Origin of the sequence: Bacillus sp. SJS (assembly GCF_000732485.2) — a bacterium.
GTDB classification, from domain to species: Bacteria; Bacillota; Bacilli; order Bacillales; family Bacillaceae; genus Metabacillus_B; species Metabacillus_B sediminis.
Window position 1 is genome coordinate 122,512 of sequence record NZ_JAQV02000023.1, and the last position, 57,671, is coordinate 180,182.

At 42.7% G+C, this 57,671-nt stretch carries 53 protein-coding genes and 1 pseudogene (1 of these 54 running past the window's edge); 45 read left to right on the plus strand and 9 right to left on the minus strand.

What is annotated here, in order from left to right; translation table 11 throughout:
• The first annotated feature begins 879 nt into the window (after positions 1-879).
• From AS29_RS14115 to AS29_RS14135, 5 genes are all read left to right on the plus strand, one after another.
• Positions 880-1,716, plus strand: a complete 837-nt coding sequence (locus AS29_RS14115; protein WP_035408113.1) for a flagellar hook-basal body protein — start codon at positions 880-882, stop codon at positions 1,714-1,716.
• Positions 1,717-1,731: 15 nt separating this feature from the next.
• Positions 1,732-2,544 (plus strand): flagellar hook-basal body protein, encoded by an 813-nt coding sequence (locus AS29_RS14120; protein WP_035408115.1) that lies wholly within the window; start codon positions 1,732-1,734, stop codon positions 2,542-2,544.
• A gap of 22 nt (positions 2,545-2,566) precedes the next feature.
• Positions 2,567-2,845, plus strand: coding sequence for a DNA-directed RNA polymerase subunit beta (locus AS29_RS14125; protein WP_035408117.1), 279 nt, complete (start codon positions 2,567-2,569; stop codon positions 2,843-2,845).
• Positions 2,846-2,930: 85 nt separating this feature from the next.
• Positions 2,931-3,365 (plus strand): 3-hydroxyacyl-ACP dehydratase FabZ, encoded by a 435-nt coding sequence (gene fabZ / locus AS29_RS14130; protein WP_035408120.1) that lies wholly within the window; start codon positions 2,931-2,933, stop codon positions 3,363-3,365.
• Positions 3,366-3,570: 205 nt separating this feature from the next.
• A complete protein-coding gene (locus tag AS29_RS14135; RefSeq protein WP_035408122.1) occupies positions 3,571-3,834 on the plus strand; it encodes a hypothetical protein in 264 nt (87 codons plus the stop codon).
• Positions 3,835-3,867: 33 nt separating this feature from the next.
• Here AS29_RS14135 and AS29_RS14140 read toward each other — a convergent pair whose 3' ends face one another.
• Positions 3,868-4,326 (minus strand): YwpF family protein, encoded by a 459-nt coding sequence (locus tag AS29_RS14140; protein ID WP_051860685.1) that lies wholly within the window; start codon positions 4,324-4,326, stop codon positions 3,868-3,870.
• Positions 4,327-4,551: 225 nt separating this feature from the next.
• On the opposite strand from AS29_RS14140, the gene ssb reads away from it, so the two are divergent.
• The 13 genes and pseudogenes from ssb to AS29_RS21095 all read left to right on the plus strand — a co-directional run bounded on the left by ssb (position 4,552) and on the right by AS29_RS21095 (position 20,871).
• Complete coding sequence (gene ssb / locus AS29_RS14145; RefSeq protein WP_035408124.1) at positions 4,552-4,899, plus strand: single-stranded DNA-binding protein; 348 nt, start codon at positions 4,552-4,554, stop codon at positions 4,897-4,899.
• Positions 4,900-5,129: 230 nt separating this feature from the next.
• The gene (locus AS29_RS14150) at positions 5,130-5,750 is read left to right on the plus strand and encodes a DedA family protein (RefSeq protein WP_035408127.1); all 621 of its coding nucleotides are present in this window, start codon (positions 5,130-5,132) and stop codon (positions 5,748-5,750) included.
• Between the two features lie 118 nt (positions 5,751-5,868).
• Positions 5,869-6,873, plus strand: a pseudogene (locus AS29_RS22075) (HAMP domain-containing protein); the annotation flags it as partial.
• Between the two features lie 156 nt (positions 6,874-7,029).
• Positions 7,030-7,818 carry a methyl-accepting chemotaxis protein gene (locus AS29_RS22080; protein ID WP_442854536.1) on the plus strand — a complete coding sequence of 263 codons (789 nt, stop codon included), beginning with the start codon at positions 7,030-7,032 and terminating at the stop codon, positions 7,816-7,818.
• A 62-nt stretch (positions 7,819-7,880) separates the two neighbouring features.
• On the plus strand, positions 7,881-8,282 hold the full coding sequence (locus tag AS29_RS14160; RefSeq protein ID WP_231889947.1) for a hypothetical protein: 402 nt from the start codon (positions 7,881-7,883) through the stop codon (positions 8,280-8,282).
• A 190-nt stretch (positions 8,283-8,472) separates the two neighbouring features.
• Positions 8,473-8,817, plus strand: a complete 345-nt coding sequence (locus AS29_RS14165; protein WP_035408130.1) for a hypothetical protein — start codon at positions 8,473-8,475, stop codon at positions 8,815-8,817.
• Positions 8,818-9,854: 1,037 nt separating this feature from the next.
• Positions 9,855-10,148 carry a WXG100 family type VII secretion target gene (locus tag AS29_RS14175; RefSeq protein ID WP_035408135.1) on the plus strand — a complete coding sequence of 98 codons (294 nt, stop codon included), beginning with the start codon at positions 9,855-9,857 and terminating at the stop codon, positions 10,146-10,148.
• A gap of 89 nt (positions 10,149-10,237) precedes the next feature.
• Complete coding sequence (locus AS29_RS14180; RefSeq protein ID WP_035408137.1) at positions 10,238-10,477, plus strand: EsaB/YukD family protein; 240 nt, start codon at positions 10,238-10,240, stop codon at positions 10,475-10,477.
• A gap of 14 nt (positions 10,478-10,491) precedes the next feature.
• Positions 10,492-11,859, plus strand: a complete 1,368-nt coding sequence (gene essB, locus AS29_RS14185; protein WP_035408139.1) for a type VII secretion protein EssB — start codon at positions 10,492-10,494, stop codon at positions 11,857-11,859.
• A 69-nt stretch (positions 11,860-11,928) separates the two neighbouring features.
• Positions 11,929-16,398: a type VII secretion protein EssC gene (essC, locus tag AS29_RS14190; protein WP_035408141.1), complete on the plus strand. Its 4,470-nt coding sequence runs from the start codon at positions 11,929-11,931 to the stop codon at positions 16,396-16,398.
• On the plus strand, positions 16,395-19,313 hold the full coding sequence (gene esaA / locus AS29_RS14195) for a type VII secretion protein EsaA (protein ID WP_035408143.1): 2,919 nt from the start codon (positions 16,395-16,397) through the stop codon (positions 19,311-19,313). The genes essC and esaA overlap by 4 nt, the downstream gene beginning before the upstream one ends.
• Before the next feature lie 19 nt (positions 19,314-19,332).
• Positions 19,333-19,872, plus strand: coding sequence for a type VII secretion protein EssA (gene essA / locus AS29_RS14200; RefSeq protein ID WP_035408145.1), 540 nt, complete (start codon positions 19,333-19,335; stop codon positions 19,870-19,872).
• Between the two features lie 447 nt (positions 19,873-20,319).
• Positions 20,320-20,871: an REP-associated tyrosine transposase gene (locus AS29_RS21095; RefSeq protein WP_082883861.1), complete on the plus strand. Its 552-nt coding sequence runs from the start codon at positions 20,320-20,322 to the stop codon at positions 20,869-20,871.
• A 559-nt stretch (positions 20,872-21,430) separates the two neighbouring features.
• Here AS29_RS21095 and AS29_RS14210 read toward each other — a convergent pair.
• Positions 21,431-24,175: a DEAD/DEAH box helicase gene (locus tag AS29_RS14210; RefSeq protein ID WP_035408150.1), complete on the minus strand. Its 2,745-nt coding sequence runs from the start codon at positions 24,173-24,175 to the stop codon at positions 21,431-21,433.
• Entirely contained in the window at positions 24,168-25,757 is a 1,590-nt protein-coding gene (locus AS29_RS14215) for an SWIM zinc finger family protein (protein ID WP_231889951.1), read from the minus strand. Before AS29_RS14215 ends, AS29_RS14210 begins: the two co-directional genes overlap by 8 nt.
• 288 nt (positions 25,758-26,045) lie before the next feature.
• Here AS29_RS14215 and AS29_RS21620 point away from each other — a divergent pair, with 288 nt between their 5' ends.
• The 19 genes from AS29_RS21620 (at position 26,046) to AS29_RS14305 (ending at position 45,634) form a co-directional block, all read left to right on the plus strand.
• Positions 26,046-26,186 (plus strand): hypothetical protein, encoded by a 141-nt coding sequence (locus tag AS29_RS21620; protein ID WP_164462274.1) that lies wholly within the window; start codon positions 26,046-26,048, stop codon positions 26,184-26,186.
• A gap of 533 nt (positions 26,187-26,719) precedes the next feature.
• Positions 26,720-27,484 (plus strand): tyrosine-protein phosphatase, encoded by a 765-nt coding sequence (locus AS29_RS14220; RefSeq protein WP_035408154.1) that lies wholly within the window; start codon positions 26,720-26,722, stop codon positions 27,482-27,484.
• A gap of 17 nt (positions 27,485-27,501) precedes the next feature.
• On the plus strand, positions 27,502-28,242 hold the full coding sequence (locus tag AS29_RS14225; RefSeq protein ID WP_035408272.1) for a YveK family protein: 741 nt from the start codon (positions 27,502-27,504) through the stop codon (positions 28,240-28,242).
• A complete protein-coding gene (locus AS29_RS14230; RefSeq protein ID WP_035408155.1) occupies positions 28,232-28,927 on the plus strand; it encodes a CpsD/CapB family tyrosine-protein kinase in 696 nt (231 codons plus the stop codon). Before AS29_RS14225 ends, AS29_RS14230 begins: the two co-directional genes overlap by 11 nt.
• Positions 28,928-29,178: 251 nt before the next feature.
• Positions 29,179-30,063: a UTP--glucose-1-phosphate uridylyltransferase GalU gene (galU, locus tag AS29_RS14235; RefSeq protein ID WP_035408157.1), complete on the plus strand. Its 885-nt coding sequence runs from the start codon at positions 29,179-29,181 to the stop codon at positions 30,061-30,063.
• A gap of 3 nt (positions 30,064-30,066) precedes the next feature.
• A complete protein-coding gene (locus AS29_RS14240) occupies positions 30,067-30,747 on the plus strand; it encodes a sugar transferase (protein ID WP_035408159.1) in 681 nt (226 codons plus the stop codon).
• Between the two features lie 22 nt (positions 30,748-30,769).
• Positions 30,770-31,711, plus strand: coding sequence for a GDP-L-fucose synthase (gene fcl, locus AS29_RS14245; protein WP_035408162.1), 942 nt, complete (start codon positions 30,770-30,772; stop codon positions 31,709-31,711).
• A gap of 42 nt (positions 31,712-31,753) precedes the next feature.
• Entirely contained in the window at positions 31,754-32,833 is a 1,080-nt protein-coding gene (gmd, locus tag AS29_RS14250) for a GDP-mannose 4,6-dehydratase (RefSeq protein ID WP_035408164.1), read from the plus strand.
• A gap of 210 nt (positions 32,834-33,043) precedes the next feature.
• Positions 33,044-33,847, plus strand: a complete 804-nt coding sequence (locus tag AS29_RS14255; protein ID WP_197491612.1) for a WecB/TagA/CpsF family glycosyltransferase — start codon at positions 33,044-33,046, stop codon at positions 33,845-33,847.
• A 1-nt stretch (position 33,848) separates the two neighbouring features.
• Complete coding sequence (locus tag AS29_RS14260; RefSeq protein WP_035408166.1) at positions 33,849-34,832, plus strand: glycosyltransferase family 2 protein; 984 nt, start codon at positions 33,849-33,851, stop codon at positions 34,830-34,832.
• A 28-nt stretch (positions 34,833-34,860) separates the two neighbouring features.
• Entirely contained in the window at positions 34,861-35,739 is an 879-nt protein-coding gene (locus tag AS29_RS14265) for an alpha-1,2-fucosyltransferase (RefSeq protein ID WP_051860687.1), read from the plus strand.
• 60 nt (positions 35,740-35,799) lie between these two features.
• Entirely contained in the window at positions 35,800-37,020 is a 1,221-nt protein-coding gene (locus tag AS29_RS14270; protein WP_035408167.1) for an O-antigen ligase family protein, read from the plus strand.
• Complete coding sequence (locus AS29_RS14275; protein ID WP_051860688.1) at positions 36,980-37,885, plus strand: glycosyltransferase family 2 protein; 906 nt, start codon at positions 36,980-36,982, stop codon at positions 37,883-37,885. Before AS29_RS14270 ends, AS29_RS14275 begins: the two co-directional genes overlap by 41 nt.
• Positions 37,886-37,987: 102 nt before the next feature.
• Entirely contained in the window at positions 37,988-39,118 is a 1,131-nt protein-coding gene (locus tag AS29_RS14280) for a glycosyltransferase (RefSeq protein WP_051860689.1), read from the plus strand.
• 72 nt (positions 39,119-39,190) lie between these two features.
• A complete protein-coding gene (locus AS29_RS14285; RefSeq protein ID WP_035408169.1) occupies positions 39,191-40,609 on the plus strand; it encodes a lipopolysaccharide biosynthesis protein in 1,419 nt (472 codons plus the stop codon).
• A 49-nt stretch (positions 40,610-40,658) separates the two neighbouring features.
• Positions 40,659-42,047, plus strand: coding sequence for a sugar phosphate nucleotidyltransferase (locus AS29_RS14290; RefSeq protein ID WP_035408171.1), 1,389 nt, complete (start codon positions 40,659-40,661; stop codon positions 42,045-42,047).
• 55 nt (positions 42,048-42,102) lie between these two features.
• The gene (locus AS29_RS14295; RefSeq protein ID WP_051860690.1) at positions 42,103-43,179 is read left to right on the plus strand and encodes a glycosyltransferase; all 1,077 of its coding nucleotides are present in this window, start codon (positions 42,103-42,105) and stop codon (positions 43,177-43,179) included.
• Positions 43,176-44,126 (plus strand): mannose-6-phosphate isomerase, class I, encoded by a 951-nt coding sequence (gene manA, locus AS29_RS14300; protein WP_035408173.1) that lies wholly within the window; start codon positions 43,176-43,178, stop codon positions 44,124-44,126. The genes AS29_RS14295 and manA overlap by 4 nt, the downstream gene beginning before the upstream one ends.
• 851 nt (positions 44,127-44,977) lie before the next feature.
• Complete coding sequence (locus AS29_RS14305; RefSeq protein ID WP_035408176.1) at positions 44,978-45,634, plus strand: hypothetical protein; 657 nt, start codon at positions 44,978-44,980, stop codon at positions 45,632-45,634.
• Positions 45,635-45,898: 264 nt separating this feature from the next.
• Here the strand turns inward: AS29_RS14305 and AS29_RS14310 are convergent, their stop codons facing one another.
• The 5 genes from AS29_RS14310 to AS29_RS14330 form a co-directional block, all read right to left on the minus strand.
• Positions 45,899-46,618 (minus strand): MurR/RpiR family transcriptional regulator, encoded by a 720-nt coding sequence (locus AS29_RS14310; RefSeq protein ID WP_035408178.1) that lies wholly within the window; start codon positions 46,616-46,618, stop codon positions 45,899-45,901.
• A 171-nt stretch (positions 46,619-46,789) separates the two neighbouring features.
• The gene (locus AS29_RS14315; RefSeq protein WP_035408180.1) at positions 46,790-48,079 is read right to left on the minus strand and encodes an MFS transporter; all 1,290 of its coding nucleotides are present in this window, start codon (positions 48,077-48,079) and stop codon (positions 46,790-46,792) included.
• Between the two features lie 16 nt (positions 48,080-48,095).
• On the minus strand, positions 48,096-49,529 hold the full coding sequence (locus AS29_RS14320) for an FGGY-family carbohydrate kinase (protein WP_035408182.1): 1,434 nt from the start codon (positions 49,527-49,529) through the stop codon (positions 48,096-48,098).
• A gap of 13 nt (positions 49,530-49,542) precedes the next feature.
• Positions 49,543-51,018, minus strand: a complete 1,476-nt coding sequence (locus tag AS29_RS14325) for an FAD-binding oxidoreductase (protein WP_231889948.1) — start codon at positions 51,016-51,018, stop codon at positions 49,543-49,545.
• A 35-nt stretch (positions 51,019-51,053) separates the two neighbouring features.
• Positions 51,054-51,848, minus strand: a complete 795-nt coding sequence (locus AS29_RS14330) for an SDR family NAD(P)-dependent oxidoreductase (protein ID WP_156505954.1) — start codon at positions 51,846-51,848, stop codon at positions 51,054-51,056.
• Between the two features lie 283 nt (positions 51,849-52,131).
• Between AS29_RS14330 and AS29_RS14335 the strand changes: the two genes are divergently transcribed.
• The 8 genes from AS29_RS14335 to AS29_RS14365 all read left to right on the plus strand — a co-directional run bounded on the left by AS29_RS14335 (position 52,132) and on the right by AS29_RS14365 (position 57,551).
• On the plus strand, positions 52,132-52,662 hold the full coding sequence (locus tag AS29_RS14335) for a DUF6933 domain-containing protein (RefSeq protein WP_051860691.1): 531 nt from the start codon (positions 52,132-52,134) through the stop codon (positions 52,660-52,662).
• A gap of 234 nt (positions 52,663-52,896) precedes the next feature.
• A complete protein-coding gene (locus tag AS29_RS14340; protein WP_035408186.1) occupies positions 52,897-53,328 on the plus strand; it encodes a hypothetical protein in 432 nt (143 codons plus the stop codon).
• 322 nt (positions 53,329-53,650) lie between these two features.
• A complete protein-coding gene (locus AS29_RS14345; RefSeq protein WP_035408188.1) occupies positions 53,651-53,938 on the plus strand; it encodes a YwqI/YxiC family protein in 288 nt (95 codons plus the stop codon).
• 23 nt (positions 53,939-53,961) lie between these two features.
• Entirely contained in the window at positions 53,962-55,713 is a 1,752-nt protein-coding gene (locus tag AS29_RS14350; protein WP_051860692.1) for a T7SS effector LXG polymorphic toxin, read from the plus strand.
• A gap of 2 nt (positions 55,714-55,715) precedes the next feature.
• Positions 55,716-56,153 (plus strand): SMI1/KNR4 family protein, encoded by a 438-nt coding sequence (locus AS29_RS14355; protein ID WP_035408190.1) that lies wholly within the window; start codon positions 55,716-55,718, stop codon positions 56,151-56,153.
• A 179-nt stretch (positions 56,154-56,332) separates the two neighbouring features.
• The gene (locus AS29_RS21910; protein ID WP_269449397.1) at positions 56,333-56,458 is read left to right on the plus strand and encodes a hypothetical protein; all 126 of its coding nucleotides are present in this window, start codon (positions 56,333-56,335) and stop codon (positions 56,456-56,458) included.
• A 55-nt stretch (positions 56,459-56,513) separates the two neighbouring features.
• Positions 56,514-56,900: a suppressor of fused domain protein gene (locus AS29_RS14360; protein ID WP_231889952.1), complete on the plus strand. Its 387-nt coding sequence runs from the start codon at positions 56,514-56,516 to the stop codon at positions 56,898-56,900.
• Positions 56,901-56,918: 18 nt separating this feature from the next.
• Complete coding sequence (locus AS29_RS14365; protein ID WP_035408192.1) at positions 56,919-57,551, plus strand: SMI1/KNR4 family protein; 633 nt, start codon at positions 56,919-56,921, stop codon at positions 57,549-57,551.
• A 31-nt stretch (positions 57,552-57,582) separates the two neighbouring features.
• Here the strand turns inward: AS29_RS14365 and AS29_RS14370 are convergent, their stop codons facing one another.
• Positions 57,583-57,671, minus strand: the 3' end of a protein-coding gene (locus AS29_RS14370; protein ID WP_231889949.1) for an Nramp family divalent metal transporter. 1,153 nt of this gene lie beyond the right edge of the window; 89 of the gene's 1,242 nt are visible here — the last part of the coding sequence; its start codon lies off the right edge, out of view; the stop codon is at positions 57,583-57,585.

Consider the following 57,671-nt stretch of genomic DNA (forward strand, 5'->3'; position numbering starts at 1 on the left):
AGCACTAAACCTCCGTCCCCCCTCACTCAAAAAGCGTTAGTTGACAGGGGGTCAGAGGGACGATGCTTGTTCCCTCGGTCCTTTAAAGTGTTGAGGGTCAGTGCATTGCACTGACCCTCGCTCTGCTAAAGCACTAAACCTCCGTCCCCGCCACCAAAAAACGTTTAGTTGTCAGGGGTTCGGAGCACCGATGCTTGTTCCCCCGCTCCTTTAAAGTGTTGAGGGTCAGTGCAAACTTCAACCGCGGATATGAAGGTGGAAATGAAAACAGTTTACATGGCCGTGCCTGACCCGCCCTTCGCTAATGGACTAAAGCTCCGGCACCAACTCCAAAAACCGTTGGTACACAAGGCATCAGCGCCCACCGCCTCCGTCCCCGTATGCGGTGAAGAATGTGGGGACTGGCACCGTGCCTGACCCGCCCTCCGCTAATGAACTAAAGCTCCGGCACCAACTCCACAAAACGTTGGTACACAAGGCATCAGCGCCCACCGCCTCCGTCCCCACATACGGTGAAAAATGTGGGGACTGACCCCACTCAACCCCAATCCAACCGCCGCCACCCCCCCAAAAAAAATCCCCACAAAAAAAGGGCACCCCGAGCCCTCACTGATCCAGTCCATCAGCAAGGCCTCTTTGGGTGCCTGAAATGCGGTTCAGATTAAGTGGGAACAAAATCGAACCAAAACACAATTTGAAAGGGGAACATAAAAGATATGTCCCAAATACATTATACGACATTTTGTCGGTTTTTGAAGGGTTATAGTAAAAATTTGTTGCAATTTGTCGAAAAAAATAAAGTAGGAGTTTTCATGAATTGTCATTTATAATAGAAATAGGAAAAAAGGCGCTTCACAATGCGCCGATATGAGGTGGATTATGCTTCGAGGGCTTTATACGGCTGCGGCCGGCATGCTTTCGCAACAGAAACGGACAGAAATGCTGTCAAACAACATCGCCAACGTGAATACGCCCGGCTATAAATCAGACCAGGCGGCCATCCGTGCTTTTCCTGAAATGCTGCTCAGCAGAATGGAAGGCAAGGATGCTCCAACCCAGAACCCCATGAATTTTGGAACCCAGACGCCAATCGGCTCTTTGAATACAGGTGCTTACGTCCAGGAACTTGTCCCCCAGTTTACGCAAGGTGATTTAAGAGAAACTGGCTTGCCGTCAGATATCGCTCTTTTAGAGGAAACGGTGCCTGCGAACGCGGATACCGGAATGAAAGGCTTCCTTCTTTTCGCAGTCGGAATGCCGGATGGACAAGTCCGCTATACACGGAACGGCCATTTTACATTAAATGATCAAAACCAGCTTACGTCCCAGGGCGTCCCTGTTCTTTCCACAGCAGGCGCACCGATTACGATTACGGGTGATGATTATGAAATCACCCAGGACGGCCGTGTAAGAATCGGCGGACAGGAAACCTCTCAAATCGATGTCCGTTTTGCAGGCGACGTCCGCAATCTCGTTAAAGAAGGAAACGGTTTGTTCAGAACAGCGGATAACGCTGCACTGTCGACCGCAGCCGGGAATGCAAACGTTCGATATTCCCTGAAGCAGGGCTTCACAGAAGGCTCGAATGTGGATACAGCCCGTGCCTACACCGAGATGATGACCGCCTACCGTTCATTTGAAGCGAATCAAAAAGTATTGCAGGCGTATGACCGCAGCCTTGATAAAGCTGTAAATGAAATTGGCCGGTTAAGCTAATGAGGAGGAAATAACATGCTGAACTCCATGATTACGGCTTCCAACACGATGAACCAGGTGCAGAAGCAGCTCGACATAATTGGGCATAATATAGCCAACGTCGATACACAGGGATTCAAGCGCACGAATACAACGTTCGGTGAACTTGTCCGCCAGCAATACGACAACCAATCTGACCTGAACAAAGAGGTTGGCCGATCAACCGATTTCGGAATTCGCCAGGGAGTCGGAGCCCAGCTGATGCAAAATGTCGTCTTTAGCCAGGGAACCATTAAAAAAACGGAGCGTAACCTTGATTTTGCTTTCACGAAGCCGGGCCAGTTCTTAAAAGTGGAGGCAGATGGGCAAACTCGCTATACACGAAGCGGGGCGCTTTATCTTTCTGCAGAGGCAAACGGCAAGCTTGGGCTGGTGAATGCCAGCGGCCAGCGAATTTTAGACGAAAACAATCAGCCGATTTTGCTGAACGAAAATGCTTCTTCCATCACTATTTCAGCCAACGGAACGCTGACAGCGCTTGACGGAAATGGACAGCCTGCCGGAACAGTCAACCTCGGCATCGTTCAATCCAACAAACCGCAATCACTCGTGCAGACAAACGGCAATCTTTATACACTTTTGAATCCGAATGACCAGACGGCCGTGACGAATCTGACTGGTGCAGGACGGGGACAGATTTCTGTAGAGCAGGGTGCTCTGGAAATGTCGAACGTCGATGTATCAAAAGAAATGACCGACATGCTCGTTTCACAGCGGGCGTATCAATTTAATGCAAAGTCCATTACAATCGGCGATCAGATGCTGGGATTAATCAACTCTGTCCGCTAATTATGCCGAAGGGGTTTTCACCATGGCTTCCAAAGACGCGTCCATGACCCGTGAAAAATATAAACAGGAAAAGGAAGCACAGGATCCAGCTCAAGAGGAAACGAAGCCTGCCGGGAAAATCCGGATTCGGCTCTTTCCGATTTGGATGCGTTTATTAATTGTGGCCTTCCTGTTTATTCTGGCTGCCATTACTGGGGCAATGGTCGGGTATGGAGTCATTGGAGATGGGAATCCGCTTGATGTACTAAAACCATCCACATGGCAACATATCGTGGACCTGGTTGAAAAAGAGTCCGAATAAGTCTATACTCATGTTTGCGAAAGGAAGGATTCTCCTTCATTTTTGCCGTATACATAGATAGGAAGATGAAAGGAGTCCGACCCATATGCTAGATATTCAGCAGATTAAAGAAATCATTCCTCACCGTTATCCGTTTTTACTGGTGGACCGCATCCTTGAAGTAGAAGAAGGGGCGCGTGCCGTCGGAATTAAAAATGTATCCGCGAATGAAGAATTTTTCAACGGACATTTCCCTGACTACCCGGTTATGCCTGGAGTATTAATTGTAGAAGCGCTCGCGCAGGTTGGAGCGGTAGCGATGCTTAAAAAAGAAGAAAATCGCGGCAGACTCGCATTTTTCACAGGAATCGACAATTGCCGATTTAAAAAACAAGTAAAACCAGGCGATCAGCTTCGCCTTGAAGTCGAAATCATCCGTTCCCGCGGCGCCCTTGGCAAAGGAAAAGCATCGGCAACCGTAGACGGACAAATTGTGTGCGAAGCAGAAATCATGTTTGCACTGGGCGAAAAAACAGAATAAAAAAAAGACGCGTGAAACCCTGACGGAGATCGCGCGTCTTTTATTTTTTTACCGGTGCCTTCGCCTTCTTCGTTCCGGCAAAAAGCACAGCCATTCCTGCAAGTACCGCAGCAGCGTATTTCATCGTACCCCTCCTTCGAATGAGCGGTTTTTTCGTGGGGCATGCTAATTCTTGAGAATAAACATCAAGAAGGGAGCATGCAGCATGAAAAAAGTATTTGGTCTTTTAACCGGTCTGATCCTGGCAGCGGGCTTAGCCGGATGCTCAGATGATCCGGATCCCGAAGAAAAAAAGGATGAAAATCCGCCGGTGGAACAGGAAAATTACAACATGGAGCTTAAAAACGGCAACATGGCCCCGGGCAATATGAGACATGGACATGACCCGCAGAAGCTGGACGGCCGTATGGATAACAAGACCGAGAGACAAAAAGAAGAAATGATGAAAAAAGATATGAAAAAGGACTAACAAAGAAGCCGGTCATCCTATAGACTGGCTTCTTTATTTAGTCGTTACAGATTCCTGCTGATCCTGTGTTTTATGCCACTGGGCGGAAAAAGCCTGCAGCAGGTCTTCACCATCTAATCCTTCATCCAAAAGCTCCGTTAAAATTCTCTCCGCATTTCCGAATGGGCGGTTTGAAACCATTCTTCCGGAAAATAAAACGGAAATCAGGTTATTTTCGAGCGCCACCACATTGCTTATTGCCGCTCTTAATTTAGCAGGGGTATTCGTTCTTTTGGAAATGGTAATCACAAGGGTGTGTTCATTCTTTTCATCCATAAGCTTTTGGAAGCGGTCCAAATGCTCGCTGCTGATCAGCGACTCAAGAAGCCAATCATTTTCGCCGTCCTTTTTGTTTATGACGAGGCCATCGTTTAAAGGAATCTCATCATAATGGCGGCCGTTCTCATCATTCCGTGCAATCTTCATGGAAACAAGCTTAAACGTCTTCATCATCATCCACCTCCGCATTGTTTTCCAGTCGTTTTTACCATTATAACATAGCGCATTATTTTTCTTATCTTTTACGAAAATCGCAAAATAGATCCTTTAAATGGCCAGAACCTATCGTCTGTATCTTCATCAAGTGAAAATAGACGCCTAAAAATAAATTTTCCTGATTTTCCCTATTTCCAAACATCCATTACAATACGATTGACTAGGAAGGAAAGGAGAAACAGGATGATCAATCATGTAACGCTAGTAGGGCGTCTTACGAAGGATCCGGATATCCGCTACACGAAAGAAGGAGCCCCGGTTGCCCACATCACCCTCGCTGTCAGCCGTAATTTCAAAAACCACGCCGGTGAAATCGAAACTGATTTCGTCAATTGTACCCTGTGGAGAAGAACAGCCGAAAACACGGCGAATTACTGCCAAAAGGGCTCCATCGTCGGTGTCACCGGAAGAATCCAATCCCGAAAATACGAAAACGCAGAACGCAAAATGGTCTACGTCACAGAAGTCGTCGCAGACTCCGTCCGATTCATGAGCGGCCGTCCGCGCGAGCTCGCCGAACAGGAAACCTGATTTTCTGCTAACCTCCCTCTTATAGAAAAAATCACAAAACCCCTCTGATCCTCGTCTGCCCAGCTGAAACCTATTCAGCTGGTGTTTTTTATATATCGCCAACCCCCCTCCTGGTTTGCCCCGCCGCCTTTTCGGGAAGTCTTTTAGGGAGAATGTGAAACCTTTTAGGCTCTTAATCCGTACTAATGGTTTCGGGGACGGGTAGATCGAAACAGGAGGCACGATTTCTAATGGAAAATTGGATTACACAATTTATGGAGCAGTTTGGGTACTTGGGGATCTTTTTAATGATTGCATTGGAGAATGTGTTCCCTCCGATTCCGTCAGAGGTCATTCTCCCGTTCGGAGGCTTTATGACGACCACTGCGGGGCTGACGATTCCGGGGGTCATTTTAGCGGCGACTGCCGGTTCGGTGCTTGGAGCCTTGATCCTTTATTATGTAGGCAGGCTGCTGGATGTAGAGCAGCTGGAGAAGTTTGTGGACAAATGGGGCCACATTTTGCTTGTTTCAAAGAAAGAAATTCACCGGGGCGATGCCTGGTTTGATCGATATGGAAAATGGACGGTCTTCTTTTGCCGTATGGTGCCGTTTGTAAGAAGTGTCATTTCCATCCCGGCCGGTATGTCCAACATGAACGTATGGCTTTTCCTGATTTATACGACACTTGGAACGCTGATCTGGAATACGCTCCTCGTTATTTTAGGCGCGATGCTCGGGGAAGCGTGGCCGAAAATCGGAGAATATATGAGCATCTATTCAAATATCATCTATGCCGTGCTCGCGGTTCTGCTTGTGATGGTCATTGTATGGTATGTGAAAAGAAGAAAGAAATTTAAAAAACAGAAATAACGTGTGCCGGGCTTCCAATAGGAGGTCCGTTTTTTTTATTCAACTTCTGTCGGAGTCTGTCGATAAATAGCATGTAATCATCATCTGAGAATCGGAGTGCATGCTAATGTTTAAAAATATGAAAATCCGCAATCGTCTGATCCTTTTTACGGCGGTTCTGCTGATCGTTCCAGCCTTGTCGATCGGCATTTTCGGATATATAGCAGCGAAAAAAGAAGTGAAAGACCAGATTGAAAACTCAGCTTCCGAGCAGGTTACGCTCTTAACCGGCCTGACAGACGAATTCTTTAAAAATAAACGGGATGTCGTCGAACTGTTTTCACAAACGTTAAATAGCACAGCCTTTGAAAATGAATCATACCTGAATGAGCGGTTAGGCTATATAAGCAATTCCTTTCAAGAAGTGACACTAACCTATGTGGGGACAAAAGACGGCAGTATGTACAGTTTTCCAAGAACCGAATTTCCGGAAGGTTACAATCCCACCGAACGCGAATGGTATAAAGAAGCGATCGCAAACAAAGGGGAATCCATTATCACGAGCCCCTATAAGGATGAAGCAACTGGGAAAATGGTCGTGACCATCGCAAGTGCATTAACCGACGGCAGCGGAGTTATGGCCATGGATATTGATCTGGCCGTCCTTGCTAAATCCACTTTGGATACGAAAATCGGCAACAAAGGGTATCCAAGCATTTTAGACCAAAATGGAAAAATCGTTGTCCACCCGACGCTTAAAGCGGGTGAAAAACTGGATAAAAGCATCAGCGAACCCATTTTCAAATCAGAAAAAGGATCCTTCAGCTATACATTTAAAGGCTCAAACAAATCCATGATGTTCGAAACGAGCGAACAGACCGGCTGGAAGGTGCTTGGAACGATTGATACGGCAGAATTCACCGAGCAATCTGCGCCTATTTTACTCAACATGATCATCGTAATTGTAATTTTTATAGTAGTCGGAACGGTCTTCAATTACTTCACCATCCGCTCCATTGTTCGTCCAATCCGTATTTTATCCGACGTTGCCAGACAGGTAAGCGAAGGAGATTTGACCGAAAAGGTAAACGTGAAATCAAAGGATGAACTAGGCCAGCTTGGAATTGCATTCAATAAAATGATCGATTCCCTAAAAAACCTGCTATCCCAAATCGAACACTCATCTGACACACTTTTAGCATCCTCAGAGCAGGTCCAGGAGCACTCCCGCCAGGTAAGCGGCATTACGAAGGAAATTGCCCAATCTGTAGATGAACTGTCAGACGGAGCAGAAACGCAAATGGTGAGTACCGAAGAAACTGCAAAGGCTGTCCAGGAAATCGCAACAGGAGTCCAATACGTAGCAGAACGGGCTGCATCAGTGAGCCTCACTGTTTCAGAAGCAGCCGAACAGACGCAAAAAGGCAGCATCTATATTGATAAAGCCGTCAAGCAAATGGACGACATCTATCATTCTGTCGAGGAAACAACCCGCCTCGTAATCGAGCTCGGAGACAAATCCGCAGAAATCAATAAAATTGTCGACGTCATTACGGCTATTTCCGAACAAACGAACCTGCTCGCCCTGAACGCCGCCATCGAAGCCGCACGGGCAGGCGAGCACGGCAAAGGCTTTGCCGTAGTAGCAGATGAGGTAAGAAAGCTTGCTGAGGGCTCCAAGCAGTCAGCCGAGCAAATCACCACCCTCATCCGTTCCATCCAAAAGAGAACGAACCTCGTCATCGATCACATGGCGAAAGAAAAAGAACAGGCAGCAGGCGGGCTTGATTTAATTAAAGAAACCGGTGACAACTTCACCATGATTCAAAAAGCGGTCCAAGACGTCAACTCGCAGATCCAGGAAGTGTCCGCTACCGCAGAGCAAATGTCCGCAAGCTCCGAGGAAGTCACAGCATCCGTCGAAGAAATGGCCAGCATCGCAACCGAATCCGCAAGCTCCACCCAGCAAGTCGCAGCCGGAGCCCAGCAGCAATACTCATCCATGGAAGAAATCGGCCAGTCCATCAACAAACTCGCTGAACTAGCAGCCGGACTGAAAACAGAAGTAGCAAAATTTAAGACGAAGTAAGGGAAGAGGGGAGGAAACTCCTCTTTTTCTATTTAACCTATTTCGAATATACAGTGTCCTAAATGGATATTTATGTTAAATTTAGAATAGGCGCAGAAAAGGAATTAAACACTTTAATAGAAGAACAATGGGGGAGCGAAGAGATGAGGAAAAGAAAGGTAACGATCATCATTTGTATTGTCTTATTTGTATTAATGATTGCCCCGCCAATTTTAGCTCCAATCACGCACAATGATCACTCTCCAAGAAGTGCGATAAGAAACTATCTGCAAAGTAATGGCCACCCTTATCAAAGCTTCCTCGCAGTCATTACAAATAAAAATATTAAAGACACACAATACGGGGCGCTATATTCTGTCTTATGGAAAGATTGGGATAGTGAAACAGGTGACACTGGTACATTATGCTATGCGAAAAAGAGTATTGAATCCACGGATAAAATATCTTGTGGCACTGGTCCTTAATATGGAATACTGCGAGTTTTATAGAAGAGTAATGTGAAGGGTATCGGTTGATTTTAAAAAGATATCCAGTATTAATATTGGATATTCATGACCGTATAAATATGAAATCTTGAAACTTCTACGTAAACTAAACAGTCAGTTTCGTTTGAAGAAAAAATCAAATAACAACTTATTAAAGAGGGTTAGTAGAATGAAGAAAATTACTGGTTGGATCCTTGCTTTAGCTGCGCTTTTGGCAGGTGGGGCACTTTATTATTTCATAACAATATCTCTATACGAACCATCAGAAGATTTATATAGCTTTCCAGTTCCTAAAAATGCTGAGCTAGTCCAGAAAAACGAACATGGAAATAGTTATGATTGGTCAAAAGCATCAGAAGAAAACGGGATACCATTTGGATATGAATTAGTACTTAAAGCCAATGGATGGAAAAAAGGAGAAAGAGAAGGGGCTTCTGTTTATTACACAAAAGGAAATTACAAAATAGACCTGATCTCGTCAACTGAACATTTGGGCATCATTAGAGCTAACTAATACACCTTATTCAGCTAACTGGTTCTTTAACAAAAGGCTATGGTAAGGATGGTGTTAACTATTCACACCTTTTAATTGAAGTGGAAGACACAGGATACCAGTGAGAGCAGCGAGACACATACTTTTGCCCACCGCCCTCCCGTGGATAAGCGAGTGACTGAAGCGGAAATCAGTAGCCGCTATAATAAGCCATTTCTAAATGTTATTCGTCATGAGCCAGTTTCAAAGAGTCTTTTAAATAAGTTAAAGTGTAAAACCAACCTCTCACACCCTGTTGATTGTAGCGGAAGACACGAGACTCCAGCGGGAGCAGCGGGACAGGTGAGACCCCGCAAGCGCCTGGCGCTGGGGAGGCTCACCGCCCGCCCCGCGGAAAGCGAGTGGCTGCAGCGGAGATCAACAGCCAAATATAAAAAAGCTCTATATTAAGCTATTTCTTTATGTTTTTCCGTCATAAACCAGTTTTGAAGAGTCTTTTAATTGAATCTAAGTTAAAGTGTAAAACCAACCTCTCACACCCTGTTGATTGCAGCGGAAGACACGAGACTCCAGCGGGAGCAGCGGGACAGGTGAGACCCCACAGGCGCTTGCGCCGCGGAGGCTCACCGCCCGCCCCGCGGAAAGCGAGTGTCTGCAGCGGAAATCAACAGCCAAATTTAGAAGAGTTATATTTTAACTAAAAACACCACAAAAACCTATAATACTTCTATCCAAAGTAATTCCCTCTAATAAATCCCCCAACATGACAAATCCTACAATTTCCTAACAACCACAAAACATTTCCATCTATCTCGTAAATTTTCTTCCACATACTAGAAATTAATTATTTTTAGACTTTTCTGTCGAAATAAGCAGTAAGTTTCAAATAAAAAAAAGAAATAAGAAATATTTCCTCATTATTTATGGTTTATAACTTCCAAATTCGGGTAGAAGTAGATAGAATTAACCAATTTTCTACTAATTTCTAAGTATCAATTGAAATTAGGGTCGGTTTAATTTTACAATTAAAGTAAATTCGGGTAAGGGAGATGTTTAAAATGGCAGGACTTATTAAAGTAACACCAGAAGAACTTGTAGTAAAATCAAACGATTTCAAAGCAGAGAGCGAAAATGTACACCAGCAAATTACACGTTTAAATGGTAAAATGGACGAGCTTAGAGATCTATGGAAAGGTTCTGCAAGTGAAGCATTCTCCGAGCAGTGGGAAACACTAAGACCTTCTGTTGAGAAAATGGAAACAATGCTAGCAGAAGTTAGCCAACAGCTTAACAAAACAGCTGATGCTCTTCGCAACGCTGACCAAGACATCGCTAACCAAATCCGCGGCTAATTTTTTAGTCACTTAATCCAGCAAAGACGCTTGGAAGCGCCATACTCTTCGCGGATTATGGCGCTTCTTCATTTTTGAGGTGAAAAGGCATGTATATTGAAGTAACAGTTGACTTAAAAAATTATACTGGAGAAGTGTTTGACCTTCGCCTATCAGACTATCATTCTGTCAAGAAAATGATTGATATCGTCTGGCAGGCTAAATGCATTTCTGACCCACCTCGAGAAGGGCATTGGGTCCGCGTTCCGAACAAGCAGAAGGTCATCCCTGGTGACCGCCAGCTTGCGGAAAGCGGCATTATGACTGGAGACCGACTTGAAATACTGTAAAGGAGCCAGAGAACATGGCAGAAAAGAATCCTGACTATTTGGAGCAGCAGCTCGAATGCAGCATCACAAAAGACAATCCGGAACGTTCGTTTATTTTTCAGCAGGAAAAAATCAAGCTGGATGATCCGCTTGAAATTGCCATGCTCGAAAAGATCGACTCCGATATTCAAAGAAAGATAGAAATGACAGAGGATGAACTCCTTATTCATATAAAACCGGCCGATTCCTACCAAAACTTCAATGAAATTCATAAAAAAAACCGCCACAGCCGCTGGGTGTTTGCCCACCAGCTAGTTGAAAAGGTAAAATCCCACACGTATCCGAGACTTCATCTTATTGTCGCTCCGGATAACCTGGTGCTCACAAAAGGACTGGCACCTGCATTCCTGCATTATGGTGTGAAAGAGAGCATTCCGCCATATGAAAAGGATGAAGAGCGGATCTGGCACGAAGTGAGAGCCGTTATTGCGGCTGCCGTAGACGAAAAATTTACATTTGAGCAGTATATCAAATTCCACGATACGCTTCAGGTTTCTCCGCTTGTGAAAGAAATATTTGATGCGAAAACTACCGAGGATCTTTCCGCATTGATCAGCAGAAAAATTATGCTGCTGGAAGAAAAAGATCGAAGTCTTGTACATATACCGGAGAAGAAGTGGAAAACGTTTCGCTACGCTGCACTAGGGCTCCTCATACTTTTGATTCCCGCTATTATTTATACGGCCTATTCTGTATTTTTCCTTCAGCCAAGAGACGCGGCATTTGTCAGCAGCGGAGAGAATTATCAAACAAGCAATTACAGTGAAGTAATCAATGACCTTGAAAAATACAAGGTTGAGTCTATGCCTAAGGTTGTAAGATATCAACTCGCTCATTCCTATATTGTGACAGGGGATTTTGTTAAAGGAACCCAAAAGGAAAACATCCGTAAAAGGCTGAACCTAAGGACCGACGAGCGGTATTATGAGTACTTTATTCGAATGGGCCGCGGGGAAAGTGAAAAAGCAATAGAAGTCGCAAGAAACCTTGCTGACCGATTTATCTTGACGGTTGCGCTTATTCAATATAAAGGGGACCTCCAAGCAAATAAAGAGATGAAAAGTGAAGAAAGACAGGCGAAAATAAAAGAACTTGATTCCGAAATTGCTGAAAATACAAAGAAAATAGATGAAGATAAAGCTCAAGCAGCAGAAGAAGAAAGAAAAAAACAGGAAGCTCTTGATAAAGTAGAAGAAGAACAGGCAAAAGAAGCAGCAGAAAAGCAGCCAGCAGTACCGGCAGCAGGAAAGCCAGCAGCTCCAGCTCCGGGAAAACAGCCTGCTGCACCAGCAACAGGGAAACAACCGGCACCTGAACAGCCTGCTGCGCCAAAGACCAACTGATGAAAAGGTCCACCTCAAGTCCCTTGAGGCGGGCCTTATATTAGCACTAAACAGAGGAGGTATCCTTTCATGAGCACGTTATGGGTCTTTTATCAGCGGACTTATCAGCCATATTCAATTACCGATTCGACAACACGCACGCTGACCATCGGGCCGGAATACAGTGATACGCTAACGGTGCGCTCGTTCCCTTTTTCCTCAGGAGCCCTGGAGCTGACGAGAGAAGAAGGGAAGAGTGAATTTCTGATTGGAATCAATGGAGAAAAGAAGGGGAGCCTTGCAGAAAAGGGCTCGTTCGTATGGGAAGAAGACGGACATACCCTCGTTCTTTGTCTCACTCCTGATCTCCAAAAAACCAGATCCCTGTTCACCGGATACGAGCACGAAATTCTTTTCTCTGCAGATGAAGAAGCGCAGGTTACAAGCGCGAGCCCGACCTCAGATGGGTCGTTCCGGCTGATTAAACAGAGTCAGGGCTGGACGCTCGAATCCGCAAGCAGCCGTTTATACAAAAACGGACATCGTATCGATGGAAAAACCGATATACAAATTGGAGACATCCTCCTCTGGGGATTTATGACGATCACGGTTGTCGATGAAGACATCATGGCGGTCTCTGATTTGGAGGACTTCAAAACGACCCTGACTGAAGCAAGAAAGCCGGAAAGCGAAATGAAGAAGAAATACCCGGCCTACCGCAGAACACCACGGATGATTTACGATCTTCCGGATGAAAAAGTAAGCCTGAACATGCCGCTTCAGGAAACAGAGGATACAAACAGAGGACTCTGGCTCATCATCATGCCTCCCCTTGTCATGCTCATCCTTATGGGGATCGTGGCCCTTGTTCAGCCAAGAGGAATTTACATCATTATCACGGTTGCCATGTTTTCCATGACGCTGATTACCTCCACGGTTCAATATTTCAAAGAGCGCGGTCTGCGCAAAAAAAGGGAAGAGCGCCGTGTCCGGGTATACAAAGCCTATTTGGAGCGTTCCCGTGCTGAGCTTCAGGAGCTTTCACAGCGTCAAATGACTGTCCTCCGCTATCATTTTCCTTCCTTTGAAAAAATGAAGTACATGACCGAGGATATTTCAGAACGAATCTGGGAGCGCACCATTGACAGCAAAGACTTTTTGCAGCTTCGGATCGGAAACGGACAAAGTCCGTCCAGCTATTCCGTAACCTTAAGCAGCTCGGACCTTGCAAACAGAGAGATTGACGATTTGCTCGAGCAGTCTCAGGAGCTGGAGAAGGCGTACAAGGAAGTTGGCCCCGTACCCATTCCTGTCCACCTGAAAGATGGAGCAATGGGTCTGATCGGAAAAGAAAAAACGGTTAAAAAAGAGCTTCACCAGCTCATCGGCCAGCTTGCTTTTTCCCACAGCTATCATGATCTCCGCTTTGTCTTCATCTTTGATGAAGCAGAATACGATGATTGGCAATGGATGAAATGGCTCCCGCATTTCCAGCTTCCGCACGCTTATGCTAAAGGGCTGATCTACAATGAGCAGACGAGAGACCAGCTATTATCCTCTTTATACGAAATTATTCGCGAACGCGACATTCAAAAGGATGAAAAAGGCATCTTTTTCTCCCCGCACATCGTGTTCATCGTAACGAATCAGCAGCTGATCGCCGATCATATCATTCTGGAGTATTTAGAAGGCGAGCATCAAAAGCTTGGAATCTCCGCCATTTTCGCAGCGGAAAACAAAGAAAGTCTGACGGAGCATATCCATACGCTCGTCCGCTACGTAAATGAAAAAGAAGGGGACATTGTTATTCAGGAGAAAAAGGCTGTTCAAATTCCGTTTAATCTTGATCAGCACTCGCTCGAAACGAATGAAACCTTCGCAAGAACGCTTCGAACACTTGATCACTTGACCGGTATGACGAACTCCATACCGAACAGCGTGTCTTTCCTGGGCATGTTCCAGGCGAAGGAAGTGGACGAGCTTCCCATTGAACAAAATTGGCTGACAAGGGAATCGGCCAAATCACTTGCCGTTCCAATCGGTTTAAAAGGAAAAGAAGACCTCGTCGAGCTGAATCTGCATGAAAAGGCCCATGGACCACATGGATTGCTCGCCGGAACGACCGGATCCGGAAAAAGTGAATTCCTGCAGACATACATTTTGTCTCTGGCTGCTCACTTCCATCCGCATGAAGTCGCGTTCCTGTTAATTGACTACAAGGGCGGAGGAATGGCGCAGCCATTTAAAAATATGCCGCATCTGCTCGGAACGATTACAAACATTGAAGGCAGCAAAAACTTCAGCGCCCGGGCTCTTGCCTCCATCAAAAGCGAGCTGAAGCGCCGCCAGCGCCTGTTTGACCAGCATACCGTCAACCACATTAACGACTATACAAAGCTATACAAAAAGGGAGAAGCGACTGATCCGCTGCCGCATCTTTTCCTGATCTCCGATGAGTTTGCCGAACTGAAAAGCGAAGAGCCGGACTTCATCCGTGAGCTCGTTTCTGCAGCCCGTATTGGACGGAGCTTAGGTGTCCACTTGATCCTGGCGACCCAAAAGCCAGGCGGTGTAATCGACAACCAAATCTGGAGTAACGCCCGTTTCCGCGTCGCACTTAAAGTACAGGATGCGACCGACAGTAAAGAGATTTTGAAAAACGCGGATGCCGCGGCCATCACCGTAACCGGACGCGGATACCTGCAGGTCGGAAACAACGAAGTGTACGAGCTGTTCCAATCTGCATGGAGCGGGGCGCCCTATAACGAAGAAACGCGTGAGGGCGAGGACGAGGTCGCGCTCGTCACCGATCTCGGCTTTGTTCCGCTCTCAGACGTCTCTGCATCCATCGAGAAAAAGAGGGACGTTCAAACTGAAATCGACGTCGTAGTCGAAAAAATCGCCGAGACCCAAAAGAAGCTCAACATCAAAAAGCTCCCAAGTCCATGGCTGCCGCCGCTTGAAGAACGCATTTCAAGAATAGGGCACATGTCGGAGCAAGAGGGCGAGATTGTCATGGGAATCATCGATGAACCGGAAAAACAAAGCCAAACGGCCTTTGCTTACAACATGATTGACGACGGAAGCATTGGGATTTTCGGTACATCCGGATATGGAAAATCAGTCTCTGCGATGACCCTGCTTATGGGGATGGCAACCAAAATGAGTCCGGAAGAACTTCATGTCTATATCATGGACTTCGGAAACGGAGCGCTGCTGCCATTGCGCCAGCTTCCGCATACAGCTGACTACTTCCTTGTGGATCAGTCCAGAAAAATCGAAAAATTCATGAGTATCCTAAAAGAAGAGCTGGCAAAACGAAAACGCTTATTCCAGCAGCATGAAGTCAGCAGCATCAAAATGTACAACAATTTAAGCGCTGAAAAGCTTCCGGTTATTTTCATCACCATTGATAACTTTGACATCATTAAAGACGAAATGTATGACCTGGAAACTGAATTGAACCAAATTTTAAGGGACGGTCAGTCTCTCGGAATTTATATGATGATTACAGCCTCCCGTGCGAACGCTGTCCGTCATTCAATCATGAGCAACCTGAAAACAAAAATCGCACATTACATGCTTGATTCATCTGAGCTTCATGCCATTGTCGGCCGTCCGCAGTACGCGATGGAAGCCATTCCGGGCCGCGCCTTCATTAAGAAGGAGCATACGTACTTTGCCCAGATGCTCCTGCCGGCAGATGGAGCGAATGATTATGAGTTGCTCGATCAGCTGAAAGAAGACATTCAAATGTTCGTAGAAAAATACAGCAGCTATACCCGTCCAAAACCGGTGCCAATGCTGCCAAACGATCTTTCTACGATTACGTTCTCGCAATACATCGAAGGCCACCAGCGTCCGGGTATTATCCCAATCGGCCTTCACGAGGAACAGGTGCAGCCCGTGCATCTCAACCTGCTGAAAAACAAGCACTGCCTCATCATCGGCCAGTCGCAAAAAGGAAAGACGAATGTGCTTAAAGTCGTCATTAACACCGTGATGGGCCAGCAGGAAGAAAAAATCGCCCTGTTTGATTCGATCGACCGCGGGCTGTCAAGCTATGCGGCGGAAGAAAAAATCGATTACCTGGAGTCAAAGGAGAGCATGACAGCATGGCTCGACTATGTGGAAGCTCTCATGACAGAACGTGAAGAACAGTACATGAAAGCCATCAATGAAGGAAAAGCAGGCGAAGTCACCTTTACACCGCTGCTGCTGGTCATCGACGGCTACGCAAGATTCCTGCAGGCAGCCGACTCGTTAATTCAGGACCGGATTGTGAAGTTTATGAAAAACTTCAGCCATCTTGGATTCAACATCATTGTCGCTGGAAGCAACGCTGAAATTTCAAAAGGCTACGATACACTATCGTCTGAACTGAAACAAATCCGTCAAGCCATTATCCTGATGAAAAAATCCGAGCAAACGATTCTCACCCTTCCATATGACCGGAAGGAAGTCGAAATTAACGCAGGCTTCGGCTATTACGCGGAAAATGGCAGAGTGACAAAAATCCAAATTCCTCTAAGCGCAATTGAAAGGAAGATCTATTCATGACGGAACAAACTAAACACATGATGAAAATGATTCTAGCGGTCGTTCTCATTCTTGCCGTCCCTGCCCTGTTTTTCCAGACCATCGGCCAAAATCCGATGGAGGTACAGGATAAAGCCACCCGCACAATCGCTGTCGTCAACGAAGATACCTATACGGGGGACGATAAAGATAAACTCAGTGACGATATTGCTCAGGTAATGAGTCAAAACCAGGAGTACAATTGGAAAGAGCTTAGCCGCGGTGCAGCCGAAAATGAAATGAGAAACAAGGGGATAGATGCCATCATCTACATTCCCTCCGATTTTACCAACAATATTTTGACATATGAAGAAACCCAGCCTTCTAAAGCAGAATTCAAATTCAAGGTCCAGGACCAGCTTACCGCTGTAGACAAAGAGAAAGTTCTTCGGACCATTGAAGATGCGACAGACGTCGCCAACAAGAAAACCGCGGTCTACTACTGGGACACAATTGCCCAGGAAATGGACGACGTGAAAAAGAAGTTCGATCAAATTCTTGAAAAAGAAGACCAGTTCCAAAAAACAATGGTCGCTTTCTATAAACCAAGCTCAAAAGATCTGTCAGGGGAAATTGAATCCCAGAAACAAATGCTGCAGCAGCTTCAGGCAACGATGCTCGATGCAGCCAAATCAGCACCTGAGCGTGAACAAAATGCAGAGGAATTCCAGAAAAACCTGGCTTCCTTCGTCACATATGTAGACAGCTACCAGCTATATCAGCAAAACCAGATGGAGCTGATGAGAGAGGTTCAGAATCAAACCATCACCGGACTTCAGGCAAGCATGTCCAACCAGACACAGCGTAACAGCGAGTCCTTCCAGAAGATCGACAGCCAGGTCGGCCAACTCAACAATGATATGTCCGCCATCCAAGCAACGCTTCAGGAAGGCTCAGACAACGCAAGCGAAATTGAACGAATTCTCCAAGGCCAAATGGACCGCCAAATCAGCGACCTAAAAGCGGTACAGGCCCAGTATCTGGATCTGTATGAAAAAACAATGGAAGAAACAACGCTAACAGAACTTGAAAAGACGATGGCTTCACTAAGAAAAGAACTGCAAAACACGCCGGATCCGGGTACCCCTGGAACACCTGGAACACCTGGAACACCTGGAACACCAGCCGAGCCTGGCACACCGACTGTTCCTGAAACACCGGAAACACCAGAAGCACCAAATCCAAACCCGATTTCAAGCCTTCAGGAACAGCAAACTGCCCTCAAAGCAGTAGCGGAGCAAGCAAAGCAGCTTCAGGAATCACTTAACAAGATTCCAGATCCAAAGCCAAATGAAGCCGTCAATGCAGCGAACAGCCTGGGCCAGCTTTCCGTAAAAGCAAACGAAATCGAAAAACAGCTCGCTGAAAAAGATGCAAACAATCAAGAATGGCAGAAGAAATATGATCAGCTTGCAAAGGACTATGAAAAGCTATTATCAGATAATAGTGGAATTCTGACCGAAAACCAGCGCCTGAGAGAAGAGAACAAGCGTCTCTCCGACCAAATTCTATTCCTTCAAGGCAATGTCCAGCCGGTTATTGATGCCATTAAGAAAAAAGAACAGGCAATCCTGAGCGATGCCAACCTTACGGAAGAACGGAAAAAAACACTTGAGCCGATTTTCCAGGAGTCCATTCAAAAGGTCACAATTGAACCGCTCTTTGCCTACTATGCAAAACTGGATCAGTATGAATCGACTCTTAAAAACCTGAATTCGTCAGACAGCACAACGAAAAACACCGTGCTGGCAAATGAAGAACTAAACGAAAAAATGAAAACAGCGCTCGCCCCGACAGATGAAGAACGCGAGGCAACAGACGCCATGCAAGGCAACTTCCCGTCCGCTCAGCTTGAAATGACAAAGCTTGAAGAATCTTTCCAGACCTTCATCGCGGACTACAGCGGAAGTGTCGCTGATCAGCAAACGGCCATGATGGATGATATTACAGCCATCCAGACAAACGCTGACACTCTCATGCAGCAGCTGCAATCCGGATCAGCACCTGGCCAGCCGGAACAAGCAGAGCCTGCACAGGCACCAACAAGCGGAACCGGACTCGTATCCGGCACCCAAAGCATCACCGGAACAATCGACCAAATGAATAGTCTCATGGATTCACTAGGTGAACGGCAAACGAACGTCCTCACCTATACAGACGAACTGTATACGAAAGTTGACGAAGTTCAAACGAAATCCGACGAACTTAACGACAAATGGGCAACAAACGTAGCGGCAACCGAGCTATCCAGAGACCAAGTTTATAACGTACTCAGCAACGCACGAATTGACGGCCAGGACAACGGCTTCGTCTACGACCACCTGGCAAACCCGATTCAAATTTCAGGTGAAGAACCAATCGAAAAAGCCAAAACCGTACCGCCAGTCGTCATACTGGTCATCGTCCTGCTAAGCAGCCTGCTTATCGGCTACTTCAGCGGCGTCTATTTCAAAACCGCACCATTCTGGCTTAGAGCAACCCTATTCATCCTGCTCAACGTCATCGTCGGCCTGCTGATCAGCGTATTCGGCACCAACATCTACTCACTCGCTGACGACCGCGCCATCCAATGGTCCATCTTTACGATTGTATTGCTGCTCACAGCATCAAGTCTGATCCGTGTTGCCTACCAGTTCAACAACACAACAGGCATGCTCGCAAGCGTAGCCCTCACAGCCTACTTCGTGAGCCCGCTGCTCGCGCTAACCGTGCCAAACTTTAATTACAGCGATCCAATCTCAATCGTCTATATCTCCATCCAGGAAGAAGCAAGCAACCTCTTCACAGAAGGCGTCCTCGTCCTGGGCGGAATTCTATTAATCCTAACGGTGATCCCATTCATCATCCAAGCCATCATGGACAACCGCGCTTCCCAAAAAGAAGCGCACGAAGCCTAATCCGGATGAGGTGGAAAACATGAACAGAACAAACAAATTGAGAAAAAGAGCCGCCATCCTGACGGCTCTCCTCCTTCTCATCCCGGCAACAGCCGTCCGCGCAGAAGAACAGCTGCCCGAACAGCCCGCCGACATCGAAGACCTTGCACCAAACATATACGAAGAAGAAAAAATCAAACAGCAAACCGACTACTTCCATGAAGACTCCCTATACAAAAAGAAATACAACATACCAGAAGAACTCCAAAATCTTGAGTACGAAGCACCTGATCCCAACAGGGACGAACGACAAATTGAAAAACTCTTCGCCGACTACTCAGCCAACAAACTGGAAGCCAACAGCACTGCCGCCCAAACAGCCGAAGCAGGCCTGTTCATGGACAGCGAAGAAGAACTATTCCAAAGCATCGGTGCCCAGGAGCTCGACCCCAGTTCAGAAGAGGACAAACAAGGATCCACGTTAACCATCTTGTACATCACAATCATTGGGATTGGTCTGCTTCTGATATTGGTCCTATTAATACCAAAGTTGACCGCAGGGAAGAAGGAAGAATTATAAAAGGAAGAGAGCAGAGCGCAGCGCGCTTTGCTCTTTTTTAATGGTGGTATATAAAGGTCAATGCGAATGCACTGACCCTCACTCCGCTAAAGCACTAAACCTCCGTCCCCACTTCAAAAGAACGGTTGGGGGAGTAGGAGGGAGCGAAAGACTGCTCCAGCCCTTGCCGCTGTAAAGCAACGGGGGTCAGTGCACTGCACTGACCCCCACTCTGCTAAAGCATTAAATCTCCGTCCCCATAACCCAAAAACCCTTTAATAACAAGACCCTGCTCACCATTTACTCCTTCCCCCGTCACGTTAAATCACTGCGGGTCAGTGCAACCATAACAACCTCAAAATTCACTTTCTTCAACCCAAAACACATAATTATCCAAATCCCCCTAAAAACCCTCCCAATCCTTTATACTAATCCTGTAAACTAAACCAGAAAGGATTGACCCCAAACATGTCACGCAAGCCAAGAGAATGGAAGCCAAACACCACCTACCACGTCTACTCCCGAGGAAACCGAAGAGAAAACATTTTCTTCTACAAACACGACCGCGAAAAATACCTTCAGCTCCTACAAACAGTACGTGAAACACACCCATTCAAACTCCACGCCTACTGCCTCATGTCCAATCACATCCACCTTCTTATCGAAACCGAAATCCAGCCGCTAGGCTCCATCATGCGAAACCTTCACTCCCGTTACGCCCTTTACATCAATAAACGCCACAAACTCGAAGGACACCTATTCCAAAACCGCTTCGGAGCAACGGAAATTATGAGTGATCAGCAATTTCGGGAGGTTAGCCGCTATATCCATATGAACCCTGTCAAATCCGGCATCGTCCATAACCCAAGCGAATACGTATGGAGCTCCTACGAATGCTATATCCGCAGCACCCCCGACACCCTCATCACCAAAACCAAACTCCAATCCATGTTCATCCAGCCATTCGAAAAAAACTACCAAAAATTCGTCGAAACCAGCAAACAGCCAACGGCTAATTAACCCTCCGGGCGGGAGCACGACGGACTGATCAGAAAGGAAACCCGCCTTTCTGTCACTCCGTAACGTGTCGCTTCAGGACTAAATGGGCCGATAACCGCGGGCTGTACGGCTTACGCCTACACCCCGCAGGTTCCTGTCCCATTTGCGGCAAGCCGCCGTCCTGAACGAGCCGAAAATCCCCTCGAAAATTGTTTACTAACATAATCAAGTTATAAGGAAATAGACAGCCGGCCGGCTGTCTATTTCCTTTCACTTATTCATTTGTTTGCACTGACCCCCGCTCCGCTAAAGCACTAAATCTCCGTCCCCGTCTCTTACAAAGCCAGAAGAGAGAAGGGAGTGTGGTCATACTGCTCATTCCCCCGGTACTGTACAGCAATGGGGGTCAGTGCATTGCACTGACCCCCACTTCGCTAAAGAACTAAACCTCCGTCCCCGCCTCACACGAACCCAGACAGGACAAGGGATAGCGCCTTCGTTCCTCTGACCCCCGATACGTTACCATACTGGGGGTCAGTGCAAACCTCCGGTGAAAGTGAACCTCCCGTCCACCCAACCACTAAACCGTCAACGAAAACAATTCCTCCAACTCATCCGTACTAAGCTCCGTAATCCAGTTCTCACTCTGCAGAATCTCCTCATTCAGCGACTGCTTCTTCTCCAGCATCCCATCAATCTTCTCTTCAATCGTCCCGGTCGTAATCAGCTTATGCACATGCACAAACCGCTCCTGACCGATCCGGTAGGCCCGGTCCGTTGCCTGGTTCTCCACCGCCGGGTTCCACCACCGGTCAAAGTGAATCACATGGTTCGCAGCCGTCAAATTCAATCCCGTTCCGCCAGCCTTCAGTGACAGAATCAAAAACGGCACATCACGGCTCTGGAACTTCTCAACCATCCGATCCCGATCCACCTTCGACACGCTTCCGTTCAAAAACAGCACGCCTTCACCAAACGACCGCTCCAGGAGCTTCTTCATCATTTCACCCATCCCGATATACTGGGTGAAAATCAGACAGCTTTCATCCTGCTCCCGAATCGCGGTCACAAGTTCAATCAGCTTCTCCATCTTATTCGAACGCTCCACCACCTTACTCGGCGAATCCTCCTTCAAATAAAGTGCCGGATGATCACAAATCTGCTTCAGCTTTCCAAGCATCTTCAATATCAACGCCTTCCGCTGCATGCCCGCAAGCTGGCTCACCTGCTCAAACGTATCCTTAACAAGCTGCTCATACATCGAAGCCTGCTCAACCGTCAACGGAATATACTCCTTCTGCTCCAGCTTCTCAGGCAGATTCAGCGCCACCTGCTCATCACGCTTCGTCCGCCTCAGCAGGAACGGCCGGATAAACCGCCGCAGCTGCTCCACACGCTCCGTCTCCCGGTCCTTCTCAATCGGCAGCACAAACTGCTTATGGAACTTATGCAAACTGCCTAAATACCCTCTATTAATAAAGTCAAAAATCGACCAAAGCTCCGTCAATCGGTTCTCCATCGGAGTACCGGTCAGCGCAATATGATGCAACCCCTGCAGACTCCTGATCGCCCGCGACTGCTTCGTATGGGCGTTTTTAATATTCTGAGCCTCATCTATACAAACCGTACTCCACGTAATGGCTTCTAAATCCTCTAAATCAGAATGCGCCAATCCGTAAGACGTCAGCACAATATCCTGATCCAGCACACTGGCTGCAAACAGCTCGCCTCGAGACCTCATCGGCCCGTAGTGCAGCCTCACCTTCAAGTGAGGCGCGAACTTTTCGATTTCCTTCTGCCAGTTTCCAAGCACAGATGTAGGAGCGATAATCAGCGCTGGCGTATCCGGCTTCTCATTCGCCTTCACATACGTAAAATAGGCGAGCATTTGGATGGTCTTCCCAAGCCCCATATCATCCGCGAGGCACGCCCCAAACCGGTTCTCGCGCAGTCCAAGTAGCCAGTCGACGCCTTGCTGCTGGTAAGGCCGCAGATTTCCCTGGAAATAGTCAGGCACCGCATACTCCTGATCGCTTTTCATCGTCGTCAGCCTCTTCATCATGCCGCGCATCTGCTTGCTGAGCTCAATCTCAATCTCCGCAAAGGCACCACTCGCCTCACCGGAATCCTCATCCCGGTCACCGGCAAGCTCCTGATGCAGCACATCCGACACATGAAGACCTTCCTTCTCCGCCTTCTTAAGCAGCGTCTTTACCTGCTGGATAAAAGCAGGATCAAGCTTAATCCACTGTCCTCGAATATTCACCAACCGGCGCTGATCATTCACCAGCCGATTAAAATCCTCCTCCGACATCTCAATCCCATTCGTCGCAAACCGCCAGTTAAAATCAACCAGCGTATTCATACCGACGAAAGACTGCCCCCGCGGTGTAGAAGAAAGCTTCGCCTTCACCATCATCTGCGATTCCTTCACAACCTGCCACCATGATGGAAGCAAAATCTCAATGCCCATGTTCACCAAAGTCTCACTCGACTCGGTCAGAAACTGCCACGCCTCGTCCTCGGTGACAAGGGTCACTCCGCCTGTAAAACTCAGAAACGGAACGACCTGCTGAAACCGGTCGAGCTCCCGTTCCACTTCATCGGCAAAGCCCTTCCAGCCGCGAGGAAGACTCTTTACACCTTCATAAACATGAAGCTCATCCTCGCGTTTCTTATTGCGCAATAATACTTCGAGCCGCCATTCGCCTCCGTCATACTCCGGCTCATTCAACCGAAGACCAATCGTAAACGGCTTATCATCAATCACCCAGCCGATCCGCTCCAGCCAGTCCTGTTCATCCAGAAAATAACCGGTGAAGTTCGACAGCACCGGGTGGGCATCGGTAATCGCACCCCACGCCATACGAAGGCTCCGGTTCAACGAAATCAAATCGCTGACAGCCGCAGAAAACCACTCCGCCTCAAAGCCCTCAAGCGCCTCACCCTCAGGCTTCCACCCCGTCTGCCCAATTTGCCACGCCCGGTAATCCGGCATAAACTCACCAGCCGCCACAAGCTCATAAATCCGCTTCGCAGCCTCCTGGAGCCCCTCATGCTGAACCGTCACCTCAGCCATCGAATTAAACGAGTCATGTCCAATCAGCTCCGCCATCATCCATGGAGAAAGCAAGTAAGCAGGGGTCCCGATAAAGGTGATGTCCTCAAGATTCGTCCCATAATGAGAGGACTCATGCCACGTGAAAAAGATCCGCCGCATTTCGTTCAAAGACACAGGCTCTTCTTCACCCTTCGTAGCCCAGACAGTGAAATGATAGTCTTCTGTTTGTTCCATATGAAGTTCGTAGCGCAAAGAACTATCCATCAATCAACTTTCCCTTCACCAATTCTTCCCGGAATGCCCGTAATCGTTTATACCGTTCCTGGAGCATATCCAAATAGTCTTCCCATTCTTCTTCACTTTTCATCTTCTTATAAAGACGTTTCACTTTTTTCAGCAACCGTACTGCCCGTTTATAGCTGTCCCGGTTCCGGATCTCCATCTCCAAATAGATCGTCTGCTTATAAAGGGAAAGCACCGCTTCCGGCTCTGCCTTCTCCGCTTCCTTCAAAAACCGGTCCTCGACCTCATAAACCGGGTACCCAAGCAGCATATTCAGCTCCGCCCACTCATAATACCGTTCATCGAGTGCGAGCATATTTTCGTACTCATTATAACTATACGGAAGCAGCGTCCGGCATGCCTCTTCATATAAATCATCGTTCTTTGATGCGCGTGAATAAGCCCCGACCACATCCAGCAAAAACGCCGCACCGCTCCGGACTTCCTTCCTCGGAAGATCCGCCTCCACATACTCCGGACTGAGCTCCATCACATACGGCAGCCATTTACTAAGCCGGTCCCACTGCTTCTTTTCCGTCATTTCCTCCAGCCACAAAAAAGAAGAAGGGAAGAGGCTGACATTTCCGGCCCGCAAATAATCGAGAACGGCTTCGTCCTTTTTTAATAGAAAATCAATGTGCAGCATGCCCATTAAATCCTTTTTGGTGATGACCGCATCATCCTGCTTTCCCTCAAACGCCTTCCGTTCCATCTCCAGCCACTTAGGCCGGTTCATCAGCCCGGACCACAGCAATTTATAAATTCCAAGCGTACCGGAATAGAAAGGATCCGGCGCCTCTAATAGCTTTCTGAAATAATTTGGACTGCCTTCAAGCAGCGGATCGAGTGCAAACGGAGTCGCATACCGCTTCATTTCCTCAAGCTCCGTCTCAATCGCATTCGCCATATGATTCACATACACCATCGCCATATGCTGTAGAGAAGGGTCCTTGACCTTCGTCCGGTTATAGGAGGCAAGCATCCGTGTAATGGTCACAATCGCGAGGTGAATGACAAACAGCCGCTTGAGCTCAAGCTTCTTCGGTGCCTTTTGCTTTAATTTAAAAAAGAACTGATGATAGAGGCCCTGCATCGTTTTGACCTGCAACGTCTCATATTCCCGTTCGAATAATTCATGCCAGCTTTCAAGCGAGTCCTCCTTTAGGACAAACTCCCGCTTCAACAGCTCGCTCGCCCTGCGCATCTGCGATAAAACATGGGCCGCCCGATCGTCTTTCCAGGCGTCCACAAACGTTCCGACACGCTCTACACTTGCATATACATATAAAAAAGCGGCCATTAAATGCCGGCAAAAACCGTTTGCAGGACAGGAGCAATAGCTTGCCTGGACGAAATCCAAATCAAGCGTAATTAAAACAGGAGACACATCCTGTACCTTCGCCGAAATCCGCTCAGCGGAAACGTTCACATTATAGACACTTCCCTGACGGTAAAGAATCAGCCCTTTTTTTACAAGATTCCGGTCTTCTTCATCAGCCGGACTTAAGATCGTCCGCAGCCGTTCCGCTGTAAGCAAAACGCGCTCCTTATCAAGGTCTCGCATAAGCAAAAGCCATCTCTCCTTTCGGGCGGCAGAGGAAAAATGCACACCCGCTTATCGAAACTTCAGATAGTCCTAGCACCATAGGCACTTCCAAAGAATGTATCCATTCCTATATTATAACGTAGAAAAATGTTTCGTTAAAAGGTTTCGAAAAAGGAAAATGCGGGGACATAATTGTCAGAACGACTCGAAGTTTATAATTACCTGTTGCGAAAGATGCAAACCGGGATTATAATAATCTTCGTGCATGCTGTATAAAATTGTAAAAATGAGAGGGAATCATGTACAATGGACACTAAGCAGATGAAGCAAGAGGAGTTTCTGCAAATCCTTATGCACGCCTACCGCACTGGCGAGCAAAGAAACGTATCAACGAAAGAAATGGTCGAAGAAATCATCTTGCAAATGAAAAAAGTGTACGCATCCTAGAAGATGTTAAGCACCCATTGCCGATCGGCAAACAATAAATGAAAAGGAGTCCGGCCACCCGCGCCTGACTCCTTTTCTGCGTTTTAATCAGTCTTTACATAATTTTTACAAAGAAAACATCATCCATTTCTTCTCCCAATCTATTACTCAAGACCCTCCTGCAAAAACTCCCCAAACGATTTCGGCATTTTGATTCAATCTTGATGGCGATGAAAATCTGTTTTCCCCATGGTTAGCTGTTCTGTTCCCTGCCGCAGACTTCTTTGTTCATTATTGCAGCAAACAAAATATTCTGTTTGAATCTATGAAAAATAGCAATATGAATAAGGACCTAGCTTAATAGCTGGACCTTTCTCATGTTACAATTTGGTAAAAAGTATAAAAATTTCAAAATAATGATGGAAATTTGTAGAATACAGGTCTATAATCAAGAACATAAGAGCACTATAAAGAACAAAAAGTAACAATAAAAAGAACGAAATTAATCGAAGTTTGTCGATTATTTCTGAAAATGCGATAGGAAGTGGATACAGTTGATAGACATACACTGTCATATCCTTCCCGGATTAGACGATGGTGCACCTGATATAGAACGTTCATTGGAAATGGCGAGAGCAGCCGCCGCTGAGGGGATCACCAAAATTGTAGCAACCCCGCATCACCTAAACGGCCGCTATGAGAATAGCAAAATGGTAGTACTCGAAAAAACCCGTCTATTAAACAAACGTATAGATGAGGAATCCATTCCAGTAACCATTTACCCGGGTCAGGAAGTAAGAATCTACGGAAATCTCATGAGCGATATGAAGAAGGGAGAAATTCTCCCTGTAAACCATACCGAATATTTGCTTGTTGAACTGCCGCATCACCATGTACCGCAATATACGTCCAAGCTGATTTATGATCTTCAAATGCAGGGAATCACCCCAGTCATTGTTCATCCTGAAAGAAACATAGAAATTCTTGAAAAGCCGGACATTTTGAGCGAATTCATCAATAGAGGGGCACTCAGTCAAATTACGGCATCTAGTTTAACCGGAACCCTGGGAAGAAAAATAAAAAAACGTTCTTTGGATATCATCTCTAACGGCATGGCGCATTTTATCGCTTCTGACGCACACAACGTCAAAAACAGAAGCTTTGCTCTTTCTCATGCCTACGACGTACTCAATAAAGAATTCGGGGCGCAGCATCTGTTCTTTTTCAAGGAGAATACGGAGCTGATGCTGAGCGGACAAACGGTGGTACGAACGCCGCCGCAGCGAAAACGAACGTTTATGAGTCTTTTTAAATCATGAATCAGATGGAGGAAACCATGGAAGAAACGATTAGTTTAAAGGAGCTTTTCCAAACACTGCGAAAAAGACTCGTCCTTATTTTAGCCATTACCTTCATTGCGACCGGCGCAAGCGGAATCATCAGCTATTTCTATTTAACCCCGGTCTATGAATCATCCGCGTCGATGCTTGTAAATCAGTCGAAAAACGTCTCCCAGCTTTACAATTACAACGAGCTCCAAACGAATGTGCAGCTCATTAATACATACAGTGTGATCATAAAAAGTCCAACTATCATCGATAAAGTGAAGAATCAGCTGGATCTTGATGGATCTAGATCGGCCCTAACGAATCAAATCACGGTAGCAAGCGAGCAGGATTCCCAAGTGTTCACTGTAACGGTCAAAGATACCGATCCAAAACGAGCAATGAATATAGCGAATTCTGTGGCTAGCGTGTTCCAATCGGAAATCAAGAATATCATGCAGGTCGATAACGTTAAAATCTTTTCGGAAGCAGAAGAAAATCCGGTTCCCGTCGCTCCGAAGAAAGCGATGAATGTCGCGATTGCGTTCGTCGTCGGGTTAATGGCGGGTGTGGGACTGGCCTTCCTGCTTGAGTACCTGGACAATACGATCAAAACCGAGCAGGACATTGAGAACATACTTGAGCTTCCGGTTCTTGGTGCCGTGACCTCGTTCCCAAAGGATAAGCAGAAGAAAAAGAAAGCAGATGCCGTTCAGGTACATGCAACGAGAGGTGATTCCATTGGCTCTTAAACGAAAAGAAAAGCTTCAGTCCCGCCGCCGGCTAATTTCCCTTTTAAAGCCTAAATCACCGATTGCTGAAGAATACCGGACGATCCGGACCAATATCCAGTTTTCAAGCGTCGAAAAAGACATTCGATCGGCGATTGTGACGTCATCGGGTCCTGAGGAAGGGAAATCAACGACCATTGCCAATCTGGCCATCGTCTTCGCCCAGCAAGGGAAAAAAGTGCTTCTAGTGGATGCGGACCTTCGCAGGCCAACGATGCATTTGACCTTCAGCCTTGATAACCGAACCGGCCTTACGAACGTGTTGACAAGACAAGCTACCCTCCAGCAAGGGGTGCGGCATACAGAACAGGAAAATCTGGACGTGCTTCCAAGCGGTCCGATTCCGCCGAATCCGTCCGAGCTTCTCGCATCCCAGATGATGACAACTGTCTTAGAAGAAGCCCTGGCCATCTATGATTTTATCCTTTTCGATACCCCGCCGGTGCTTGCGGTTACAGATGCACAGGTGCTTGCCAATCTGGTAGATGGTGCAATCCTCATAGCGGATCGCGGTAAAACACAGATTGAACATGCCAAAAAAGCGAAAGAACAGCTGCAAAATGCGCAGGCCAAGCTGCTCGGAGTCATTCTCAATAACAAGAAAAGAAACAAATCCAAGTACGGTTACTATTACGGAGCCAACTAGCTCCCTCTTTTTTAACACGAATGTTCTCTATTAATAACGTAATGTAAGTATAAACGAACAGGTGATGTCTCCTTACCTTTATCAATGGAGGCACTCGGCTGTGCTGTGGGTGCGAACCTTAGACGCTTGTCGTCAGTAGCGCGGTGTGAGGGTGGGTTGAATGCCCGAATTTTTTAAATAATTTGCTCGCTGCGATCGTGTTGATCACAGGGAGCAAGCTATTTAACTATTAAAACGAAAGAGGGATTTCCTTGAAAAGAGTGAGAAAAGCGATCATCCCGGCAGCGGGTCTTGGCACCCGGTTCCTGCCTGCCACAAAGGCGATGCCGAAAGAAATGCTTCCAATCGTCGATAAACCAACCATTCAATACATAGTAGAAGAAGCGGTCGCATCCGGAATCGAAGACATCATCATCGTTACCGGAAAAGGGAAGCGCGCCATTGAGGATCACTTTGATTATGCGCCGGAGCTTGAGGAAAACTTAAGCCAAAAAGGCAAAACGGAACTTCTCGACAAGGTCCGCTACTCATCAAGCCTTGCAAACATCACCTACATCCGCCAGAAAGAACCAAAAGGACTCGGTCACGCCGTCTGGTGTGCACGAAGCTTTATAGGAGATGAACCATTTGCGGTCCTGCTTGGAGACGACATCGTTCAATCCGATACCCCATGTCTCCGCCAGCTCATCGATCAGTATGAACAAACGCAAGGCTCGATCATAGGCGTACAGGAAGTCGAACCGCATAACACCCATCGGTACGGCATCATCGATCCGCTTTCTAATGAAGACAGGCTTTACCGTGTCCATAACTTTGTGGAAAAGCCGAAGCCAGGTACTGCGCCATCCAATTTAGCCATCATGGGACGGTACATCCTGACACCGGAGATCTTCGCAATCCTGGAAAACCAGGGATTAGGAGCTGGCGGGGAAATTCAGCTGACGGATGCCATCCAGCGACTCAATGAATACCAGAATGTATTTGCCTATGACTTTCAAGGTGAACGGTTTGATGTGGGTGAAAAATTCGGCTTCATCAAAACAACCCTTCAATTTGCCCTGCAGCATGAAGAGCTAAGAGAAGAGATCCTCAGAGAAATGAACCGCTTATTGGAGCTGGAAAAAGTGAGGAGATAGGGGATGGAAATGACCCATACGGAAAAAAATGATTTCAGGCCGCAAAAATCTCCTTTAATAGAGGAATTAGAAAGTCGCCCCCTATACGAAGCTCTCAAGAAAACGATGGACGTAACCTGTGCTTTAGTCGGACTCATATTTGTATCCATATTATTTCTAGCGGTGGCCATCGCCATCAAAATCGAGGACTCAGCGGGTCCTGTTTTTTATTCCCAATTGAGAGTGGGGAAGAACGGAAAGCTGTTCAAAATGTATAAATTCCGCTCCATGGTCGTAGACGCGGATTCGAAGCTCGAAGCCCTGCTCCAGCATAACGAAGTCTCAGGAGCGATGTTCAAAATGAAAAACGATCCGCGGATCACCTTCATTGGAAAATTCATACGGAAAACAAGCATCGATGAAATGCCGCAGCTGTTTAACGTACTGAAAGGGGATATGAGCTTAGTCGGTCCAAGGCCGCCGCTTCCAAGAGAAGTAGAGCTATACTCCGCATACGATAAGCAGCGGCTGCTCGTCACCCCGGGATGCACAGGCATCTGGCAGGCAACGAGCCGGAACAATGTAGGCTTTGAAGAGATGGTCGAAATGGACTTGGAATATATACGAAAACGTTCAATCTGGCTGGACATCAAGCTCATCTTTAAAACCATTTTCCTTTTATTTGGTTCCAGAAACGCATTTTAATACAAAAGAAAGAAGGCTGAAGATGGATAAGCACTCAAAAATCTATGTAGCCGGCCACAGAGGCCTCGTCGGCTCGGCAATTGTCCGCCGCTTGAAAAAGGAAGGATACGAAAATTTGCTCGTAAAGACAAGCGGGGAACTGGATCTGCGGGATAAAGCACAGGTTGATTCCTTGTTTGAAACGGAAAAGCCGGAGTACGTATTTTTAGCAGCAGCGAAGGTAGGAGGCATTGTCGCGAATAACGAATACCCAGCCGATTTTATCCGCGACAACCTGCTCATCCAGACGAATGTCATCGATGCAGCCTATCGAAACAGCGCAGAAAAGCTCCTTTTCCTTGGAAGCACCTGCATCTATCCGAAAATGGCCCAGCAGCCGTTGAAGGAAGAGTACCTGTTAACAGGGGAACTGGAACCTACCAATGAGCCGTACGCGATTGCAAAAATCGCCGGAATCAAAATGTGCCAATCGTACAACCGGCAGTATGGAACGAAGTACATCTCCATCATGCCGACCAATCTATACGGCGAAGAAGACAACTTTGACCTTCACACATCCCATGTCCTTCCCGCCCTCATCCGCAAATTTCACGAGGCTAAGGAACAGAACGCTCCTCACGTTGAGGTATGGGGAACAGGATCGCCAAAAAGAGAATTCCTATATTCCGATGATCTCGCCGATGCGTGTTTATTTTTAATGAAGAACTACGAAGGAAACGAAATCGTCAATGTCGGGGTCGGGGAGGATATCTCCATAAAAGAACTCGCGAATCAGGTAAAAGAAACCGTTGGATATAGCGGAGACATTCATTTCGACACATCCAAGCCGGACGGAACCCCAAGAAAGCTTGTCGACGTAGCCAAGTTGAATGCACTTGGGTGGAAAGCGAAAACCCCTTTGAATGAAGGTTTAGACAAAGCCTACCAATGGTTCTTAAATAACGAGCTAACAAAAACGGTATAAACGAAGCAGCATTCCATTGAGAAAACGGAGGAAGAATCAATCATGAAGAAAGCATTAATTACAGGTGTAACCGGCCAGGATGGATCATATTTAGCAGAATTTCTGTTGGAAAAAGGATATGAGGTTCACGGAATGATCCGCAGAAGCTCCTCCTATAACCAGGAGCGGCTTGAGGATTTGCTGACAGATGAAGAAGCCAGTGCCTTATATAATAATTCAAGGTTTCACCTTCACTACGGGGATGTCACCGATTCATTGAATGTTACCCGCATCATCGGGGAAATTCAGCCAGATGAAATCTACAACCTCGCTGCCCAGTCACACGTACGAGTTTCCTTTGACATGCCCGGCTACACCCTGGATGTAGATGCAAAAGGAACACTCAACATTCTGGAAGCTGTCCGCATACTCGGATTGGCAGAGAAAACACGTATTTACCAAGCCTCCACATCTGAGCTGTACGGAAAAGTCCAGGAAGTGCCGCAGTCCGAGACCACCCCATTCTATCCTAGATCTCCATACGGAGTAGCCAAAATCTACGGGTTCTGGATTACCAAAAACTATCGTGAATCCTACAGCATGTTCGCTGTTAACGGCATTCTCTTCAACCACGAATCCGAGCGCCGCGGTGAAACGTTTGTCACCCGGAAAATCACGCTCGCTGCTGCCCGGATCGCACAGGGCAAACAGCAAAAACTTATGCTCGGAAATTTAGACTCCCTGCGTGACTGGGGCTACGCAAAGGATTATGTAGAATGCATGTGGCTCATGCTGCAGCACGACAAACCAGAAGACTTTGTCATCGCTACAGGCGAAATGCATACCGTCCGTGAATTCGTGGAACTCACATTTAAGCACACAGGAACGGAAGTCGAATGGACAGGCCATGGCATAGAAGAGAAAGGGATTAATAAAGCGACGGGTGAAGTCATTGTTGAAGTGGATCCTAAATTCTTCCGTCCGGCGGAGGTCGATCAGCTGCTGGGGGATCCGACGAAGGCGAGAACTATATTAGGGTGGAATCCCACGAAGACTTCTTTTGAAGCATTGCTGGGGATTATGGTTGATGCTGATATGAATAAGGTTGAGAAGGAAGAAAAAATAAAAAAAATGTTCGATTGAATTTTATTTTAGAACGTCAGGGGCTTAATATAGCTATTAATACTTATTTTAATTCCTGATCTATAACATATTCTCAAAAAATATTATTTGAACACTTTATCATGTAGATTGAAATTAAATAATGGTTGAGTAGTAACAAAGACCTTTGATAAGAAAGTAATTTTACTTCTAAATGTTATTTCTTATTTTATTAAATGAGAGGAGACATAGATGTCAAGTACATTGAAGAAGCCGATGGATAATTGGAATCATGATTTCGTACGAATGGTGGATAAAACAAAAATACCCATTTGTAAAATATTAGGGGTTAATATAGCGGCTATTAATATGGAGTGGCTGGTTAAATATATAAATAACAACATCAAAAATTTATCAGGAGACTATATCTGTGTATCTAATGTACACACTACGGTAACTAGTTATGATGAACCGAATTATTGTCTAGTTCAAAATGAAGGTCTCATGTCAATTCCTGATGGTGGACCACTTTCTTTTATAGGAAGAAAGCGTGGATTTAAGGAAATGAAAAGAACCACAGGACCAGACTTAATGGAAGAGATTTTTAAAATTTCTGTAACGAAAGGTTATCGTCACTTTTTTTTCGGCTCTACAGAAAAGACATTAACAAAAATGGTTGGAAATTTGGATGATATCTATCCAGGAATAGAAGTATCAGGTATATACAGCCCGCCCTTTGGCCCAATATCAGATGAAGAGGATCAAAATGTAATTAATATAATCAATAATTCTAAACCACACTTTATTTGGATTGGTCTTGGAGCTCCTAAACAAGAAATTTGGATGGCAACACATCAAGGAAAAGTTGATGGTTTAATGATAGGAGTTGGTGCAGGATTTGATTATATTGCAGGAAACATACATCGAGCACCGGAATGGATGCAGAAGAGAAATCTAGAATGGGTTTATCGCTTGATGCAGGACCCTAAAAGGTTATTAAAAAGATATTTATATACAAATGCTAAGTATATTTGGTTAACGGTTAGGGGCAAATAAAATGATTAAAGTTAGTATAGTAGTTCCAGTATACAATGTTGAGATGTATATAAGGAAATGTTTGGAATCTCTTGTTAATCAAACTCTTAAAGAAATTGAAATTATTGTAGTTAATGACGGTTCTACTGATGGTTCTCAGTTAGTAATAGACGAATTTGTTGAAGCATACCCAAAGTATGTTCGCTCGTTTGTAAAAAGAAATGGCGGGCTATCGGATGCTAGGAACTGGGGAATTTCATACTGTATTGGTCAATATGTGGCCTTTTTAGATTCTGATGATTATGTTTCATTACAGATGTATGAAAAAATGTACGAAAAAGCTAAGGAAGAAAATAGCGATATAGTTGTTTGTGATTATTATAAAACGTATGTATCGAGAAACGAATTAATAAAGGCTAAAAAATACCTTAATAAAAAGGATATGTTTGTTGATACATTGGTTGCTGCATGGAATAAAATATATAAAAGGGAGCTACTAGTCGAAACAGGAGTATTATTCCCTAAAGGCTTAATTTATGAGGATACTGAATTTTTTTGCAAGTTAATACCTCATATTGAAGTAGCAAGTTATATTCCGGAACCTTTTGTATATTATGTTCAACGGGATGGTTCTATATCAAATACGCAAGGTGAAAAAACATCTCAGATGTTTCAAATTTTAGAAAACATTATAGAATTTTATAAACAAAGAAATTTGTATCAAGAATATAAAAATGAATTAGAATATCTATATTTAAGAATAATGTTAGGAAGCCATATTGAAAGAGTAAGTAGAATAGGTAATAAGAAATTACGTTATGAGTTGGTAGATCGAACTTACTCTTTAATCAGTAATAATTTTATCAATTGGAAAAAGAATATCTACCTTAATTCAAAATGGTCAAAGCGTCACATTTATATGAAATCTGTCAATCCCTATACACTAAGATTCTATTCAACAATTTTCAAGCTTTTTTATAACATTAAAGAACGGACTTTGTACTAGCAATAAGATACTTTATTGGGGGAGAAAAATGAAAATTGTTCGCTTTATTGGAGGCTTAGGAAATCAAATGTTTCAATTTGCATTTTGTCAATCATTATTAAGATTTGATGATGTTAAGATGGACTTAACACTATACAAAAAGGAAAAATTTCATTTTGGCTACGAAATTCAAAAGATTTTCCATCAAAATCTTGATGTGGCAACTCCATCACAAATAAAAAATCTGGGATTTTATGAAAATAATAAATTAGCTAAACTAAAAAAAAGATTTTATCATCCTAAAAAAACGCATTATATTGAAAAAGTTCTAGGTTATGATGAGAAAATTCCAACTAATGGAGATGTTTATTTCGAGGGGTATTGGCAAAATTATAAGTATTTTATAGATATTAAGGATGAGATTCAATCAATATTTTCTTTTCCGAGCATTGAGGATAATTTAAATAGTAAATGTTTAGAAAAGATAAGAGAAACTAGGTCTGTGTCAATCCATATAAGGCGAAAGGATTTTTTAAGAAAACGTAATTCTCACTTAGTCAATTTAAGTGAAAATGATTATTATAAACGAAGTATTCAAAAAGTTCAGGACGAATTAGGAGATGAACTGACTTATTTTATATTTTCAGATGATATGGAATGGGTTAAGAAAGAGTTTGGATTAAAGAATTCTGTATTTGTTGACTGGAACCAAGGTGAAAACAGTTTTAGAGATATGCAGTTAATGAGTTATTGTAAGGCAAATATTATTGCTAATAGCTCATTTAGTTGGTGGGGAGCTTATCTTAATGCAGAAAAATTAAAAAAAGTAGTGATATCTCCACAGACTTGGTATAAAGATGATGAGGTGGATGGGAGAAAAGTGGTACATAATGCAATTAACTTACCTGAATGGATAACTATTAAATAGTCGTTGTATATATAATAATTTACAAGTGCGATCTAAATTCAAAAAACGAGAGGTTTAAATGTGGAAGTAATAATCAATATTATTGGAATCATGCTGTTATTATGGGTTTTATTATCTTCTTTACTTACTCCATCAAAAGCTATTCCTTTAGCTGTATTAACTTTAGTAGGTTCATTTAGTATAAATTTTTTTGATTATAATTTTATCGCAAAAATGCTAGTGGTGCTAACTTGTGGAATTAGTATTTTGAGGTATGGTTATAATAAAAAACTAGGGAAGGGACCATTTCTTTTATTAACTGGAATGTTTTTAGTTCAATTTTTTGTAAATTATTTTAGATTTAATCCTTCATATGGCTTTATTGAATTTAGCACATCTTTTGCAACTATTGCGATGGGCTTTTTTCTAATTTATACAAAGTGGAGTGATATAAATCGTAAATTTGCACTTAAAATGATTACATGGTCTGCTATATTTGCGGTACTAGTAGGCGTACTGGATAAAAGATCCTTTTTCGTGGATGGGAGAATTGTGTCGGTAGGTTTGTTTGCGCATTTGCCATTTTGGAGCTCTCTGGGAATTTATTCAGCAATCCTATTAGATAAATATTATAAGCAAAGCAAATATAGGATATTTATTTATTTAAATTTTTTCATCGTACTATTAACTCAATCACGCGGGGGAGCAATATTTGCTTTTGTAATTATATTACCTTTTATCGTGAACGGAATTAAAAAGCTCAATATGAAGTTTCTTTTTGTTATAACATTCATTTCTCCTTTGGTATTAGGATTTATTTATGTTGCTATAACTAAATTAATAGACAGAACTTTAGTTAACGGGAGTATAAATACGACCAATCGTTTTGAAGCATGGTCAGTAATTTATGAATTATCATCTAATAATAGGGTGTTTGGCCTCGGAATAGGCTCATTAAAAACTGTAACGGGTGAATACATTATCAGTCAGGGGTTTAGCGCTGCACATAATGAATATTTGAGATTTTTATATGAAAGTGGAGTAATAGGACTCCTAATTATAGTCTGTGCAATGATTATAGTTTTTAAAATGTTATTAAAAAATTATATTATAGAAGAAAAAAAATATGCTTATTTTTTAATAACAGGTTTTCTTATATATAGCTTAACAGATAATACAGTCTCTGCAGGAGAGTTTTGGGGCCCATTTATGCTGTGTGTTTCATTAAGTTTTAGTTCTATTGTTGAAAGGAATTGGAAATATGAAAAGCAAATTAGTGAGCGTTATCATTCCAGCATATAATCGAGCAAAAGTGTTAAGTTTCTCGTTAGAGAGTGTTTTGAAACAAACTTACAAAAATTTAGAAATAATAGTAGTTGATGACAATTCTAATGATAATACTCAAGAAATAGTAAATACTTATATTGCTAAGGATAAACGAATTAAATATCTTCGGCATGAGCAGAACAAAGGTGGAGGAGCTGCAAGAAACACAGGAATTAGTCATGCTAAAGGTTTTTATATAGCTTTCTTAGATAGTGATGATGCTTGGTATCCAGAAAAAATTAAACTACAGATTGAACTCATGGAAAAAAATCAGAATATTGAAATTTTATTTACTGGTAGTATTGAAACTAAATATCCTTCTAACAAGTTAATTAGAAAGAGAATAATTAAGAATTCTATACCATTAAAAAAATTGTACATGGAAAATTATCTTGGAACAACATCATCTGTTATGTGTAAAGCAAGCCTTTTAAAGAGTATAAATGGTTTCGATCCAGCGTTGAAAAGTGCTCAGGATTGGGATTTATATTTGAAAGCTGTAAAACAAGGTAATTATTATATTATCGAAAAACCTTTACTCAATCATACTGAACCTGAAGATGGCGATAAGTACAGAATTAGCTCGAATAAACCTTCTGTACTCTCAGGTCTATTAATTATGGTTGAAAAAATTATGATAATGATGGGTAATGATAAAAATTTAAACAATTTAGATAAAAGAAATATCCTTTGTAGACTGAATTATAAAATTGCAAAAATATATTTTTATTTAGGGAATCGAAAATTAGCATACCAATATCTTAAGTTTGCTATTATACAGAAACCATTCGATTTACGTTGTTTAAAATTAGGATTTTCAATGTTACTAGTACATAGATAATTTTTGTTTAAGGACTTTAATTAAATATGTTTCCTATCTAGAAAAACGCTGTGGATAATAAGAAGTAAAAATTCAATAAGTTAATAAAGGAGAATTAATTTTTTGAAAATTTGTATTGTTAATGAAGGGTTTGAAATGGGTGGAGTAGAAAAAGTCACGATTCAACTAGCAAATTCATTACAAGAAAAAGGCCATGATCTTTTTTTAATAGACTTTTCAGGTAAGAATGAAACTTTTTATCAAGTAAATAGGGAAGTGAAAAAAAACAATATAATTAAGCAACGTACTGTAAGGAGAAAAATTATTGGTAAAATAATAAAGATTAAATATTGTATAGAAAAAAAATCTATTAATATTTTAAACCTTTATAAAGAACAAACATTTGATTTAATAAACTTTTTAGATAAAACTAATTGTGATGTTCTAATAGTAAATCAAGGAGTTCTCACAGCATTAATTCCAATTATCAAAAATAAAATCCCTAGATTGAAAATTATTGCTTGGCAGCATAATGAATATGAAGTTTATATTAATAAATATAGTACAAATTATATCAATGACTATCTATCTGGAGTTAAACTGGCTGATTCAGTGATTTGTTTAACTCAAGCAGACCAACAAAAATTTGTTAATCTGAATAAACAATCAAAATATATATATAATCCATTAACAATTAAAGAAGTGAATAAAATTAGTAATATAAATAGTAAAAATATAATCTTTGTAGGGAGGCTAAAATTAGAACAAAAAGGATTAGATTATTTAATAAAAATTGGTGAAAAAATAACAGGGGATTGGAAAATAATTATTGCTGGAGATGGGCCGGATAAGAAAAAATTTCTCAACATGATTAAAGAGAATAAACTTGAAAACAAAATTATTTTGAAAGGAACTCTAAATAATGAAGAATTAGTAGATTTTTATTTATCAGGGGCAGTGTTTATTTCAACGTCAAGGTGGGAAGGTTTTGGTCTAGTGATAACAGAGGCAATGTCTTTTGGTTTACCAATAATAAGTTTTAATAATAATGGACCTACAGAGATTTTAAATAATGGAGAATATGGAGTTTTGATAGAAAAAAACAATATAGATGAGTTTGTTGTCAAATTAATTGAATTATTAAATAATCCAATAAAAAGAATGTATTTTCAAAAGAAGAGCCTTAGGAGAGTGGTTGATTTTCGTAAGGAAAATATTGTATGCACATGGGACAGGTACTTAAAAAACTTATAAATTAAATTGCTGTAAGTAAATTAATTTAACAAGTCTAGAGGTGAAAACAGTAGATTAAATTCTATTAAGATTATGAAATTATTATTTAAAAAGTTTATAGGATTTTCATTAGGTCCAGTTATTGGAGCATTAATATCGTTCATCACAATCCCATTAACAACCTATTTTGTATCACCTATAGAATATGGTAAAGCAAGTATGTTTGTATTGTTTCAAGGATTACTAGTTACTTTTCTATACTTGGGATTAGATCAATCTTATACAAGAGAATATCATGAATCGAAAGATAAAACAAACTTATTAAAAAATGCAATGTTGATACCCATAACAATTGCATTACTTATGTTAATTTGTATTTTTGGTAACTTAAAGATTGTTTCCAGTTTTCTATTTGGATCGGGGGGTTATTCCACCGCAACGTTGCTTTTTGGCTTATCTATCATATTCATGGTAATAGAAAGATTTATACTACTTTCTATTAGAATGGAAGAAAAAGCTCTTGAATATTCAATGTTAAATATCGTTTTAAAGTTAAATGTATTGATATTTACATTGATTTTTGTTCTTTTAGTAAGAAACGATTTTTTAGCTGTGGTTTATTCTACTGTTTTAGGACAAATAATTGCAGATATATTTTTAATATTTCGTTATAAAAAGTATCTCGATTTTACTAAAATTCAATTAGATAAAGGACTAATTTTTAATTTATTAAAATTTGGGATTCCGCTTATTTTTGCTGCATCATTTAATAATTTATTAAACTCACTAGATAGATTAGCTTTAAGAACATGGAGTAATTTTCATGAAATTGGTATTTTTACTGCAGCTTTAAAAATTTCTGCCATACTGACAATTATTCAAACTAGTTTTACTAGTTTTTGGGTACCGACTGCATACCGTTGGTATAATGAAAAAAAAGATATAAAACATTTTGAACTTATTAGCAAAATTATATTATTAATGATGTCTACCCTTTTATGTTTAATACTTATTTTTAAAGAGTTTATTATTAAACTGTTAGGTTATGATTATACAGATGCAAAATTTCTAATAGGTATATTATGTTTGTATCCTATAATGTACACAATAAGTGAAACTACCACATTAGGGATAACTTTTTCAAGAAAGAGTTATTATAATATCTGGGTAAGTGTATTGTCCATTATTCCTAATGTGTTTTTAAATTTTCTTCTTATTCCAAAATATGGAGCTGTTGGTGCAGCTATTGCAACTGGGGTTTCATATATTATTTTTTTTATTGCAAGGAGTTTTTTTTCAAATCGAAATTGGATAGGTTTTTCATTTAAATTTCATTTACTAATTTCACTTTTGTTACTGTTTGTGACTATCTTAAACACACAAAAAAATGAATATATATTTTTAATTAATTCATGCTTTCTTTTATTGATAATTGCATTACAAATTCCAACTATAAAAAAAATATTTGCAATTTATAAAAATAAAGATAATCAAGATTGGGATTTTTCTTAACAAAAGATATGTTTAATCGATGTGCAATAAGGGTTAATGGAGGGATTTTATGAAACTAGTATTACTTTCGGGAGGATCAGGTAAACGCCTTTGGCCTTTATCAAATGACACCAGATCCAAACAATTTCTTAGAGTATTAGAAGCCGAAAATAATAACAAACAATCCATGGTCCAACGGGTTTGGAGTCAATTAGAATATTCCGGACTTGCCAATTCTGCCATAATCGCAACCTCCAAAATGCAGCGCGATATGATCCACACCCAAGTCGGTGAGGATACACCAATCATCATAGAACCAGAACGAAGGGATACGTTCCCGGCGATAGCATTAGCCGCTTCCTATTTATACTCAAAACAGCATGTAAACGAAAATGAAATCATAGCTATTTTACCGGTCGATCCTTATGTAGAGGTCGATTTTTTTTATGGGGTAGAACGGCTGGAGCAGGTGCTGAAAGCGTCAGATGCGGATTTGGCTCTGATGGGTGTGAAGCCGACTTATCCTTCTTCTAAGTACGGATACATTGTTCCTGCAGCAGGGGAATCAGAGGGTGACTATGTGACGGTTGGTCATTTTACAGAGAAGCCGAGTGAAGAAAAGGCGGTTTCTCTTATCGAGAGGAAGGCGCTTTGGAACTGCGGGGTTTTTGCTTTCCGATTGAAGTATATATTGGATATTTTAAAGGATAAGGGGTTTTCTTTGGATTTTCATGAGCTGGAGATGAACTATCAGCAGCTTCCTAAGATTAGCTTCGACTATGAGGTCGTGGAGAAGGCGAAGAAGATTGTGGCTTTGCCTTATGATGGGTATTGGAAGGATCTTGGAACGTGGAATACGCTGACCGAAGAGATGGCGACGAATCAGCTTGGCAAGGGAATCTTGGCTGAGGATAATGTGAATACGCATTTGATTAATGAGCTTGATATTCCGGTTACGGTCATTGGAACAAAGGATCTCATTGTGGCGGCGAGTCCGGATGGGATTTTGGTGGCAGATAAGGCGGCGAGTCCGAAGGTGAAGGAATTGATTAGCGGGTTTAACCATCCCCCTATGTATGAGGAAAGACGATGGGGCTGGTCACGTGTTCTCGATTATGCGAAGTATGAGGATGGCCAGGAGATGGTGACGAAGCGGATTTGTATTCTGGAAGGGAAGAATTCGAGCTACCATCATCACCTGATGCGGGATGAGGTGTGGACGATTGTCCGGGGAGAAGGCGAGCTTGCGCTGGATGAGCAGATTACCAGGGTGAAGGCGGGAGATATTGTTCACCTTCCAGCTGGAAAGAAGCATGGAATCCGGGCGATTACAGCGCTTGAATTTGTGGAGGTTCAGACGGGGCTCGGGATCAGCGATGAGGACTTTCACCGGCTTCACTTTGAGTGGGAGGACGTTTTGGCGCAGTTCCAGCAGTCAAAGTCTAAGGTGATTTATTAAACGGGAGAGGCATTCGGCTTCTCCCTTTTTTTGCGTTGCGGAGGTGGGGAAGATTGTGAGGATTGCCTATTATATATCGGATTATGGGTATGGCCATGCTTCCCGGAGTGCAGCAATCATCGAGGAGCTTCTTTTATATGAAGGAACTGAGGTCACGATCTGTCATTCCTTTGCTGTTTCATTTCTTAAAGAGATACTTTGCGGTTTCGGTGTTCGTTTTAGAGAATCGCAAACGGATATTGGATATGTGCTGAAACCTCATTCCCTCGAGCCTGATCGACCAGCTCTTCATAAGGCATACTCCTTGTTTATGAACAGCTGGGAGGAGCGGGTGGAGGAGGAAGTACAGTTTTTAAAGGAGCAGCAAATCAATTTGGTTCTGTCGGATATTTCACCGATTGCGTTTGCGGCAGCATCACGGGCAGGAGTTTGTTCCGCTGGTATTTCAAACTTCACTTGGTATACCGCTTATCAAGGGTTGATTAGCGAGAGAGATCTGCACCCTCTAAAGCAGGCTTATGAAAAGATGGACTTCTTTTTCTCGCTTGCCGTGTTCAGTGAACCGGAATGGGGAAGGCAGCTGGATTTCGGCTTTATTTCCAGAGCTCATCAACAGGAAAGAGTGGACCAAATCCACCAACACTTGAAGCGTAGTCCTTCTGAAAAGCTCATCTTTTTTGGGCTTGGGATGAAAATTGATGGAGTGGACGTGAGGGGTTTTCCTCTGTGGGACAGCCCGGGATGCCGGTTCATCGTGTCATCCAATGTGGAGATTCATCATCCAAATGTCTGTAGGATTCCTGAATGGGAGAACGATGTTCATCACTACATCGCTGCAGCCGACCTTGCCATCACGAAGGCGGGATGGGGGACGATCGCGGAAGCGGTGTGCGGCGGGACTCCGCTCCTCGTTATTGACCGAAAGTCCATGAAGGAAGATCAGAACACCATTCGTTACTTAAAAGAAAATGATTTGTGCCGGACCATGTCTTGGAGTGAACTGAGTACCTTCACGTTATCTGAACATGATCTTAAATATTGTGCAAAAAGACCAAACGAAGGAAAACAGCTGGCAGCAGCCATCTGGAAGGCAGCCAATCATTTTAATAGGAAAGAAGTGGGGAAACGTTGAGTACAGCACCGATTTTTATGAAGCCGGTTTTTCAGGAACGGATCTGGGGAGGCACGCAGCTAAAAGAGCGTTTCAATTATGAGATTTCGAGTGAAACGGTCGGGGAATGCTGGGCCATTTCCGCTCACCCAAACGGGACGAGCCTTGTTGCATCAGGGGAGTATGAAGGAAGAATGCTTTGTGAGCTCTGGGAAAATCACCGCACCCTCTTTGGGGGAATCGAAGGGACGTCCTTTCCCCTATTAACGAAAATCCTAGACGCCAATCAGGACCTTTCCGTTCAGGTCCATCCTGATGACAAAAAGGCAAAGCTCCTGGAGAATGGCGAGTTCGGTAAAACTGAATGCTGGTACATCATCGACTGTGAAGAAGACGCAGAAATCATCTACGGCCACACCGCCCAGTCAAAGGAACAGCTCCTGGATATGATCGAAAACCATTACTGGTCCGATTTATTGAAGCGCGTCAAAATCAAGCCCGGAGACTTCTTCTTCGTCCCAAGCGGAACCATTCATGCCCTATGCAAAGGAGCACTCGTCCTGGAAACCCAGCAAAGTTGCGACATTACCTATCGAGTCTATGACTATGACCGCACCGATCCAACAGGCACCAAACGAGAGCTGCATCTCGAAAAAGCCCTCGAAGTAACAAGCGTCCCCCATCAAGATGGAGCATGCGAACCCATCACCATCCAAACAGGGGATGTAACCATCACCACCTTTATCCAAGAAACCTACTTCACCGTCCACAAATGGGAAATCTCCGGTGAAGCCAGCTTCTCCCAAGGCCACCCCTTCATGCAAGCAAGCGTCGTCAAAGGCAGCGGCTCCATGAGACACAACGGAACCGAATACCCGCTCGAACTCGGAGCGCACTTTATTCTGCCGGCGGAAATGGGGAGCTTTACGATTGTGGGGGAGATGGAGTTGATTGTTTCGCATGTGTGAGTGGGAAAAGGAAAAGAAAAGAGGCTGGGGGATTCCCCTGCCTTCTTTCAATTCATCCACTTAATCAAAAGCAGGCTCTTCTAAATTCCCCGGAACATCCAACTGAATATCCTCCACTGAGTTTACTTCTATTAGTGGAAGATCAACCGCTGTAGCACTCTTGATTCTTCAATGACGTTTGATTCCTTTTTTATGGTAGTGGAAGTCAGTGGGTGTCCAGTTGTTCCACATTGAAGGAACCTTTATATCTGAAAGATGGTAAGTATCGAAAATTTTAAAAAGAGGCAGTTTTTTCTACTAGTAAACACTAAAGAACACACATCCTAGGAAATATAACTTTAAAAATATTATCATTAGTAATTTTAAACCTAATAAAAGATTTATAGGAATAAAGGCAATGGTGGAAATGGAAGTTTAGTGCTGATATAAAATTAGAAATAAAAAAGGTGTGTTAGCAAGAGTTTTTTTCGCAGGATTCAGGTGTATTGGGTATTTTTACGAATCTTGTGTTTAAAACTCAAGACGGGACGAAGCGTCAGAACCCGTCATCCTAAAATTCTTTTTGGTCTTAGAAGCAGTAAATTTTTATACCAATGACTTTATATAATGGATTATTTGATAAAAGAATCCATAAGAGATTTTTTTGTCTTAAGACCTTTAAATTATTATGTGGATGAATATGTAAGAAAATGTAGTTTTAGCCGATATAATTTAGGACTAAGAAAGGGGATACAATTTATGTGAAGAAGAACAAAAAATAGCTAAAAGCGCTAGAGGAGATTTGTTTATTATTATTAAAATATGTATACAGTTTTAAGGAAAGGCCTGTATAGGTAGAATGAGAGGGTATTATGTTAAATAAACTTTTTAACTACATAGATAATGAAAAATATGTATCTATTTCTTTGGTGGTTTTATTCGTTTTATTATTCATCGTTTCAAAAGTAACAACATTAGGTACTATAATTTTATTATACTTAATTATGGGGTTATTTTATCTGCACATTATTCGCAAATCGATTAGAAAATCCAATACAATTTTTTTTCAAATCATATGGCTGCTAATTATGCCCTTTATAATAGCTCTTCTTCCTATGCTGGTGATAGATATAGTTATTAAAGGAGATATAATGGAAAATTCTTTCTCAACACCATTATATATCTTATTCTTCGTATTAACATGGGTTTTTGCGGTATATGTATTTGAATATTCAAAAATTAAGGTGGCTATCCAGTTTATAAATGCGAGTGTTTTAAGTATTTTAGGTATTACATTCCTTGTTTATTTTAATCCTGAATTTTTAAAAATATTATTTGGTAAGCTAATAGAAGAAATAGAATTTACCAGTCTAAGCGCTGAGTCGATTTTTGATATTTTAATAAGACTAATAACACTTCCCTATTTTCTAGCATGTTTATGGGCAAATTTTGCAATAGAGTTAAGAGGGTATCAAATATCAAAAAAATGTGAAAGGAAAATGGTTTCTATTCAAGGGACAGAGAATTGAGTAGTTGAACAAAGGTCTCTTCGTTTTCAGTTATTTGTAGTTGAAAACCCAGGCCAAGTAAGCATCAGAACAGACCTTCATTCAGAAAGGGTTTGTAGATGGGAAAGGCAGTGACAGGAAACACTCCAGAGACATGTTCCATGACCAAAAAGAAATACTATTTACTTGCTACTCACTCAAATAAAGACAATAAAAAGAATGCGCATCCGCCATTAATAAGCAGATGCGTATTTTCTGTTGCGAACTTGAGTGATTGTTTCTCCATTAACTTGAACGATCCCCACCAGCCAGCTTCGAAATGATTTCCTCAATAAAAATAAAAAACACGGTTCTTGTCTTTTCAAATGGAAGCAAGGTATCACTCTGATTGAACTTAGACAAGTAAAAGGAGTAGTCTGCGGTGAATTCCCGTGTATTTACATATTCCTCAAGGATCAGCATGATACTTGATCCATTTTTTTTAACTTGTTGAAATAACGAATCAAAGGAAGAAAATTTTCCTGTTACGGAGAGGACGATGAGCAGCGTTTTTTCGTCGGCTAATCGTTCTGCAAAGTCTTCGCTTTGGGTGACGGTCACATTTTTATCGGATACAGTGGCTAGTTTGTATGCGAAGTATTCGGCGCTAATGAAAGAGGGGCCGAGTCCAAATAAGATGATTTTCTCGTATTTTTGGAAAATAGAGATGAAATCATCGATGATTCCGGAGTCGAAATTCTCCAAAAACCGCATGAGCCGTTCGATTTCGTTTGATTTATGAGGCTTAACTAGGTTCATTTGCTGGCCGCTGAAGTATAATTTGTATTGTTTAAAATTATCAAAGCCCAGTTTCCGGACCAATTTGGACACTTTGGAAGGGGAGACTTCCCCAATTTCCGCGGCTTCGATGATTTTGATTTTATTGTTTTCAGAAACAGCGCTGGATAACGTTTCATGCAGCTTTTCTTCCAGCTTTGTTAAATTATCTGTTCCGACTTTGATCATTTCATAACACTCGCTTTCAATCTCGCTCTTTGAATATCATTAACGAGGTTCGGGTCAACCTGATTCTTTCATTATACAGGATTTTTTGTGAAGGCTGACAGAGGGGAGGGGTTTAACTAAAAACAGGCTGCGAGTCGACTTGGCGAAATCACAGCCTGCGGGATTATTTTATTACGATACAAGATCATCCTTCACGGGAACGGCCGTCCGTTTAGCAACGCCCATTTTAAACATGACGGTAATGAGAATTCCCAATACCCCAGCTATTGCACTGAAGATGAAGTAGGCATTGTATCCGCCAGCATTGCCAAATGACGAGATCATCATGCTCATGACGATGGGCAATAGAATATCTGGTAAATATCCGATGAATGAAATGAGACCGATGGAAAGCCCCAGTTTTTCATCCTCGATGTTGCAGTCACCCAGAAGTGACCAGTAAAGACCGCGTATGGTGTAAACAGATAAGCCGCTTAGTATGACCAATGCGTAAAAGAGAGAAGAAGGCAATGAAGCAGGCAAGATCGAAATCATCATCAAAAACACGGCTGCCAAAGCTAGCGCTATGATTAGAATATTGCTCTTCCCGAACTTATCCCCCAAAAATCCGCCTGTCACTCCGCCGATCGGTCTCATCCAAAGCATGATCACTGTAACCGTACCTGCTATTGAAGCACTGAGGCCAATATTTGTTTGCAGGAATCCTCCGAAATAGTAGATGGTCCATGTGACAATGTAGCTCATGAAAATGATTCCACCAAGAAGCCAGACAAATTTGTTGGAGAATACATCTTTCAAGGAACTCTTTTTGCCGGCTGGTTCTTTCTTGACGGTTGCTTCCATTCTCTCCGTCTTCCCGTCCACATTGACGAAAAGCATAATCAGGACGGACACGACAATCAGGACCCCGGAGTACATATAGATGACATTCACAAGAGCCTCTTTTTTATCTTCAATGGCCGTACTTGCACCTAATGCTCTTGAAAAAACAAAGACGGCAATACTTGCTAAAAGGGCTTCAACTACCCCTCTGCCCCCATCAAGTATTCCAAAAAAGCGGCCTTCTTCCTCTTTCTTGGAAATAAGTTTCACGATTTTTAAGTGGGCCGACCAAAACGTGAGCACGGAGAAGATCCCCCAGATGATAAAAATCAAAATCACGATGGGATAGCTCGGCACTTGAGCAAACCAGATCCCCGCTAATCCAACGCACAATAAAGAGATGGAAATCAGTTTCTTGGCAGAGAATCTATCCGAGATCCATCCGCTAGGGAAATACCCGATAATGAAGGCAATCCCCAGTGCGGAGAAAATGGTATTTAATTGAGGCAGGGTCATACCATAAACCTCTAAGATGGTCTCCTGATAATTCGTTCGAAGATAAATTAAAGGAAATATAGCACCTGCTGCTAAAACGATAAGGAAAAACTGCAAATACCTTTTAACATTTGCTGATTGCATGGGCACCATCCACTTCTTATTGGAAAATCGGATACGTTAGCTTTAAGATCGGATCCGTATGTTGTCGTACATGTTTCACAACCGTATCATTCAGCTCATTGTAAAACACATGGCTGCGTTCATCCGGGAGGAAGGTTTTTTCGGTTTTGACCATTTTTTCAATCGCTTCGGAAAAATCCTCATAGATGGAAAGGTGGGTGGATACGCAAATGGCTGCACCAAGGCAGGCGCTGCTGCTTCCTGTTCGCCGGTGGACCGGCAACCCGAATAAATCAGAGATGATCTGCATCAAGACATTACTTTTTGAACCGCCGCCAATCACGACGACTTCATCCATGTCCAGTTGAATTTCTTCAGCCATTTCATCGATGTTGTTTTTCATATTGAAGGCAATCGCTTCTAGGATTGACCGGTACATGTGATACCGTGTATGTCTCTGATCAAAACCAATCATGATTCCTTTTCGGTAAGGGGTAACGGGAGACGCGAGCCAATCCAGCATGGTGATGAGGCCATCACTGCCGGCTGGAATCTCTTCCGCTTTTTGGTTCAGAAATTCCTCACCTGATAGACCGAGCTTTTCTGATTCCGTCACCAATTCTTGTCCGATGATTTTCTTAAACCAGCTGACCGTCCACAATCCCCGCCGGATTCCATTCGATTCATACACGTATTTAAACGGGATGGACGCAAGAGTAGGGAAGAAATTGTTAGCGTTTTCAAAATCTTCATCTCGTAATACCATAGAGGAAATAAACGTCCCCAATGAAATCATGATGGAGTTCTTGTTGTCTATTCCTGAACCCAGTACTTCAACCGCTTTATCATTGGATGTTGCAACAACTGGAATCCCTTCGTTTAAACCGAAATCCCTTGCCAGTTCTTTGCGGATTGAACCTAATGAATCGCCAGGTTTTACTAGATTGAAGAGCATCTCTCTTGTGAGGCCATTGGCTTTTATGACTTCATCGTCGCTTGACCAGTCCAGTGTTTCTCGGTCCAGAGGCCAGTGCACTTCACAATTGCCTGCTGTATCCGTAAATTCTCCGGTTAATCGAAAGCCTAAATAGCCGGAAGTAGTGGTGACATATTTCACCTGATCATCTTCATGCTTATATGGTTCTGATAATCTAGCATCCATCCAGCTAATCGCTGGATGGGCTAAATCACCATTTTCCTTCAATAATACGCGGCAGCACCGAATCGTGCACAATCCGATTCCTTCAATGGCTGTCCGGTCTCCTTTAAAGCTTTCTAAACAATTTTTCACTCCGTGATAAACACTGTCCCACAAGTCTTCATCCGGATGAATAACGACACCTGGTTCGGGGGTTAACGTTTCTTTTAACGCGCATGAGCCAAAAGCCACCTCATTGCCTTCTACATCAAAGATGGCGACTTTTGTACTCTGCGACCCGTTATCGATCCCCATCATATATCTTTTTCCCATAATAAAACTCCTATCAGCTTCTGATATATTTCTTCACTTCATTTGGTTGAGGGAAAATCGTACCGTGGTTCATAATCCCTTTTGGATCAAACGCTTCTTTTAGCTTTTCGAGCATGTAATAAGCGGAACCGTGTTCCTCTTTCGTCCACTCTGAACGATATTTACCGATTCCGTGGTGATGGCACATAGAGCCGCCAAGCTTCAGTGTTTCTTCAATGATGATTTGGTGAATCGGGTGATGATAGATGCGCAGTTCGTCTTCAGGTGCACAGTTGATGGTGTAATTGTAAACGAAATACATGTTTGTCCCGTTCAGGTAGCTATGTGATGAATGACCGCCGAGCATGGTCAAATCTTCAACTCTGTCAAATTCATTTTTAATTCGATCCATTACGCTGTTGTAGATTTTGACGATGCTTTCCCAATCAGCCGATACTTCCGTTGTAAATCCATCATGTGAATTGTGATCAATCATGTCCTGGATTTCTTTTTGGATTCTGCTTTCATCCCAATTTAGATGATTGAACCATGTTTCAATGAGTGAAGGATCTACTTTTTCAATCACACCGTCCTTGAACGTTTCGACCGCTTCATTGATGGCTTCATTCGTCGCTTTGACGATCCCAGCAGGACCTTCCGTTGTGAAAATCAAGACGCATTTATCTTTATAAAAGTGTTCGAAATGCTGTCTTGCATCTTCTTCGGAATAGACACGGGCAACCGATGGTCTGAAACCATTGACCATCACTTCTCTTAAAATTTTGATTCCTGTTTCAACATCCTTAATCAGGTAGCCATGAAACTCATTATTCTCCGGCATATACTTAAAGATTTTGACGGTCACTTCCGTGATATAGCAAAGGGCCCCTTCATTTCCAATCGCAATATGCCGGATGTCCGGTCCGCCTGATCTTCTTGGTACGTTTTTAATTTTAGAAACCTGGCCTTCCGGGAATACGCATTCCAATCCGACCACCATATCTTCAATCGCTCCGTAAAGGGTAGAGAACTGACCAATACTTCTGGTCGCGACCAATCCGCCAAGTTGTGCAACGGGCTTGGATTGAGGGGAATGCCCTGTTGTATATCCTACCTTGCGCAGCTCATCTTCAAGTTTTTGCAGCTTCACACCTGTTTGAACAGTAGCCTGCATATTGTACGTATCAATTTTAATAATTTCGTTCATCTTGGATCCGTCTACTACGATGGACGTCTCTTTCCAGTTTTCCAATCCGCCTTCAGTACCTGTTTTTCCGCTTCTCGGAATCACATTGATCTCTTTTTCATTACAGAACAGAAGAATGGATTGAACATCTTCCGTACTCCGGGGATAAACGATTGCGATGGGTGCGGGAACATTTAAGACATTTTTTGTTTTTGCATATTTTTTATAACGATCTGCCGAAGCATCATATAACGCCTCTTCATTCGTTACGACCTGTTCCTCTGATAGAAGTGCTGTTAATTCTTCAATAATTTGTGTGTGCATGTTCATTCTCCTTTAATTCATATTTTTATAGGAAACTATCGGACTAGGTATCCGCCGTCTACATTCACTAAGGAACCGTTTACATAATTGGACGCGTTACTTGCTAAAAAGACAACGGTCCCCATTAAATCAACAATATCGCCCCATCTGTTAGCGGGGATATGATCCAACACTTTCTGATTGCTTGCCGGATTTGCTCTTGTATCCTTCGTCACATCGGTCGCAAAGTATCCTGGTGCAATTCCATTCACTTGTATATTAAATTGGGCCAGTTCATCACAATAGGCTTTTGTGAATCCGGCTAACCCGTGTTTGGTGGATGCATACGCCGGTGACCATTGGCCTCCAAGGTAAGAAAACAGGGAGCACGTATTAATAATTTTTCCGCTATTTTGCTGAATCATATGCTTCGCCACTTCATGCGCTAACTCGAACGGCGCTGTCAGATTGACTGAAACCATTTTGTCCCATTGAAGCCTGGTGAACTTCGTAACATCCTTTTCATTAATGCCAATTCCAGCATTATTAATCAAAATATCAATCTTTCCAAAAATATGTAAACATTCATCTGCAATCTGCTTGCACACCCCGCTTTTTGTGATGTCTGCAATCATTAAATGATAACGAACGCCCTCAGCTTCTATTAATTCCTTTGTCTGGTTGTCGTCATCGGCCATGCTCACGGCAAAGATATCCGCTCCGGCTTTAGCAAGTGCCAGTGCAAACCCTTGGCCTAATCCTGAATTTCCTCCAGTGATGATGGCTGCTTTTCCTTTAAGACTGAAAAAATTCATATTAAAATCGGTAATTTTATTTTTTTCAAGGATCATACTTAATCTTTCCACCTTTCTGATTATTTTGCTACGTTCAGTCTAAAACTAAAAAAACGAAAAATCAACTATTTTATTGAAAATTTCTCATTTTTTAAATAAATAATGCGTTTGCAAGGAAAATTTTCCTTTTATTGTGGCCTGCGTGCTTCTCATAGCTTTGTTAATAGGAAGGTCTGGGGAAACCCGGATTGCGGGGGATAATGGGGGATAGAAAGCGGTTAAGTCTTTGCCCGTTATTCATGTTACGATGAAAGAATCTCAATCCATAAAGGAGAATCCAATGCTTATACAATGTACGAAAAAACTTTTCGATGACCTGAAAGTAATGCCTGTTGAACAGGTCGAAGGCGCAAATCCTCTGCTATCGTGGCATGCCAACATGCTGAAGATCGGCAGGCACAAGTTCCTGGTGCTTGCAAATGATAAAAACCGTTACGCCATTGTCCTTTACGGATTAAAAGCAAGGGATAAAAACAGAATCAAACCGTTGATTGGAAACGCAATTCGCGAAGTGTTTCAAGCAGAATCAATTGATGAAGAGATTATCAAAGAATATTTGAGCACATTACCCCAGCTTACTTTTGCCAAAACAAAGGATCGAAAACTAGTGGCAAGGCTAAATAAAGCATGTGAAATGGTTTATTTCGGCGAAGACTACCTCGATATGGATGCCATTGTTCAAGTAGAAATGAGCAAGCGGATCAGTTCATTACTGGTTGGGGACGGGAAGGGTGGGTATTTTTATCCTAATGAGGCGATGGTTCGGGATTTAGGGGAATTTTGGGGAGAGAATCCAAATGTGCCTGGTTAAGCATGTTTAACTAAATTCAGAGAACAAAAAAAACGAGGCGGAGTTTGGAGCTCAAAATAACAGCAGTCTTGTTCTTCTTGGAATAGTTCTTCTGTTTTTAATCAATGTACAAATGTGGCAAAATTATCGGTGGTTCATGATGGTTTTGTTCTGGGCTCAGTTCCAAATTTTAATCGTCCTATTAGCATTTATCATAAAAATAAAACCATCACCAAAACATTAAAGGGGGATATCATGTCCTTTCTCAAACACTTATTCAACATAAAAAACAATACAAACCAAGAAACGATGGACAACCTGCGCAGCTTACATAAAGATTACTCCTTACAAGATAAGGTCTATGAAAAATTAATTCCTTATATGGAATCAAAGTTTGAAACCGTTAAAGAGGAGTACCGGTTTGGGAAGTGGCTAAGTGATTGGAATTATTATGCAGACGGAAGACTGAAGTTTCTCTACGAAAAGTTAACAGTACAAGATTTTATCGATGCTCAAAACAGTGATGATGAGATTCTTGTTGAACTAAGAGAGGAAATTCAGTTCTTTGATTTTATTCAAAAGAAAGAAATTCCAAGTGAAGTTCACACTTGGGAAGAGGCTGCACAAAAGGGCTATCATCTTCTAGCTGAGGAGCTTCAGCAGTATATTTTGATTACCTTGAAATAGAGAAAAAGTTTCTTATAAAGAAGCGTCGGGACGGTCTCGACGCTTATCGACGTTTTTCTACTTATCCCTCCCCCCACCATCATTGAATCTCCTACCCTCTTATCATCCTAGCTAACTTAAGAAGACACGCTATCATCCCGCATCATAAGTGGGGTGAAAATCATACAGTTTACAAGAATGAATCGAAGTGAATTGGTTATATAAGACTATTTTTTGTTGGATCCCTTACCAAATAAGGACTTTCTGCCAATTGGGTGAATTGGAAAATAATGATAGAATTTATTGTAGATAAATCTGGAAAATTGAAAGCAGGTGCGGATTATTGGAAACCCTTATTAAACTGAAGCATGCGGATGTCGTGGATCAGCTTAATCAGATTAGCCATACGCTTGAGCAGCTCAATCTTCCGCTTCCCTCCGAAGAAATGCTCGGGGAAAACAAACTTCGGTTAACTGCGGAATGGATCAAGCGGGAAAATGAGATTCATAGCATGATTGAAGAATACAAGAGGGCGGTTCAAAAGAACATTGAGGATACGAGGGCGAACATCGATTACCTCCGGGAACAGGATGAGTCGATTACGCATTTGCCAATGGGCCCGCTAAAATAAATGAGGAAAGGTAAGCGTGATTCATGCCGAACGTATATGATTCAGAAGCCTTGATGACGACAATGACCGAACGTGCGGAACAATATAAAAACCTTGCCGTGCAGCTGCGGTCTCTTAACGAAAAGTTTACGGCCATTATCCAGGATGAAGAATTCCAGGGGAAGGGAGCCGAAGCGATTAAAAGCTTCTATCAGGAGCACTCGGTTCTCGTTGGGAAATGGTTAGATTTTATTGGAATGCAGCTCGCTTTTATTGGAAGCATCGAAGGGAAAATGGAGGACTCCAGTCTCGCTCAGAATACTTTTATTCGAGAGGAATTTTTGGAAAGAGAGCTGCGGAACTCGATTGAAAAATCAAGACAGATGGTCGAAGCGCAAAAAGAAGACCTTACCCGAATCTTGTCAGGCATCAACGACATCCTTTCATTGGAGGTATTCTCTTCCAAATCATTTGAAGTGAACATACATAAAGCCTCCAAAAATTCCGTTAAGACCACTGAGGATATGCATAAAGTGGATATTGCTCTCACAGACGATTATGCCGTCTCTGAAATGAATCAGCTGCTCATCAAAAACTTCTACACCCAGCTGACTGGAGCCACTAAAGGCGCAAGCGGCGTAATTCCAATGGTATTCGATGCCGCTGCATTCAGAAGCGGTAATGTATATAAAGACATTGCCCAGGCTGACCGGAATGCATTAGCCTTTGTAGAAGCCAAAAACAAAGAATTTAAAGCCCGAGAAATCAAGGAATTAAAAAGCAAACTCGATGTCTATAAACTCTCCCAAGACGAATATTTAAAGATTGCGAAACAAATAGGATACAAGAACCTAACCGACGAACAAATGAGCATTGTAAAACGATATGAAAGCTACAAGCGGGACCGCGAAATAGCAGACGGAATAAAAGACGGTTTCTACCTCGCCGGCAAAGACTTTGTAGTCGGCATCAAAGACATGGTCACCAAACCCCAGGAAACCTTCGGAGCCATGGGCAATTCCATCATCCACCCAGTCGACACCTTCAGCATCATGTCCAAAGCCATCGAAGAATCCTGGACCCGCGACGTCATCAACGGAGACGCCAACTCCAGATCCCGCTGGATCAGCTATGCATTGGGAACTGTGGGGACCTCGGTTGTGGGAACGAAGGGACTTGGGGCTGCGGCGAAGAGTGGTGCGGCTGCGAAGGTGGGGAATGGGGTAAAGAAAGTGGCTCAAGCGGGTGCGGATAAAGCCAATCGTATAGCGAATAATTTTGGCATTCACAATAACCTAGTCCCTGCTTTTTCTTCGGTACATCAGAGTGGTTATAACGTTTTAAATAGTCATGCTATCAAAGATTCTCTTATAATAAAGATGGAGTCTTTAAAAACAGAACCAAGAGCTTTAAATAAAGAAGTAAAGAGCAGTAAGCCTAAAAACTCCCCTACGCCAAAAAAATGGCTCGATAAAGGTGGAGATATTTCGATTAATGATAGTGGAACATGGACCTATCATGATTGGGAAGGAAACTCAGTATCCTATCCTGATGGTTTTCCAGATTTTAAAACTGCTGGAATGGTAAAACAGGAAGTAGAACTAGAAAAATTCCAAGGGTATAATAAAGACTTTGACGAAGCTGATAGAAGAGCTCCTAATGGCCCGATTGCAGATGATAGTACATGGCACCACCATCAAGATATGACTACAATGCAAGAAGTGAATACAAAATTACATGAACGATTTAGACATAGGGGCGGTATGTCTTTATCTAAAAAACAGAGGGAGGATTAAATATGAATATTAAAAGTTATGGAAATATAAATCCTGAAAAAGTTAATAGCTTCGAACAGTTTATTGGATTTGCGTTACCTCATGATTACAGAAATTTCTTGCTTAAACACAATGGGGGTTCAATAAGGGGTACTAGGTTTAGTGTTAAGGAATTAAATGAAGAAATTTCTTTACATGTTTTATATGGTATTAGTACAGATAATAGTGATTTAAGTTTAGAGTCCTGGTATGAAGAATACGAAGAAGATTTAATGTCTAACGCCTTAATCATCGGACATGATCGGGGATCTGGCATGATTGTTCTTATAAATGATTCGGAAAATAATGGAGTATATTTTTGGGACCATGCATGGCATTTTGAACAATCAGATGAAGATAACAATACCTATAAGATATCAGATAGCTTCAATTCTTTTATAGAAAAACTGGAAACTGAATAACTATTTCTGAAGCAAGTCTACAATGCATTGGACATTGAAGATAATTCATAAACGATGTTCAAAGTTAATTTACATATATACAGGTTTATTCAAAAAAGACGTCAGTATAAACTGATGTCTTTTTTAAAAAGGTAGATTTTATTAAGGAAGAATTCTAAAGATATGGAAAAGGGGTTATCATGCCAATTTCAAGCGAAAACAAGATGATTGCCAATTCAGTTTTAAAAGCCTTTGGCGGCAAACCGAGTGTTTCAAGGTACTGGGACCATTATAGCCGAAGCAATATAGACATCCTGTCAGTCTAATCGGCCATATAAAGGGGTAACCTCCTATTCCACGATTGGACTCTCCTCCTATTCAATAGGTTATACAATCGGTGAAAAGCCACTTCGGGTTGAGATTGTAGGGGCGAGTACAGATGAATTCTATCCCAATATTTTTGCCACCTGTGCTTTTGAAGTAATCAATTCAAACCATTCAATCTCTCCTGGAGTAATCATGAAAGACATTGTAGGTAGGTACATAGAGAAGGTTGAGATGAAACACATCTTATTTACGGATCCTTTTTTATGGGACAATATAAATTCGATTGATATTGAGGATACGAAGGTAGCATGGCTTCTAGCGGTTCCAATCTCGGAAAAGGAATATTTATATGCACAAGAAAAAGGAACAGATGCGTTAGAAAAATTTTTTGAATTCGAAAATATAGATATCTTTGATTTGAATAGAAAGTCTATCCTGTGAAGCAGGAGGTCTCACATAGTGATCGATTTCTCAAACATTCCTAACCTTGTACTCAACTCACCAGGCAGTGAGTTTGAAGTTTATAAAATAGAACGAACAATGTCTGTCCGACTTCCTGATGTATATAGACAACTTTTAATCCAAACAAATGGTTTCTCAATAGGTGGAGGAGTTGCCATTTACGGGACAGAGGACATTGAGGAACGAAATGCAACCTGGGAAGTAAGTGAATATGCTAAGGGATATGTTGCTGTAGGAGATGATGGGGAAGGAAATGTGTTCCTCATGCTGCAAAGTAAGGAGGATAATCGCGTAATATGCGTTGAATCCGGCACGATGAATCCAGCTCATACCAGTGAGGATTCCGTAGATTTTGCCCAATGGATTAAAAGGGGCTGCAGCAAAAGCACCATTTCGCATGAAGCCGCACCAGAGACATGCCATATTATATTGCAAACCGTTCCAGCCAATGGGTTAAAGGACTTGATCAAGATAAAAAATGTTTTAGGAATTAATATTTCATCAGCTGATTTATTAAATGGCTCAAAAAGCACTCCATTTACAATTGCTAGAGAATATCCTTTCGGAAAAGCAAAAAAACTTGTTGAAAAACTAGGGGTTATTGGTGAAAGTTTAATAATAAAGAAATAAGGAGCCTGAACACATCCAGGCTCTTTTCACTTTAAAAAATCATCTGATACAAATTATTCCCTGCCAGCAAAAGTAAGATAATAAGTCCGATTACAGCAAGTACATTATGGATGGCCTTAT

Coding starts and splice junctions, on each gene's coding strand:
- essC (WP_035408141.1), top strand. CDS start 11,929: ATGAGCACGTTATGGGTCTTTTATCAGCGGACTTATCAGCCATATTCA.
- essB (WP_035408139.1), top strand. CDS start 10,492: ATGGCAGAAAAGAATCCTGACTATTTGGAGCAGCAGCTCGAATGCAGC.
- AS29_RS14150 (WP_035408127.1), top strand. CDS start 5,130: ATGGAAAATTGGATTACACAATTTATGGAGCAGTTTGGGTACTTGGGG.
- AS29_RS14330 (WP_156505954.1), bottom strand. CDS start 51,848: ATGATCCTTGAAAAAAATAAAATTACCGATTTTAATATGAATTTTTTC.
- AS29_RS14135 (WP_035408122.1), top strand. CDS start 3,571: ATGAAAAAAGTATTTGGTCTTTTAACCGGTCTGATCCTGGCAGCGGGC.
- AS29_RS14350 (WP_051860692.1), top strand. CDS start 53,962: ATGCCGAACGTATATGATTCAGAAGCCTTGATGACGACAATGACCGAA.
- AS29_RS14305 (WP_035408176.1), top strand. CDS start 44,978: ATGTTAAATAAACTTTTTAACTACATAGATAATGAAAAATATGTATCT.
- AS29_RS14335 (WP_051860691.1), top strand. CDS start 52,132: ATGCTTATACAATGTACGAAAAAACTTTTCGATGACCTGAAAGTAATG.
- AS29_RS21095 (WP_082883861.1), top strand. CDS start 20,320: ATGTCACGCAAGCCAAGAGAATGGAAGCCAAACACCACCTACCACGTC.
- AS29_RS14140 (WP_051860685.1), bottom strand. CDS start 4,326: ATGATGAAGACGTTTAAGCTTGTTTCCATGAAGATTGCACGGAATGAT.
- ssb (WP_035408124.1), top strand. CDS start 4,552: ATGATCAATCATGTAACGCTAGTAGGGCGTCTTACGAAGGATCCGGAT.
- fabZ (WP_035408120.1), top strand. CDS start 2,931: ATGCTAGATATTCAGCAGATTAAAGAAATCATTCCTCACCGTTATCCG.
- AS29_RS14180 (WP_035408137.1), top strand. CDS start 10,238: ATGTATATTGAAGTAACAGTTGACTTAAAAAATTATACTGGAGAAGTG.
- AS29_RS14275 (WP_051860688.1), top strand. CDS start 36,980: ATGAAAAGCAAATTAGTGAGCGTTATCATTCCAGCATATAATCGAGCA.
- AS29_RS14260 (WP_035408166.1), top strand. CDS start 33,849: ATGATTAAAGTTAGTATAGTAGTTCCAGTATACAATGTTGAGATGTAT.
- AS29_RS14125 (WP_035408117.1), top strand. CDS start 2,567: ATGGCTTCCAAAGACGCGTCCATGACCCGTGAAAAATATAAACAGGAA.
- fcl (WP_035408162.1), top strand. CDS start 30,770: ATGGATAAGCACTCAAAAATCTATGTAGCCGGCCACAGAGGCCTCGTC.
- AS29_RS14320 (WP_035408182.1), bottom strand. CDS start 49,529: ATGGGAAAAAGATATATGATGGGGATCGATAACGGGTCGCAGAGTACA.
- AS29_RS14225 (WP_035408272.1), top strand. CDS start 27,502: ATGGAAGAAACGATTAGTTTAAAGGAGCTTTTCCAAACACTGCGAAAA.
- AS29_RS14290 (WP_035408171.1), top strand. CDS start 40,659: ATGAAACTAGTATTACTTTCGGGAGGATCAGGTAAACGCCTTTGGCCT.
- AS29_RS14265 (WP_051860687.1), top strand. CDS start 34,861: ATGAAAATTGTTCGCTTTATTGGAGGCTTAGGAAATCAAATGTTTCAA.
- AS29_RS14210 (WP_035408150.1), bottom strand. CDS start 24,175: ATGGATAGTTCTTTGCGCTACGAACTTCATATGGAACAAACAGAAGAC.
- AS29_RS14355 (WP_035408190.1), top strand. CDS start 55,716: ATGAATATTAAAAGTTATGGAAATATAAATCCTGAAAAAGTTAATAGC.
- AS29_RS14215 (WP_231889951.1), bottom strand. CDS start 25,757: ATGCGAGACCTTGATAAGGAGCGCGTTTTGCTTACAGCGGAACGGCTG.
- AS29_RS14175 (WP_035408135.1), top strand. CDS start 9,855: ATGGCAGGACTTATTAAAGTAACACCAGAAGAACTTGTAGTAAAATCA.
- AS29_RS22080 (WP_442854536.1), top strand. CDS start 7,030: ATGGTGAGTACCGAAGAAACTGCAAAGGCTGTCCAGGAAATCGCAACA.
- esaA (WP_035408143.1), top strand. CDS start 16,395: ATGACGGAACAAACTAAACACATGATGAAAATGATTCTAGCGGTCGTT.
- AS29_RS14325 (WP_231889948.1), bottom strand. CDS start 51,018: ATGCACACACAAATTATTGAAGAATTAACAGCACTTCTATCAGAGGAA.
- AS29_RS14120 (WP_035408115.1), top strand. CDS start 1,732: ATGCTGAACTCCATGATTACGGCTTCCAACACGATGAACCAGGTGCAG.
- AS29_RS21620 (WP_164462274.1), top strand. CDS start 26,046: ATGGACACTAAGCAGATGAAGCAAGAGGAGTTTCTGCAAATCCTTATG.
- essA (WP_035408145.1), top strand. CDS start 19,333: ATGAACAGAACAAACAAATTGAGAAAAAGAGCCGCCATCCTGACGGCT.
- AS29_RS21910 (WP_269449397.1), top strand. CDS start 56,333: ATGCCAATTTCAAGCGAAAACAAGATGATTGCCAATTCAGTTTTAAAA.
- AS29_RS14160 (WP_231889947.1), top strand. CDS start 7,881: ATGGATATTTATGTTAAATTTAGAATAGGCGCAGAAAAGGAATTAAAC.
- AS29_RS14255 (WP_197491612.1), top strand. CDS start 33,044: ATGTCAAGTACATTGAAGAAGCCGATGGATAATTGGAATCATGATTTC.
- AS29_RS14240 (WP_035408159.1), top strand. CDS start 30,067: ATGGAAATGACCCATACGGAAAAAAATGATTTCAGGCCGCAAAAATCT.
- AS29_RS14165 (WP_035408130.1), top strand. CDS start 8,473: ATGAAGAAAATTACTGGTTGGATCCTTGCTTTAGCTGCGCTTTTGGCA.
- AS29_RS14340 (WP_035408186.1), top strand. CDS start 52,897: ATGTCCTTTCTCAAACACTTATTCAACATAAAAAACAATACAAACCAA.
- AS29_RS14315 (WP_035408180.1), bottom strand. CDS start 48,079: ATGCAATCAGCAAATGTTAAAAGGTATTTGCAGTTTTTCCTTATCGTT.
- gmd (WP_035408164.1), top strand. CDS start 31,754: ATGAAGAAAGCATTAATTACAGGTGTAACCGGCCAGGATGGATCATAT.
- AS29_RS14310 (WP_035408178.1), bottom strand. CDS start 46,618: ATGATCAAAGTCGGAACAGATAATTTAACAAAGCTGGAAGAAAAGCTG.
- AS29_RS14115 (WP_035408113.1), top strand. CDS start 880: ATGCTTCGAGGGCTTTATACGGCTGCGGCCGGCATGCTTTCGCAACAG.
- AS29_RS14285 (WP_035408169.1), top strand. CDS start 39,191: ATGAAATTATTATTTAAAAAGTTTATAGGATTTTCATTAGGTCCAGTT.